Here is a 55,654-nt window from a genome sequence, read left to right on the forward strand (position 1 = left end):
ATCTGCATTACTATCAGGACGGTGGGTTCGGACCGATCCGTGTCAAAGAGCCTATTGTTCTCGGTCATGAAGTCGCCGGAACCGTGTGCGACATTGGCCCCAACGTCACCAGTCTCAAACCCGGTGATCGGGTTGCCCTTAGCCCAAGCCATCCATGCGGCGACTGCAAATTCTGCTCAACCGGCTTGTTCCAGCACCGCCTGAACATGCGGTTTTTTGGGTCCGCTTTGCGGTTTCCCCATGAACAAGGCGCATTTCGCGATCAGATGGTGGTGGGCGCCGCGCAGTGCGTTCCGGTCAAGGACAGCGTCACAATGGCAGAGGCGGCCTGTGCCGAGCCGCTTGCCGTCTGCCTGCACGCCAGAAACCGCGCACCCGACCTTCGGGGCCGTCGTGTTCTGGTCACCGGAGCCGGACCGATCGGCGTTCTATGTGCCGCCCTTGCAGTTGAAGCCCGAGCAAGTGAGGTCGTTGTCACAGACTTGCAGGATACTCCTTTGAAAGTTGCCCAGCAGATGGGAGCAACGCGGGTCATCAACATCGCAGTCAACCCGTCCGGACTTGAGGTTTATTCAACCGACAAGGGCCGTTTCGACGTCGCTTTTGAATGCTCCGCCGCGGCACCCGCGATCCAAAGCGCGATCAACGTCGTCCATCCCCAAGGCACGGTCATTCAGGTTGGTGTGACAGGTGATGTGGCGGTTCCCATCAACATTCTGGTCGGTAAAGAGATCAGCTTTCTCGGCTCTCATCGCTTTCACAGTGAATTTGCTGCCGCCGTGGACCTTATCGGCAATCGCGCCATTGATCTCAGCCCGATGATCACCGGGACGTTTCCGCTGGAGGACGCCGTGGAGGCATTCGAGATTGCGGGGGATCGTAGCCGTGCGGTTAAAACCCAGCTCTCCTTTGCAACCGAGTAAATTGTGAAAAATGGTTTCTGCAATGACAGTGAAGCTGCCCTGTATGCCGCACCGAGGTGCTTTGTCACGTTAACCCAGATGAACCAATTAGGACGCCGCGATCTGAGATTAGGCTGCCACAATCTTACACCATTCAGCGAATGCTTTGGCGCGGGTTTGACGAAGAGTTCGGTGAAAGATTAGATGGCGCTGTAAATTGAATTGGTTGTAGTTGGCGTCGTGGACGGACAGAAATCGCTGTATTTATTCGGGTATTTTTAAACCGTTCTTGTCGGCGCGTCGGCCCCTTCCCCTTGGATTTGCAAACAAACCAGTGCCGGGCATAAGTCGCCGCCCTGCCCGTCTCAAGCAGAGTTCCTGCTACAAGATCCGATCAATCCAACTCTGCAATCAGTTCGTCCGTAGTAATCTGCCGGCAATAGCCTTTAATCGCATTAAGCGACGCCGCTTGCCGGGCCTCCGAGAACGTCGCACAGGCGTCCCAAATGGCGCTTTCGACGTATTGATCGGTCAGAACTCCCGAAAGGAGCAACTGCTGAATGCCGAGGTTTCGCAGGATATAGTCGCTTTTGTTGTCGTTGAACGCGGCCGGGTTCTCGCCCAGCTGGAAAACGGCGATCTTCGCACATCTGGTTTGGATCGTTCCCATCGTCACTCTTGGCATCTCGATCCGCTTCTTCGGCTACGATCCCGCACAGAAAGAAGCCGCTCGCGATCTGGGCGCGAACAGCTGGCAAGTCGTGAGAGAGAGCTCGCTGCCCGCCCTATGGCCCGGCATCTTTTCAGGGGGACTGTTCGCGTTCCTTCTGTCCTGGTCAAATCTGCCCCTGTCGATCTACACTTCGGGACCGGACACCCCGCTTCCAGTGTGGCTGTTCACCAGGACCGCCACGAACTACTCTCCTCTGGTGCCATCGGTCGCCGTGATCGGAACACTGGTCTCCGCGGCGCTGGTTGTGTCGCTTGCTTTAACCATGTTCGTGGTGCGCCGGGTTCAGGGTCGGTTCTGATTAAGAACGCCAGCTGATATCGCCGGATTGCAGGAACGCTGTCCATCCGCCGCACCAAAGTCGGCAACGTCAGACTAAACGGATCCGCTCGTTCTGCTGCCACCCTGAGCGTTTGCGCTCGGACGTAATTTCTTTGTTTGCTTGATAAGCATCAAACAGCATGACGCGAAAGAGGCTGATATTCCTCGTCCAAACGCTAGTAGATGAGTATCGTCTGACAGTGCCCCCATGGCCGATGTTCTAAATCAACCCTACAAAGATGTTATAGGAACGCATGCAAGCCTCGCGGTCGCTGCGAAACAGGAGTTGCGCCAATGGTAGAGCCAGAAACATTTAGGTTCCTTGCAGATCTCGCAGTGAACAACCGCAAATCCTGGATGGACGAGCACCGTGATGAGCGCGACGCCGCTCTGCGTAATTTCACCGGCATCGCTATGACACTGCACGATTATGCTGATCGCTTTGACCCTTTCCTGGCCGAGGCGGGGATCAAACCAAAGCAAAGCTATACCAAGTTTTTTCAAGAGCCGCGGGACCGCATCGGACGTGCTCTATACCGCTCGGGCGTGGATATTTTTGCCAATGCCGGTCATCCCGCAGAAGACTTCGGATACTACCTCCATATCGAGCCAGGAAGTTGCCACGCAGGCGCCGCGCTTTTCCAACCCTCTAAGGCGGCACTCGCGCGGTTACGGAAGCGTCTGGTTGATGATCCGGAGGGCCTGAAAGACCTGTTGGCTGATCCTGAGTTCAAGAAGGCTTTCCCAGACGGTGTGGTCACACGAAAAGCGTTGGGTGCAGTGCCGGACGGCTTTGTAAGTAGCGATCCAGCGGCACCCTATTTGAAAATGGTCGGCCTGGGATGCCGCAAAGACTTGCCGGACGCGCTCCTGCTCGACGACAAGGTGATCGATCTCCTAATCGAGATCTTTCGCGCCGCCAGCTCAATGGTGCGCCACTTCGACTGATTGCGCACAAGAAAGTGCCGGCTTTATGCATTATCGAAGCATCCGATGACCAACGTTATTGAGCGTCGGGCGGGCCTAGTCATTTTAAGTGAGAATATTCAGTGGCTAACATTATCCGCAAGCTGCGACTTGAAATGGTGACAGGCCACGGCTCTCAGGTCTGACACAGGCTGTATGAGGGGCTGCGTCACGCTACAAATCTCGCTAGAAAGGGGACAACGCGGGTGAAAATAGCACCCTGTAGGTGGCGCTAGCGGCGAAGGGACTTCACCTTCGATGGTGTCGAAATAGACCAGCTCCTCCGCATCTAGCACCAGCTTGGGCACACTGCCGAACAGGGCCGCAGTATATGGATGGGCAGGCGTGCCGAATACCTGTGCCACCGGCCCCAATTCAACGATCCGTCCCAGATACATGACCGCCACGCGATCGCTGACATGCTGCACCACGCTCAAATCATGGCTAATGAAAACGGATGTCAGTTTCAGATCACGGGTGAGCTCCAGAAACAGGTTGATGATCTGCGCCTGAATCGACACGTCCAGCGAGGCCACAGGCTCATCGCAGATCAGCACATCAGGCTGCATCGCAAGTGCGCGGGCAATCGCGATCCGCTGACGCTGACCACCTGAGAACTGGTGCGGATAGCGGTCGACCCACACGGGGTCCAGCCCCACACGTTCGAACCATTTGCTGACATATCTGCCGGCTTCCGACTTGTTCGTCAGGCCATGGGCGATAGGGCCTTCGGCGACGGTATCGCCTACCTTCATGCGCGGATCGAGGCTGGCAAAAGGGTCTTGAAAAACAGTTTGCACGCGGGTCGTGATCTTGGAGCCGTTCTCCATCACTGGCGCGCCGTCGATGGCCACCGTCCCGGAGGTCGGCGGCAGAATGCCCGCAATCACGCGCCCAAGTGTAGACTTGCCGCAACCAGACTCGCCGACCAACCCCAAGGTTTCTCCCTTGTGGACCGACAGGGTAACATCCGATACCGCGCGGACCGAGCGGGTCTCAACCTTGGCACCCAACTTGGCGGCTATCTTTTCGCCTGTGCTCAGATTGGGACCGAACAGGCGGCTGACATTGTCGACGGTCAAGAACGCGCTCATGCAGGAACCTCGGTGTCTTGTCCCACTGGATGAAAGCAACGCCAGCCGCGGCCATCTTGCAGGGTCATCTCCGGGTCTGTTCCACATCTTTTGGTCGAACGATCACAGCGCGGCGCGAAGGGGCAGCCGCGCGGCAGAGACAACAGAGACGGCGTGGTGCCGGGGATTTGGGTCAGCGGCACACCGGGTTTCGCCGTCGCGGGGAGCGAGCCGATCAGACCGGCAGTATATGGATGGCGCGGATCACGCAGCAGCTTGGCGGTCGGACCCTGTTCGACGATCCGTCCCGCGTACATCACCGCTAGCTTACTGGCGAGACTGGAGACCACGGCCAGATCGTGACTGATCCATATCAGCGCGGTGCCGGTTTCGCGGGCAAGGTCGCGCATCTGGAACAGAATCTGCGCCTGAATGGAAACATCCAGCGCCGTCGTCGGCTCATCAGCCACGATGACAGCTGGATGGTGCAAGAGGGCAATAGCAATTGCCACGCGCTGCCGCATGCCGCCGGAAAACTCATGTGGATAGGCCCGCAGCCGCGCAGAGGCTGACGGGATTCCCACTTGGGTCAGCAAGTCCGCCGCACGCGCTTCGGCTGCACGGGCGCTCAGGCGCTCGTGTGCGTCAATCGCAAGTCTCATCTGCTGGCCGATGGTCAGCATTGGGTTCAGCGTCGCAATCGGGTCCTGAAAGATCATCGAAATCTCTCGGCCCCGGCGGGCGCGCAGGGCCTTTTCCGACAAGGTCGTCAGCTCAGTCCCGTTGAGTTTAATGGAGCCCGCAACGATGCGTCCCGGTGCATCAACCAGCCCCAGAAGGGAAAAGCCAGTGACCGTCTTGCCCGATCCGCTTTCGCCCACCAGTCCCATGATCTCGCCCTTGGCCAAATCAAAGGATACGCCATCCACCGCCTTCACCACGCCTGCACGCGTAAAAAAATGGGTGCTCAGGTTTTCAACGCTCAGGACAGGATCGGTCATTTGCGCAGCCTTGGATTGAATTGATCGCGCACCTGATCACCTACGATATTAATCGCCACGATCAGTATAATTAGGGCGACGCCGGGGTAGACCGAGATCCAGTAGCGCCCGCTCATCATGTACGGGAATCCGTTCGCGATTAACATGCCGAGCGAGGGTTCGGTGACCGGCAGGCCAAGCCCCAAGAAGCTCAGTGTGGCTTCAAGAGAAATCGAATTAGCGATCTGCACTGTCGCCACCACGATCAACGGTGGGGTGCAATTAGGCAGCAGATGTCTCAGCACTACCAACCGTCCGCTGAGCGGAGTGGCAAGGGCGGCCTCTATATAGTCCTTGCCACGCTCAGCCTTGGCAGCACCGTAGGCGGTGCGCGCGAAGTAGGCATATTGCGCGGCGACCAGCGCCCCAATTAGCTGCGTCTTGCCCTGCCCCAGAAGTGCGACGATCACCAGCGCCAGCAAGATCGCCGGGAAGGAAAGCTGCAAGTCGACCAACCGCATGATCAGTGCTTCAATCCGACCGCCGACATAGGCCGCCGTGATCCCCAGCGCTGTACCAATAGTGAGCGAAACCAAGCCAGCGGCCAGCCCAATCTGAATGGAGATCCGAAGCCCATAAAAGATCGCCGACAGTAGGTCTCGTCCCTGTGGATCGGTGCCCAAGATATGCGTATACCCGCCCGACCCCACAAATCCCGGCGGTCTGCGGCTGTCCATCAACGATAGGTTCGCCAGATCATAGGGGTTCTGAGGCGAAACGACTGACGCGAACAGCGCGAGCAAGATCAGCGCGACCACGACGACCAAAGCCACAACGGCGATCTTGTTTTCGCGATACTCCGCCCAGAAACGGCGCAGTGGGGTGCTTTCAGCGCTCATGCCGATGCCCCATGCCGCACGCGTGGATCGATCAGCGCAAAGATTAGATCAATCACGAAATTGATAGTCACAAATAGAAAGGCAACCAGGATCAGATAGGCAACCATGACAGGCCGATCCAGCACACCGATACTATCGATGATCAGCTTGCCAACACCGGGCCATGAAAAGATCGTCTCAGTCACAACAGCAAAGGCAAGCGTCGATCCCAGCTCAAGCCCGAAGACCGTGATGATCGGAATGGAGATGAGTTTCAGCAAGTGGCGGCGCAGGATGGTGCCTTCTGACAGGCCTGCGGCGCGGGCGAATTTGATTGTATCGGTCAGCATGATCTCCCGCGTCCCAGCGCGCGCCAAACGGATCATCATTGCCAGTTTGAATAGCGCCAAGTTGACGGCTGGCAACACGATATGGGACAGGCCGTTCAATGTTGGAAAGGACCAGCGGACTCCCCAGATCTCCACTGTCTCGCCCCGTCCACCTGCAGGCAACCAGCCAAGATTAACCGCAAAAAACAGAATCAGGATCAGTCCCACCCAGAAAGATGGCACCGAAAACCCAAGCACAGATACCGCCATGATCGTCTTGGAAATCCAGCTGTCGGGCCGGTAACCTGCATAGATGCCTAGGCTAACTCCCAAAAATGTGGCCGAAATGACCGAGATCAGAACCAGCTCAAGTGTCGCGGGCAGACGTCCGCCAATCAGCTCTAGCACAGGAATATTATAGACAAATGATCGCCCCAGATCGCCCTGAAGCAAGTTCGAAATGAAGATGAAATATTGTTCGTAGAGGGGTCGGTCGAGGCCAAGCCTGCGGATTACTTCTTCGCGGATGTCCTGCGTGGCCTCAGGGGGGAGCACAATGTCGATGGGATTGCCGATGGCATAAACCCCACAGAATACGATGATCGACATGACAGCCATGACCAGCACGGCCTGAATGAAGCGCTGGATAATGAAGCCGAGCATCAGCTCTCCCTTAGGACAAAGCAAAGGCCGGGCGGCGTGTCTGCCGCCCGGCCTTTTGTCGTGCTATTCTATCAGGATGCTGGCTTGATGAAGAACGCAAGGGTGTCTTCGTCAAAGCGCGGCAAGAGCTGCAGCATGCCAGCCTTTGCACCCCAGACCGTCTGAAGCTGAACGATAGAGATATAGGCTTTGTCTGCCATCACCTTTTCCATCGCTTCTTCGTAAGTCGCGCGGCGCTCGTCCGCATCCATCATCTGGGCACCGGTCTCAAGCAGATTGTCCACATCTGTGTTGTTGTATTCGATCCGATTATAGGCTCCCAGCTTGACCTCGGGATTGTTGGAATGTGCCAAACCGCCCAAGGTGTATGATGCCTCACCCGTTAGAGTGCCCCATCCATTCATGAACATTGAATATTCAAGCCGGGCCTGTGCGGGAAAGTAGACGGTTTTGGAAATCGCATTCACGTTGGTCTTGATGCCAGCTTGCGTCAGCATCTGGCCAAGTCCCTGGCAAATCGCGCCGTCACCTGGAAGCCGGTCAGCGGTGCAGTAAAGATCCACCTCGAACCCGTCAGGATAACCCGCATCAGCCAGTAATTCCTTAGCTTTTGTAGGGTTGTATTCCGGCATCGGGATGTCTTCGCTTGAGCCAAAAAAGCCAGAAGGCATCATTTGGTTCGCAGGCTTTCCAAGGCCTTCAAGCACGATATCCACCATGGTTTCACGGTCGATTGCGTAGTCGATGGCCTGACGCACCTTCAGGTCGCGAAATGGATTTGAAGCGAGATCGGAGCCGTCAATGGCGCGCACCATCGGCGTCTTTTCGCGTTGATCCAGCTGCAGGTTCATGATGTAGACGCTGTCGCCCTTAACCGCATCAATATTGGCATCGTTCTCGAGCGCCAGATAATCCACAGAAGACACATAGTTGATCACGTCGACCTGCCCTGCCTTAAGCGCCGCTAAACGTGAGCTGTCATTCGGAATTTCCTTGCGGATCACCGTTTCCCAAGCGCCCATGCCGCGCCAGTAGTCGTCGTTGCGCTCAAGAACCAGATCGCCTTTTGGCTCCCAGCTGACATATTTGTATGGGCCGGTACCAATTGTGGCTGCACCGGAGTTAAAGCCCGAAGCCGCAGTTTCAGGGGTGGAGTAATCTGCCGCAGCGTCAGACGAGACAATAAACAAGCGGATAAAATCATTTGGCAACGTGGCTGCTTGACCGTCCGTGTGAATCTGAATCGTCAAGGGGTCTATGATGTCGACACCCGCCACGCGGCGCACGTAGATCGCCGTGGTGGTCGGGCCCGTGACAACAGGAATCCGCTCGATTGAGAACTTCACATCCTCTGCGTCGAAATCAGAGCCATCGTGAAACTTTACGCCTTCGCGCAGTTTGAATTCCCAAGTGTCTTCGTCAACCGGGGTCCAACTTGTGGCAAGGCCCGGTTCGATCTGTAGATCGGTCCCGGACCACACCAGTGTATCAAAAATATGCTTTGCCGCCTCAGCGTGTGGGCCAAGAGCAGAAAAATGCGGATCCATTGATTCAGGTCCGCCGCGCACTCCCATCGTCAGCGTTTGCGCCGATACAGCACCCGCTGCTGTTAGGCTCAGCGTAATCGCCAGAGGTGCAAGGAACTTCTGGTACTTCATGGTTTTCCCTTCCCGTGTTTGGAGGAGGCAGCAAACCCCATCCGATCCTATTAGTGGCAGTCATGTCCCATTTGGAACTTGCTTTCGCAGAATGTGGGGAGATACTGTAGCAGTCAAGTTCATTTTGGAACTCAGATGGGTGAGCCAAAGGATCATTAACCAATGTCAGGTCCACAGACCGCTTCCGATGAAGAATTCAGCGAACAAGAAATCTTGGAATGCCCAGACATGCTGGATGCTAAATTGTGGAATAACCCCTGTCCGTTCACCTTTCGGATTAACTATCTGGCGCTGCTCTACAATACGCCGCTCTATAGCTGGGTGCAGGATTCTTATGGGCTGAAGCGGCCGGAATATGTGGTATTGTATTCGCTTGCGCTCGCCGACGGCGGCAGCGCACGGGACATCTCGCGCACCTCCGGCTTTCCAAAGAACACACTGAGCCGCGCTGTTAAACGGCTGGAACTTATGGGCTTGATCGACGCGCGCAGCAAAGCCCCCGGTGGCGGGCGCAAACAGGCGCTGCACCTGTCGGAAAAGGGGTGGAAACTGTTTCACGCAACCCGCCCCGCATTTGAGGCCCAGGAAAAGCGCATGCTGGCGGCGCTGTCAGCAGGAGAGCGGCAGATGCTGTTTGAACTGATGTCAAAAGTGGTTCTTGGCGCAGAAAATTGGGCTGGCGCACTGCCGCCCGAAGCCATGTCTGAAACGATACGTTTGAAGGAAGGAAAAACGCAATGAAGGTTGCCAATATGAACTGGCGTGACGTCGATGCGGCCGCCACCCGCGATCCGCGCTGTATCCTGCCTATCGGTTCAACCGAGCAGCACGCGCAGCTCTCGCTTTGTGTGGATATGATCCTAGCAGAGAAAGTCGCAACCGACGCCGCCGAGCCTCTGAATATTCCAATCTTTCCAGTGATGCCTTATGGGCTGGCTCCCTATTTCAACGCTTATCCCGGCACCATCTGTCTGCGTGTTGAAACGTTGATGGCGGTGATCCGCGATGTGGTGGCATCGCTGCGGCGGGCGGGGTTCCGGCAGATCCTGATCGTGAACGGGCATGGCGGCAACAACCCGGTAGCTGCGCTTGCGCAGGAATTAATGGCCGAATACAGCGATACGTCGATCAAGTTCCACAACTGGTGGAACGCCCCTGAAACGTGGGCCAAGATACAATCCATAGACACCACTGGCTCCCACGCCAACTGGATGGAAAACTTTCCCTGGACACGGCTGGCCCATGCTCCCGCTCCAGACGGCGAAAAGCCGGGGATAGATATGGCCCTAATGAAGGCATCATCGCCCGCACAAGTGCTAGACCTTCTGGGTGACGGCTCCTTCGGGGGGCCATGGCAGCGCTCTGATGCGGAAATGCTGGCAATCTGGGAAACCGGCGTCGCCGAAACTCGCGCGGCACTGGAAGGCCCTTGGCCTGTTATCGGCAATGGCTGAGCCTGTATTGATCTGGGGCGCGGGTGCCATTGGCGGCATATTGGGAGCCTATTGGGCGCGGGCCGGCGTACCGGTCCTTATGGTCGATATCGTGCCTGATCATGTGGCTGCATGCGCCAACAAAGGTCTCTCAATCGAAGGCCCGGTTGAAGAGTTCACCCAAGTTGTGTCCTGTGTCACCCCCGAACAGCTGACCGGCGAATACAGCCGGATCGTACTGGCGGTAAAGGCACACGCGACCGAAGCAGCAATGATGCAGCTAATGCCGCACCTGGCGTCCGGTGGCTTTGTCCTGTCCGCGCAAAACGGGCTGAATGAACGCGTCATCGCACAGCATATCGGGCCGGATCGCACTATCGGTGCGTTTGTTAACTATGGTGCCGACTGGATCGGACCCGGTCGTATCCTATTTGGCAACCGCGGCGCAGTTGTGGTTGGCGAAATAGACGGCAGCCTGCAGCAGCGCACCAAGGATATGTTTGCCCTGTTGCAGATATTCGAACCGGACGCAGTCCTGACGCGCGACATCTGGGCTTATCTTTGGGGCAAACTGGGCTATGGCGCGATGCTCTTTGCCACGGCGCTGACCCCCGACAGCATGACAGCAAATTTCGAAGATCCCGCACGCGGTCCAGTGCTGATGGGTTTGGCGCGAGAAGTGATGCGCACCGCCATCGCCGAAGGTGTCAATCCAAAACCATTTAACGGGTTCGAGCCAATCGCCTTCATGCCCGGATCCGACGATACAGCCGCGCGGAAAAGCCTTGCCGACCTGGCCGAATTCAACTCCAAGACCGCCAAGACGCACACGGGCATCTACCGCGATTTGGCTGTGCGTAAACGCAAAACCGAAGTGGACCCCCAAGTCGGGACGATCGCCGAGATTGCTGCAGGACATGGCATAGACACGCCGCTGCTGCGCCGCCTGGTGGAGCTGATCCACGACATAGAAAACGGCCGCCGCGAGATGTCGGCAGAAACGTTTCACGAATTGACCGAGGTGCTTACATGACGGTCCACACAGCCCTTGTGACCGGCATCGTTGGCGGGATTGGTGCGGCGATTGCTACCCGTCTGGCCGCAGATGGGGCCAAGGTTGTTGTCAGCGATCTTCCCGGGGATGCGTTAGAGGAAGCGGCAGGGCGACTGGGCTTGCCTGCCGCAGCGGCAGATCTCGGAGACTCGCGCTCGGTCAGATCAATGGTACAGAAAATCACCTCTGATTATGGTACGCCGGATATTTTGGTCAATGCTGCAGGCGGTGTACGCAATCAGGTCGGCTCTCCACTGGAAGACGTGAACCCGGATGATTGGCACAGTATCTTTGCCATTAATGTGGATGCCACGCTCTACCTGTCGCAATCCATGGTGCCCGCGATGAAGACCGCAGGCTGGGGCCGGATCGTGACGATCAGTTCGGGCGCGGGGCTGCGACCCAGTCTCACCGGCATTCATGCCTATACAGCAGCCAAACACGCACTCGTCGGGCTGACGAAGCAACTTAGCCTTGAGCTGGGCCAGCACGGGATCACTGTCAATTCCATCGCCCCCGGCTTCATCCTGTCCAATCCCGCTACGCGCCGCCAGTGGGACGCCTACGGCCCCGAAGGACAGTCCCAACTAATCCGTCGCATTCATACTCGCAGGTTGGGCACTCCCGAAGACATCGCCGCCGCCGCCGCCTTTATAACATCGGAGGAGGCCGGGTGGATCACAGGTCAGATCCTCAGCGTAGATGGCGGTGTAACCTGAGGAGAAAGCGTTTGACTGACCCCGTTCTTACCCACGCACTTAGCCGACAGAGCCAGTTGATCGACGCGCTCAAAACGCTCGTGGCCTGTCCTTCAATCGGTGCGGATCCGGCCATGGCCCAGGGCATGGAAGACGCTCGCGCCCTTATTGAGGCGCGACTTGATGCGATGGGGTTCCAGAACCGCCAGCGATTGACGTCGGCGGACGGCAGCGGCCAACCGGCCATCTTCGCTGAACGAATAGACGCGCCCGGCAAGCCAACAATGCTTGTCTACGCGCACTATGACGTACAGCCTTCGGACCCGCTGAACAAATGGGATACACCCCCATTTGAGCCAGTCGAACGGGACGGCAGGCTCTACGGGCGCGGGGTTTCGGACGACAAAGGCCCGATGTTGATCGCGCTTGATACACTTGCCGCCTTCGTCGCGGTCGAAGGACGGCTGCCGATCAATGTCAAACTGCTGATTGAAGGGGAAGAAGAAACCGGCTCGCCCTCTCTGCCGGGCATATTGGAAATACACCGTGACCTGTTGGCGGCCGATGCGGTGCTGTCGGCGGATGGAGCCCGGTGGCGGCCTGACCTTGTGACGCTAAACATCGGATCCCGGGGAAACGCTGGCTTTGAGGTGCGGGTGCAGACTGCGGGGCAGGATTTGCACTCAGGTCGCTACGGTGGCATAGTGGCCAACCCGTTGCACGTCCTCTCAAATCTTGTCGCAGGTCTGCACGATGCGGAGGGTCGCGTCGAAGCTCCGGGGTTCTATGATGGCGTCGCAGAACCCACAGAGGCCGAACGCAATGAAATCGAAAACATCCCCTATGACGAGCGGGACGCTTTTGCCGCCATTGCAGCACAGCCCTTCGGCGAGGCTAACTATTCTACTCTGGAGCGGCTCTGGATGCGGCCCACCGTGGACGTTAACGGCATGTGGGGTGGCTATATTGGAGCAGGGTCCAAGACCGTGATCCCAAACGAGGCTTTTGCCAAACTCACCATGCGCCTTGTTCCGGGCCAAGATCCGCAAAAGGCCAAGGACGCTGTCATTGAACACCTCAAAACGCTGCTGCCCCCATATGCCGCTTTGGAGGTCTACGGTGACCGGGGCCAAGGAGGTGCATATGCCGTGCCGGCGGATCACCCGCTGCTCGGTGCTGCTGTGTCCGCTCTTGAGTATACAACCGGTCAGTCACCGCTGAAGGTGCGCATCGGTGCGTCGCTTCCACTAACAGAGATCGTCTCCCGGGTGCTTGGGCTGGATACGGTAATGTTTTCTTTCGCCCTGTCGGATGAGAATTTTCATGCACCCAATGAATTCTTCCGCCTGTCATCAATCACTGATGGCCTTGCCGCGTGGGTCCAGATACTGCGTCAAATCGCTGAAATTTCCCCTGACGCCTTTGCGCCGTATAAGAAAAATTGACAGCCCAGCCGACCATCAACAATCGTTATGGTGCGGCCCTTTTAATTGCAGCGGCGGCAGTGTTCACGGCTGATGTAACTACTCTGCGATTCCTTTCGCCGGACGTACCTTTTGCGCAGATCATTTTTTTTCGTTCTCTTTGCCAGCTAGTGATCGTTGCGCTCTGGATTGCCTTCAGCCGTCCCGCGCTGATCTACTCTGCGCGCTGGCCAAAGTTATTGCTGCGTGGTCTCACCAGTCTTGTCTGCTGGTGGCTCTATTATGCAAGCTTTCAGACGTTGAACCTTGCGCTCGCCTCGACCCTAACCTTCACCACGTCCCTCTTCGTCGTAGCGATGGCACCGTTTGTTTTGCGCGAGAGAATTGGCATCCAAAGGGGTCTGACCACCGTCCTCGGCTTCGTTGGAATTGTTCTTGCCAGCGAGGTGAGCGGGCTGACGGTCGAAACGGGAGTGCTGTTCGGTCTTGGCTCTGCCTTTGCGGCAGCGATCTTAATCTTTCAAAATCGAGTGCTTGCCCGGACCGAACACACCGCAACTATTATGTTCTGGATCGGACTGGTGGCCAGCGTGGGAACGCTGCCCGCAGCCGTGGAAGGTTGGAGGGAACTCGTTCTTGCCGATGGCTTATTGCTTTTGACGGCAGGGACGCTTGCTACTTTGGGGATGCTGTTTACGGTTGAAGCCTACAGATTTGGCGAGGTGTCTGCGCTTGCCACTTTTCCGTACGTGCGGATTCTCTTTGCACTTGCGATCGGATATTTCATCTTTGCCGAAGCTATATCGCTACGGGAGCTTTTCGGTGCCGCAGTCATCATAACCTGCGGTCTGCTGGCGAATAAATCTCATCGCTCAGTGGGTCCGTGACCACCAAAACCGGACCGTCTCTTGGCTGATCGCGATGCTGCGCTCAAGGAGCAAACCGGCCACCTCCAGCAGCGAAAGCAGATATCTAACATACAGCATCACCGCCAGACGAATGATCTCGGGGATGCTGTGGAAGTCCTTCAATGGGTAGCGTTTTGTCACCCAACGAAGCTTGGTCAGCGCCCTGCCCGCCTCAAGTTGATTTCCTGTGACAGCGCCATTCAATGCCGTAAATCGTATGTCTGGCCCGTATCACGGTACAGGACGCCCAGAAGGCTTGATTGGGGCATAAAATGGCGGCAACATGCGAGAGAATGCATTCTCCTTGGGGAATGTCGGATACAAGTTTATCCGGTCGTTGTGTTTCCCATGCTCGACACCTTGAAACCGGACTAAAGGATAATGCGATGAGCGAAGTGCTGACGCAGGATCAGATAGATTTTTACAACAAAAAAGGCTATTTGATCGTTGAAAATCAAATACCGGACGATGTTATTGCTAATATTCGCACCAAAATCGCCCGGTTTGAGGAAGAAGTGCGCGGCCTGACGGTCAGCAATGACCGCCTAGACCTTGAAGACAGCCACACGCCCGAAGCACCGCGAATTAGGCGGATCAAGCTGCCTCATACGATCAGCGATGTTGCGCGTGATCTGATGTATTCAGATCATGTACTTGCCTCGATGCGCGATCTGATTGGTCCTGATCTGCGCCTGCACACCAGCAAACTGAACATGAAATGTGCCGGCTATGGTGCGGCGGTGGAATGGCATCAGGATTTTGCGTTTTACCCGCACACCAATGACGATGTGATGGCCGTCGCCGTAATCCTTGACGACATGGTGCTGGAAAATGGCCCTTTGATGGTGTTCCCCGGCACTCATAAGGGGCCGATATTTGATCATCATTCAGATGGCGTGTTTGTCGGAGCAATGGATCTGGCCGCGAACGGTTTGGACATCAAAGATGCCGTGCCACTGATGGGGCCTGCTGGATCAATCTCTATCCATCATGCGCGAATTGTGCATGGTTCTGCGTTGAATACATCCACACAGGATCGCCGTTTGCTGTTCTTTGAGGGCATGGCGGCAGATGCGTTTCCGGTGATGGGGTCAATGACCTCTTTCGGCTCGCTGGACGAGTATAACGAAAAGATGCTGTGCGGGACGCCGTCGATCACCCCTCGGCTCAAAGATATCCCGGTGCGCATCCCGTTGCCACAGCCAGAAAGTCGTGGCTCGATTTATGAGATCCAAAAAGGCCTGCAAAACCGTGGCTTTGGAATTTATGAAAAAGAAGATGCATAGGCGCGCGAGCTCATCGTGGTGATATGCTTTAAAAGAAAAAGATACTCACATCCCGCTCTATTGAACCGGTGACGTCCCCTGCCCCCGGCACGAAGCGGCTTGAAGTCGATGACTTGATGAGAAGTGTCAGATTAGTCGGTTCTTTTCGTTCTGCCGTCGCCCGGAGCGTTTAGGCTCGGACATAATTTCTTTGTTTGCTTGATAAGCAACAAACAGCGTGACGCGAAAGCGGCCGAAAATCCTGTCCCAAACTCTAAACGATGAGTTTAATCTGACAATGCCCCCGGCGATATAAGCTTTTGGCTGGCAGGCCCAAACGTCATGGTGTTTAGCTAGGTCGGTGGGCTACTCGTGAAAGGCCAGCTCTATGGACTTCCCTAGAACGCGGGCACTCGGCCTGGTCGCCGCGCTTGCCACGGTTACGATATGGGCGGCGTTCATGCTGGTCACACGGTTTGCCGTGCAGGGAAGTTTCACTGTCGAAGAGCTTCTAGTCCTGCGCCTCGTTCCGGGCGCATTGGTGATGGCTCCGCTTATGTGGCGACTGGGTGTCGTGCCCTACGGGCAGTCCCTGCCACGCGCAGCAATATTGATGGTTGGTGCCAGCGCAATCTTTCCCTTCGTGATCTCTAAAGGACTGACCTATGCGCCCGCCTCGGACGGCGGGGCACTGGCGCCGGGAATGCTGCCGTTCTGGACTGCGCTGGCGGCCTATGCCATGGCCGGAGAAGTCACCGGACCGCGCCGCCGACTTGGTTTAGCGATGATCCTGTCCGGTGCGATTATCGTCAGCCTATGGCAGATGCTTGCGGGACCGGACGACGGCGCATGGAAAGGCCATTTGATGTTTTTGACGGGGTCGGGTGCATTTGCTGTCTACTCCGTTATTTTTCGTCAAAGCGGACTCAGTCCCTTGCATGGGCTGGTCATCGGCCTGTTCTGGGGAGCCCTACTTGTCACCCCACTGCTACTCGCGACGGGCAATGTGAGCTTTGCCACAGCAAGTCAGGTCGATATCGCAGTGATGATTGTGCTTCAGAGTTTCATAATCGGTATTCTGGCGATGTTCTTGTTCGGCTACGCGGTGCAGATTCTCGGTGCTGGCGAGACCGCCGCCTTTGGAGCGCTGACTCCTATCCTTGCCTTACTGGGAGGCGTGGCGTTTCTGGGCGAAACCGTTACGCCTCTCAAGGTAGCTGGCGTCGCCCTAGTCGCTACCGGGGTCTTCCTGGCTTCAGGTGTTTTGAGCAAATCTCCCTCGATGCCCGCATCATGACACCAACAAGCACCCTGTGTAGAAAAGGGCCGCGTACATAAGCTGTGCTGCAATATTAAAGCGGCGGCTAAGTCCCTATGGTTGACAATGGTCGGCTCCGTAGCGCCACATGGTTTCGCGGTTAAAATGGTAGGTGGAAACTCTCGCACCAAACGTTCAACCAAAGATCGGTCTTTTGGCGCTTATCCTCTGACCGTACTCCCCTGCCCGGCTCAAGCTGATTTTGTCTTGAAACTGCCTACGGTTCCGTCCGAATCCCCATACGAGACTGCGATGCCCGCCTCAAAAAAACGCCTGAAGCCCAGTCTGTGCTCGACCCAAGATAAGCGCATGTACATCATGTGTGCCTTCGTAGGTGTTTACGGTCTCAAGGTTCATCATGTGGCGCATCACCGGGAACGCATCCGAAATACCATTGCCGCCATGCATGTCTCGGGCCATGCGCGCAATATCAAGCGCTTTGCCGCAATTGTTGCGTTTGATTAGTGAGATCATCTCGGGCGAGGCACGGCCCAAATCCATCAGCCGCCCCACGCGCAATGCGGCCTGAAGGCCCAGCGTAATTTCGGTTTGCATGTCCGCCAGTTTCTTCTGGAATAGTTGCGTTTGCGCCAGCGGACGGTTGAACTGTTTGCGATCCAGTCCGTACTGGCGTGCGCCATGCCAGCACTGCTCGGCCGCCCCTATGACGCCCCAGCCTATACCGAACCGCGCCCGGTTCAGGCAGCCGAAAGGACCCTTCAGTCCCTGGACACCTGGCAAAAGCGCATCTTCCGCGATTTCGACATTCTCCATCACAATCTCGCCCGTTACACTGGCACGCAGCGAAAGCTTCCCGCCTATTTTAGGAGCGCTCAAGCCGGACATGCCCTTTTCCAGCACAAAGCCCCGGATCTTGCCGTCATGCGCATCAGACTTGGCCCAGACCACGAACACATCCGCAATGGGAGCATTCGAGATCCACATTTTCGAACCGCTGATCCGGTAGCCTCCGTCAATCTTCTGCGCGCGGGTTTTCATGCCCGCTGGGTCAGAGCCTGCATCCGGTTCTGTCAATCCAAAGCAGCCAATCAGACTACCAGCGGCGAGGCCAGGAAGGTATTTCTGCTTCTGCTCTTCCGAGCCATAGGCATGAATTGGATACATTACGAGGCTGGACTGCACACTCATCATGCTGCGGTAGCCGGAATCGACACGCTCGATCTCGCGCGCAATCAGACCATAAGTCACATAGCCCGCGCCAAGTCCCCCGTATTCCTCCGGGATCGTAGTGCCCAGCAATCCTGCCTCACCCATTTCAGCAAAAATTTCGGGCGCAACTGCCTCGTCGCGGTAGTCTTGGGTCACGCGTGAGGCGAGTTTGTCCTCAGCGAAAGCTTGTGCTGCATCACGCAGCATCCGTTCGTCTTCGTCTAACTGGTCCTCCAGCAAAAACGGATCGTCCCACAAGAATGGGCCCAGATCGGGGCCCATGCCAGCTTTCACTACTCCCTCCAGAGCGTCGTCAATCATGTATATTCTCCTGTCGTTTGAGCTGCTGCATGGCGGCCAGCTAGATAGCCATAGGCAATCGCGGTCAAAAGTCCGTTGCCTGACAGATAGCCTTCTACGGAAGGGCCAGATACCCCACACGCCGCTCCACCTGAAGCGTAGAGGTTGGGGAAACTGGTACCGTCCACGCGCATAACCCGGGCGTCATCTGCAATCACCAACCCGCCTTGGGTATGGAACAGCGCACCTGTCACCTTCACCGCATAGAACGGGCCAGCCAGGGGGACAGTGTTCGAGAAATCGCGCCCCAGCGGATCAGTGCCCTCGCCTTCGGCAAGCGCCTGCACCGCGGCAATCGTCTCCGCAATCGCGTCACTGGGAAGACCCGTCGCCTCTGCCAACTCCGCCACAGTCTCACCTGAACGGATCGCGCCCGCGTCAACCGCATCAAGATAGTCGGGAAAGCCTGCGACCGCGAAATCGTGGCGGGCTTTATCAAAGATATTCCACGCAATCCCGCCCGGCTGACCAATAACTTTGACCGCTTGTTCGGAATATCCGCCCATTTCGTTCGAGAAGCGCCGACCTTCTGTGTTCACCTGAATAGCGCCCTGCATCATCAGCGCCCATGAAATAAGGATGCCATGGGGATGTGCCAATGAGCCGTGGCCCTGATATCCCGAGAGGTGCTTCAACTCGGCCCCCAATGCCTGGCCCCAAACAACCGCGTGTCCAGTGTTGCCCGCATGGCCATAGTATTCTCCCTGCGCAATCTGGGGGATGTACTCAGCCACCATATCGGCGTTCCCGCCGTATCCGTTGCAGGCTAAGATCAACGTCTTGCAGGCGATCACTTCGACCGAGCCATCGGGACGGGAAACCCCGACCGCGAGTGCTTTGCCTGCTTCATCGACATAGAGAGTTTCCGCCAACGCCTCAGTTACCAGCGCGATTTCAGCCTCCGCCACAGCGGCCAGCAGGCGCGCCTCAAGCGCCGCGCCGGTTTTCTCAGGCACTGCGTGCATTCGATGTCGCGTATGGCCGGGGTAAAGGAAGTCATCGAGGACATGCCATTCGACCTGCGCAGCATCGGCGAGCCATTCCATCGCAGGGCCAATCGTCCGAGCGGCTAACCGGGTAAGCCGCTCATCGGATTTGCCGTAGGATTTTGCCATCAGGTCGGCGCAGAAAAGATCAGGCGTATCATCGGTCACGCCAATAGCATGCTGAAACAGAGTGCCGGGCGCGGGGACAAATCCCGAAGACATTGAGGTGGACCCCGACGGCGAGGCATCGCGTTCCAACACCACAACCTCGGCCCCTTGCTCAGCAGCGGCAAGGGCCGCGGTCAGGCCGGAGGCCCCTGCCCCGATGATGACCACATCGGCAGTGAAGCCAAATGTCGGCGTTTCGTGGCTGATCTGCGGCATCAGGATGCCTCGATCACGGCTTGCGCATCGGCGCAGGTAAGGACCTTACCCACCGTCGAAAGATCAGCAATCGCGCAGTCGTGCGTGGCTTGCGTGAAGGCTGCGCAGCCATCCGATAGCACTAAGGTTTTGAAGTCGCGCACATGGGCAGCACGAACGGTGGAGGCAACGCCCCCGTTCGTGACGATCCCGCAAACAAGGAGCGTGTCAATGCCTGCCTTGCGCAAGCTGAACTCCATTCGCGTCTGGTAGAAAGCTGAGTATGCAACCTTTTCGACAGTTATATCAGCGGGTTGCAACTCGTCGACCAATGCATGGCCCCAGCCGCCCGGTGCAAAGTCGCCTTTCCCAAGGAAAGGGCGGATTGATTTCAGGTGCGGCGCAATAAACGGCTCACCTTCCTTGCCCGGCACCAACGTAAACTGGGTCGAAACGATCCAGCCACCCTTCTCGCGCAAGGTATTAGCCACGGGCAGCACCCGCGCGGGCAAAGCGGCAATTGCCTCAGAGGTTTGACCGCCGCGAGCATAGGCGCCATCGGGATGAAGGAAATCGTTTTGCAGATCGACGATCAGAAGACCTGTGCGGGCGGGGATTAATTCTAAGTCCATGCTTATGCCTCCGGGCGAATGACGAGGTTTCCGAACCCATCGACCGTCGCCACAAGGCCCGGATCGACAAAAATGGTCGTATCAGGTTGCTCAAGGACCGCGGGCCCCGCTATGCGTTCGCCTACCGCCAACGAAAGTCGGTCAAAGAGACCCGCCTCGTGGAACGCTCCCTCGGCCCATACCGTGCGTGATCCAGTGCGACATTCATCGGCCGACTTACCGTCTTTGGGTGCAAAGACCCCCATGTCGAAAGCCGGGCGACGTCCGATCACAGTGACGCGATAATTCATCACTCGCAGCGGAATTCCGTCGAGTAGCCGCCCGTAGGCCGCGCTATAGGCCGTATTGAAGGCTTCCTGAATAGCATGGGTGGTCAGGCCGACCGTCGGATCGACGGCAACCGCGACGGTGTGTGTCTGGCCGATGTAGAGCATGTCGAATTCGAACACTCGATCGATGCGAGCGAAAGCGGCGCCAGCGGAGGTCACGACGGCTTCCGTTGTGCGCGCCACGCTTTGCAGCTCCGATCCCAAAGCGGCGGCGTCGATGTCAGACAGAAGGCGGTTCACCGTTTGCACCCGGTCATGGCGCATATCGGCGACCACGCAGCCTAGCGCCGAAGTGACACCGGGGAAGCGCGGAACTAGCGCCGAACCGAGCCCAACTTCCTTGATCAGCGCCCCCGTATGAAGCGATCCGCCACCCCCAAATGGCATAGCGGCAAATTTTGACGGATCATGTCCCTTCTCGATTGATACGAGCCGGATCGCCCCTGCCATCTTTGCATTAGCCAGACGCAGAATCGCCTCGGCTGCCTCCTCAACGGTCAGGCCGAGCGGATCAGAGACATTTGTTCGAATGGCTTCGCGCGCCGTATCGATATCGAGGCGGTCAAGTTTGCCGCCAATTGGGCGGTCAGGATTTATGCGCCCAAGGATCAGGTTGGCGTCTGTCACCGTGGGGCGCTTGTTACCAAGACCATAGCATACGGGGCCAGGGTCCGAGCCCGCCGATTCCGGACCAACCGTTAGCAAGCCACTAGCGTCCAAGCTGGCGATGGAGCCACCGCCCGCGCCGATGGTGGTGATCTCGATCATCGGGGTACGCACGACCATGCCAAAATCAATTGAAGTTTGCGGGGCAAGGGCCGCGGCCCCTTCCGCCACCAGAGACACATCGAAGGAGGTGCCGCCCATGTCGCAGGTTACAATGTTTGAAAAGCCTGCCGCCTCAGCGATTGCCTGTGCCGCAATAACGCCTGCCGCAGGCCCCGAGAGCGCGGTGCGCACAGGGAAGTCCTTGGCCGTGCCTACACCCATCACGCCGCCATTGGACTGCACGATCAACAATTCGCCGTGGAAACCCTTTTTATCGAGCCCCTGCTCCAATCGGTCTAAATAGGAGGAAACGACAGGCTGCAGATAGGCGTTCAGCGTGGCGGTTGAGAGGCGTTCAAACTCCCGAATTTCGGGCAGTATTTCGGTGGCAGCAGTCACGTAGGCCGTGGGCCAAACGCTCCGGACGGCCTCAACAGCAATCCGCTCGTTCTCGTCATTGGCATAGCCATTGATGAAAAATACGCAGACAGCTTCGCACCCGGCCTCAGCCAGAGCGCGGGCTTGCGCCTTGACCGCTTCGGGATCAACATCTTGCAGGACGGTACCATCGGCTAGCACGCGCTCTTCCACCTCGACCCGGTCGGGTCGATCTACGATAGGATCGAAGGACCCTCGCAAACCCCAAGTAGTCGGTCGATCGCGGCGGCGCATTTCCAGCACGTCGCGGAAGCCTTCGGTGGTAATAATCCCTGTGCGCGCTCCTTTGCGTTCCAGCAGCGCATTGGTGCCCACCGTCGTGCCATGGACGACGGTACGAATATCACCGAAATCAGCAACCTTGCGCCTGATCCCTTCGATGAACCCCTTGGACTGGTCGCCACGGGTGGAAGGAACCTTGGTTGTTTCAACTTGCCCGGTGGCTTCATTGTAGACGAAGACATCAGTGAACGTCCCACCCACATCGACTCCAATTACGATATTGCCGCTCATGCCGCGCGCTCCCTACGGAGGGCGGTTGTTGCCCCATCATCTACCGACCCATCAGGCAAGATCACAACGCCGTAGGCTTCCCTAGCCTTCTCGGCGCTGACATAGCCTTCGATTACATCTGCTCGCACAATTTCCGGGTCACGCAACAGTGCATCTCCGTAGCCTCCGCCACCAGGGGTCTCAAGCCGGACGTGTTGACCATTCTCGATGTGAATTCCGACCATTTTCGAGACCATGGGCGGGGTGTGCTCGCCATCGGCCTGCTCATAGAAGAACTTGTTCGTGGAAGCGTCGCCACCGCCGACTACGCCGCGTGGCGGAACCTTGCCCCGCTCACCAAAGAGGAAGACGTCCGCCTCCTTTTCCAGCAAAGAGATCTCGTAGATCGCCCCAAGCCCCCCGCGATAGAGACCTGCCCCGCCTGAATCGGGACGCAGTGCCCATTTGGTGAAGCGTACAGGGTAGGCGGATTCAAGTATTTCCAGAGGCGGGATCGTCGCGGTGGAGATCGGCGCATTGCCATGGTTAAGGCCATCGCCAGCCCCATGCGCGCCATGACCACCACCAAAGAACGAGAACATCACCCACCGCGCGCCATTGGCGCGGTGCCCGGCCAGAGACAGCGCGTTAATAGTCCCATAGGCGCACGCCATAGCGGATTTAGGCGCGACTTGCGCCATCGCCTGAAATACCACGTCGATAAGGCGCAGAATGGTCTCTGTGTAGCCGCCAACGGGTTTTGGGGCTTTGACCGATAGCAGAGAGTCCTCATCGATACGGAACTCAACCGGCTCCAACACGCCTGCGTTGGCAGGCACGTCACCAAATATATGCTTAAGGGCCACGTAACAGGCGGCAATCGTCGTGGCGCGTGAAATATTCACCGGCCCTTGGCAGGAAGGCGAGGAACGGGTGAAATCGAGGATCATCTTGTCGCCTTCAATCGTCATATCCAGCGCAATTTTCAGCGGCACATCGTCGATGCCATCATTGTCCAGCCAGTCTTCGGCCGAAATTGTCCCAGACGGCAGGTCTGAAATCTGCGCGCGCATCATGGTGGCTGCGCGGGCCTTAAGCGCCACCAGCGCCTTGCGCGCAGTCGGTACGCTATATTCATCAAGCAGTGCGTTGAGGCGTTTTTCGCCAAGATCCATCGCGTTAATCTGACCGTTTAGGTCCCCATAAAGCGATATCGGCTGGCGCGAGTTGGCAGATAGTATATCGACAATGTCTTGGCGAAACTCGCCCTTGTCGTAGAGCTTCACCGGCGGGATTAGCATGCCTTCCTGAAAACACTCCGTCGCGGCCGGATTATAGTTACCTGGCACATTTCCGCCCACGTCATGCCAGTGGCCTACCGATGCGAGATAGCAGAACACCTCACCTTCGCGGAAAACCGGCTTCACAAGGCGGAAGTCCGACAGGTGGGTACCACCGTCGTAGGGATCGTTGAATATCCAAACGTCACCTTCGTTCACGCCGCCTTGAGTGGCGGCCTTTCGAATCACAGCTTTGACCGCGAAGGCCATCACCCCCACGAAAATCGGCAGGCCAGACTTGCCTTGCACCAGCGTATCGCCTGTATCCGCGTCATAGAGGCCGTGGCTCGCGTCATGCGCCTCGGCAATGATCGGATTGAAGGCCGAGCGGAATAGCGTCGCGTCCATCTCATCGGCGATCTGCTCGAAGCGACCCTTCAGGATTGCGAGGGTGACTGGGTCAATCTCCATAGGAATCTCCCTGCACAAGCATTTTGTCGGTTCCGATGACCTCGTTGAGGCCAGCAAAATCGAACATTCTGTCTTTGAACTCTTCGTTGGAGCCCGTGGAAAGTAGGCCGCGGTAATAGTCGCCGACGGTCTTGGCCATGGCGCGCACGACGCCGCCTGGAAAGATGACCAGCGAGAAGCCGAGGCTTTGCAGGTCATCCGTGCCGTGGATTGGAGTCTTGCCGCCTTCGACCATGTTGGCCATCAGCGGGATGCGTCCGCTAAATGAGCTCGCGATCGTTTCAAGCTGCGCTCGGTCTTGCGGTGCCTCGATGAATAAGACATCGGCGCCGGCTTCGACATAAAGCTCGGCTCGGTCAAGGGCTGCGTTTAAGCCTTCCACCGCGATCGCATCGGTGCGTGCAATAACAAGTGTTTCCTCGCTGGAACGTGCATCGGCAGCGGCGCGGACCTTCCCAGCCATTTCCGTCGCGGAGATCAGAGTCTTGCCGTCTAAATGCCCACAGCGCTTGGGCATGGTCTGGTCTTCCAGCTGCAGTGCATTGGCGCCTGCCCGCTCGAACACTCGCATGGTGCGTTGCACGTTCAGCGCGTTGCCGAACCCGTTGTCGGCATCCACGATCAAAGGCAGCGTGACCCGGTCGCGGATCAATGCGATTGTGTCAGCGACTTCGGCCATGGAGACCAGCCCGATATCCGGACGACCAAAGCGCGTATAGGCTATGCCAGCGCCAGAAAGGTAAACTGCCTTTGCCTTGGATTGCTCGGCGATCAACGCTGTGAGCGCATCGCACACGCCGGGCGCCAGCAAGATGTCGGGCCCGCTGATAAGGGCTTTCAAGGTCATTCAGCAGTTCCTTTATGTTCCGCGGCGATACGTTTTTTCAGATGGGGCACAAGGCCACCGTTGTTGATGATTGCGCGCAGATTTTCGGGCATTGGCTCCAGTGCGACGTCCGTGCCTTTGGTAGTAAGCCGCAGAACGCCTCCTTCAGGATCAAGGGTTGCGGTATCACCGTCGGCCACATCATCAATTGATGGCGCGATCAGAACGGGCAGGCCCAGATTGACGGCATTGCGATAGAAAATGCCCGCGAATGACAGCGCCACGACGCCCGCAACTTGGAGATGGCGCAAGGCCTCGGCGGCTTGTTCACGCGAAGAGCCTGCCCCGAAGTTGCGCCCTGCCACGACGATATCGCCGGGTCGGACAGTTTGGGCGAACTCCGGGCGGATCGCCTCGAGGCAATGGGTGGCAATCGCCTCAATCCCGCCGCGCATGTATTGGCCGGGAGCCAACTGGTCGGTGTCGATATCATCGCCGAACAAGAAAATACGACCGCTCATGACAGCATCTCCCGTGGGTCAACGATATGACCGGCAACAGCCGTGGCGGCCACTGTTAATGGCGAGCCGAGCCAGACTTGGGAAGACGCCTCGCCCATCCGGCCTTTAAAGTTGCGCGCAGTTGAGGAGATGCAGGTGACATCTGCGTCCAGCCGGTGTGTTCCATAGCCTGCACAAATCCCGCATGCATTCGGCAGAACCTTGGCACCAGCCGCCTCGAATACCGCCATTATACCTTCTTGGGTAGCGCGGTCTTGGTCGCGTTTTGATGAAGGGGCGACAAGCAACTCGACCCCGGCGGCCAGCTTGCGCCCTTTAAGGATCCGGGCTGCGGCTTGCAGGTCCTCGTATTTCGCCCCCGTGCAGGCCCCGATATAGGCCACGCTTACGGCTGTTTTTCCCGCTTCATCGGCGGGCATCGCGTTAGCGGGGGAATGGGGAGCCGCAACTTGTGGAGCCAGAGCGGTGGCATCGAATGTATGATGCTCAAGGACTTCGGCCCCCTCATCAGTGTGGAGATCGCTGAGGTCTGGAACCGCGCCGCCCACACTGCGCAAGAAGGCTGCAGTTACTTCGTCAGGAGCCACTAGCCCGGTTTGGCCGCCCAGTTCTGCTGCCATATTGGACAGCGTCATCCGTTCTTGCATCGATAGCGCTTTGATCGCCTCACCGGTATATTCGATGGCCTGATATTTGCCCCCGTCCATACCCAGCCGCCCGCACAGTGCCAGCATAATGTCTTTCGCCATAAGCCCGTCTCCAAGCTGTCCGGTCCATGCGATGCGGATCGTCTCAGGCACTTTCACCCAGATCTCGCCGGTTGCGAGCACACCTGCCATTTCAGTCGCGCCAATCCCGAACATGAACGCGCCCATGGCCCCGCCGGTGGGCGAATGGCTGTCACCGCCAACGGCGAACATGCCGGGCTGGAGCTGGCCGCTTTCGGGCAGCACAACGTGGCAAATCCCTTGCCCGTCGTGGAAGCGCACGCCGGTTTCACGCGCCCAAGTGCGCGTGAGAGCTAAGATCGAGGCCCCTTCTTCGGTGTCGCCGGGCACGAAGTGGTCCGAAACGAGAAAAACTTTGTCTTTATCCCAAAGCCCAACGCCAAGTTCTTTGAGGATTGGGGCAACGCGACGCGGCCCACCCGAGTCGTGGATCATCGCCAGATCAACCTTCGCGGTCACGACCTCACCGGCTGTGACGTGATCACGTCCTGCCGCGCGCGCGATTATCTTTTGGGCGAGAGTTTGTTTCATGGGGCAATGCCCTCCTCAGCCGACCAAAGCGGGCCACCAGGTCCTGCTTTGCGGATCATAGACATCTCGATGTGGTAAAGCTCCGGCCGGTAAAGGGCGCGGATATACTGTACAACACGGTCATCGGCGCTGCGGGTGATGCGACGCACCTCCAGCAATGGCTCGCCTGCGTGAATTTCCAAGGCTTGCGCAGTATCGGGGGCTGCGAGCGTGGCCGAGACAGTTTGGCGGGCCGAGGCAATCTTGTGGCCTGACCGCTCCAACAAGGTCAAAAGCGCGGATTTACGGAGATCCTCAGGCGCAAACCCGCGACCAATCACGCCGGGCAGGAAACACACCAAATAAGACATAGGCACGTCGTCCAAGGTTCGAACACGGACCGAGCGCTGGACTTCTGCACCTTCAGCGAGTTCCAAAACGCTGGCAATATCGGGGCCGGTACTAAGATAATCGCAAGACAGCAGGCGCACTTTGGTGGCGCGTTCCATCTGGCTGACGCTTTCCAACCAACCGTCAATAGAGGTGCGCACGGCGGCGGGACCTGCTCGTTCCAGAACCCGCGTTCCGCGCCCGCGTTCGCGCTTAACCAGACCTGCTTCTGCCAATTCATCAAGCGCGCGTTTTGCCGTGATACGCGAGACGCCGTAGTCGCGCGACAGATCAAACTCACCGGGAACAACTGCGCCGGGGCTGAACTCGCCACTGCTGATCCGGTTTTGAAGCTGGACAACCAATTGCTGATAGAGCGGCACGGGTGAAGCGTCATCTAGCAAAGCCAGATGAGCCTCTCCAACGACGGAGGAGCGGGCCACGCGGCTCATAGCCCAGAAACGATTTCTGCTTCATACATGCGCCTAATGATATAACTATATATCATTAGGGCAAGGTTAGATTATGAATTTTCGTGGTCTTCGGCGGCATCCAGCATAGCGTGGATGACGTCTCGGCGCGGTGCGAGTGTATTGGGATAGGCGGCGCGGCTGTGTGTTAGCCCAAGGCCGAGAACGGTTTCGGCCAGCTTGTAGGTGAGCGGTCCGGGGTTCACGACCGGGACTGGCAAACGCTCGGCCAGATAAGCGTGCGATTGGTGCATTGTGGTTGAACCCAGCAAAATCACATCAGCGCCGTCATCTTCGATGCAGCGCCGAGCAACGGCCTCGAGTGCCGGGAACACATCACTTTCCTTTCCTGCCATCAGGGCTTGGTTGTCAGGGGTCGCATCGATCCAGCGCACGGACGCGCAATGCTTCTCTACTCCAAGTTCGGTCATGGTCTTGCGGTAGAGATGCTGCCAATGGGGCCACATCGCGACGATCGAGAACTTGTGGCCCAGCATCATCGCCATGAGCACCGATGCACGCCCCGGCGCGATCACCGGGATCGACAGCTCGGAGCGCAATCCAGCCATCCCGCTATCAGACATCGTATCGATACACACCGCATCAAAGCCGCGCGCTTCGGCTTCCAGTCCTGCCTCAAGGGCTCCGAACTCGGCGAGTGCCATATCGGAGGCGCTGACATAGTTGCGAGGGGCAACGCGGACGGACTCAAAGACAAACTCTATGCCCGGACCAAGCTCAACGGATTGAAGTTGCGCCCGGCGTTGATCGCGGTTCTCTTCGCTCATGGGGAAAGGGACAATCACCAGAACCCTTTTCATGACTGTCTCCTAATTGCTTGCAGGTCCGCTCAATGCGCGCCTAGTCTGACAAGCAATCAGGAAATCAAAGGCAGGGCAAGCGATGGACAGTCTTGGATATGTAGCGGCCTTCGCAGCGCAGACCGAGACCTCACAGATTTCACCTGAGGTGAGCGCGCGCACCGCTCTGATCCTTGCCGATTGCATTGGGGCGATTGTGGGAGGTGCGGCAGAGCCAGATGTGGCCGCCCTCGCCGCGCGCCAGCACGGCAGCGGTCCGGCCTTGCTGATCGGCACGTCTCAGACACGGCCAGCCGGTGCTGCGGCACTTTTGAATGGCACCGCTGGTACGACGCTGGAAATGGACGAGGGCAACCAGTTTTGCAAAGGCCATCCCGGAATGCACACGGCACCCGCGGCATTGGCCGCAGCATCGGCGCGCGCCGATGTCAGTGGCGCTGATTTGCTGGCAGCAATTGCCATCGGCTATGACGTGGGTGCGCGGGTTGGGATCGCGACGCAATTGCGCCCCTCGATGCATCCCCACGGCACATGGGGCGCGATCTGTGCGGCCACCGCCGTAGCGCGCCTGCAAAATGCGCCAGCAGATCAGATGCGCCATGCCATCAGCCTTTCGGCAAGTCTCGGGCTATCCACATCCCGGCGCACAATGCTAGAAGGTGGGACGGTGCGAAACGTCTTTGCTGGCGTGTCGGGTCAGATGGGCGTGCTCGCCGGTGATATGATCGCATCAGGCTATACGGGTGATCACGACGGAGTAGCGCAGGTCTTTGGACATGTGGTATCCGACAGGTTTGATGCGGCGGCGTTCTCAGACGGTTTGGGGGAGCGTTGGGAGGTCAGCCGCAACTACTTCAAAATGCACTCGTGCTGTCGCTACAATCACGCGGCACTAGATGCGCTGGCAACGTTGCGCGCGGCATCTGCAGGGCTGGATCACTCGGCTGTTGAGAGTGTCTTGGTCGAAACTTATTCGCTCGCAGTCGAACTGGATGACCCGGCCCCGAAGAACGTCCTGGCGGGAAAATTTTCCGTGCCGTTTGCGATGGCTTCTGCACTGGTCAACGGCTCAACCGGGGTGGATAGCTTCACCATGAAGAATGTCGAGGACCCTAGGATCTTAGATCTGGCTCAACGCGTCAAGGTGGTCGAAGACGTGGCGATGACCGCACGTCTGCCCCATAAGCGCCCTGCTCGTATTACACTGACGATGAAGTCTGGACAGGTATTGCAAGCGGCTACCGAGACCAACCGAGGCGACTGGTCTGACCCATTCCCAGCCGTCGAGATACGCGAGAAATACCTGTCGCTCGCAACGAGACTTTGGCGCGAGGATGCTGCTATCCGCATATGGGACATGGTCATAGAAATTGGCGCAGCCCCTTCCCTTGAGCCCCTATTTACTGAAATGGCGCGCGCGTCCCGCTAACCTACTTTATAAAGGTAATTTGTCATGAGAGAGATCGTCATTGGTGCGGCCCAAATGGGTCCCATTCAACGCGCGGACACCCGCGAAGAGGTCGTGGCTCGGATGATCGCGCTGCTCGATCAGGCGCATATGGCAGGCTGCACTCTGGTGGTTTTTCCGGAGCTTTGCCTCACCACCTTCTTTCCGCGCTGGTACTTCGAAGACCAAGCCGAGGTAGACACTTGGTTCGAGCCAGAAATGCCCAATGCCGAGACCCAACCCTTGTTTGAGCGCGCGTGCGAACACGGCATCGCAATCTCAATTGGTTACGGAGAATTGACCCCGGATGGGCACCATTTCAACACCCAAATCCTAACGGATACACAGGCCAATATTATTGGCAAATATCGCAAGATTCACTTGCCCGGGCATGATGAGTTTGACTCCCAGCGCAGCTTTCAGCATCTCGAAAAGCGCTATTTCGAACCCGGGGATCTGGGTTTTCCGGTGTTTCGCAACATGGACGCATGGATGGGCATGTTGATCTGCAACGACCGCCGCTGGCCTGAGGCGTACCGCGAGATGGGATTGCAGGGCGTCGAGCTGGTCGTACTGGGGTACAACACGCCCTCAGGAAACTCCCAAAATGCGGGTGAAACAGCCGAGATGCGCGGGTTTCATTCTGACCTATCGGTACAAGCAGGCGCTTACCAAAACTCCGCCTGGGTCGTGGCTGTGGCCAAGGCTGGCAACGAGGATGGTCATCCTCTGAATGGCGGCAGCGTTATCGTGTCTCCAGACGGTGTCATCATGCAAAAGGCGCAAACCGACGGCGACGAGCTGCTGGTGCAAGCCTGCGATATGGATGCCACGAAATTTGGCAAAGCTTCGGTGTTTGATTTCAAACGTCATCGCCGGATTGAGCATTACAAACGGATCGCAAGCCAAACAGGCGTGGTCTACCCCGATGGGACGAAAGGATAATTCATGGCGCATGATCTTGCGATCCGGGGTGGGCTACTGGCCACTGCAACCGAGACCTATCGCGCCGATATCGGCATCCGTGACGGGCGCATCGTCACCATATCCGAGGCGATCACAGACGCCGAGGATGTGATCAACGCCACCGACCGCATTGTAATGCCCGGCGGGATAGAGGCCCACTGCCATATCGCCCAAGAAAGCGGAATGGGTGTCATGACCTCGGATGACTACGAGAGCGGATCAATCTCGGCGGCCTTTGGCGGAAACTCCAGTTTTATACCCTTTGCCGCGCAGAAAAAGGGCCAAAGCCTTACCAACACGATGCAAACCTATGACGCACGCGCGGTGCCAAAATCTGTTCTGGATTGGTCATACCACCTGATTCTGACCGACCCGACGAAGGCGGTTTTGGCCGAGTTACCGGAGGTTTTTGCCAAGGGTGTTACCTCGTTCAAGGTATTCATGACCTACGCGACTCGCGTATCAGACGCGCAATTTCTTGATATTTTATCGGTTGCAGGCAAACACGGCGCGCTGACTATGGTGCATGCCGAGAACCACGACATGTTAGACTGGATGGCGCGCAGATTGGTTGATGGCGGCAATGTTGCGCCACGGTATCACGCCCCCTCGCGTCCCGGATTGGCAGAAGAAGAAGCGATCAACCGCGCGATCTCGCTGGCCCGATTGGCCGAAGCGCCACTGTTTATTGTCCATGTTTCGACGCCTGCAGGCGCAGAGCTTGTGGCAAATGCGCGGGCCAAGGGCGGTCAAGTTTGGGCCGAGACTTGCCCGCAATATTTGTTTTTGACCCGCGAGGACATCGACAAACCGGGGATGAACGGTGCAAAGTTTATTTGCTCGCCACCTTTGCGCGACGCGCCAACCCAAGCTGCGTTATGGCAGCATGTGCAGGCTGGATCATTGTCGCTTGTGTCGTCAGATCACGCGCCTTACCGCTATGATGATTCTGGGAAATTTAGTGCAGGGCGTGATGTGAACTTCCGCGAAATTGCCAATGGTATGCCCGGAATTGAGATGCGTTTGCCATTGTTGTTCTCTGAAGGCGTCGGCAAAGGTCGGATCAGCCTCAATCAGTTTGTCGCGCTGGCATCAACCAATGCTGCAATGATCTACGGGATGATGCCGCGCAAGGGCACCCTGTCTGTTGGCGCGGATGCCGATATCGCGATTTGGGATCCAAATGAAACGCGCGTTGCCGGTGAGATGCATGACGCGATGGATTATAATCCGTTCGCGGGGATCGAGGTGACGGGCTGGCCTGTAACGGTTCTGGGACGCGGTCGGCGCATCGTGGAAAACGGCAAATTGATTGCAGAGCCTGGCTCAGGCCAGTTTATCAAACGCGCGCCCCTTGATCTGACCGGGCACCCCGGACAGCCCGTGCCGGAGCTTGATCCTGCCCAGAATTTCGGAGCGAACTTGTCATGAGTGGTCCAGTCCTTGTGATCAATCCAAATTCCAATCCGGCCGTAACGGCAGGTCTTGATGCCGCCATGGCGCCGTTTCGAATTGCAGGTGGCCCACCAATCGAGTGCCTGACGTTGGCTAAAGGCCCGTTCGGGATTGAAAGCCAAGCCGATAGCGATGCTGCGGTCTCGCCCCTACTGGAGGTTATACGGGCACGCGCGGATGCTACAGCGGTCGTAATTGCTTGTTACTCCGATCCCGGCCTTGATGCGGCGCGCGAGGCAACATCGGCCCCGGTGTTCGGCATGCAAGAAAGTGGATTTCTGACCGCAATGGCGCGAGGCGATCGAATTGGAGTGATCGCCATCTCCGAAGGCTCCATTTTGCGGCATCGAAAATACCTGCGCCGGATGGGTGTATTGGATCGAATGGTAGCCGAGCGGCCCCTCAACATGTCTGTAGCCGAAACCGCGTCTGGCTCAGGGACGTTTGCGCGGCTTCAGTCTGTATCAGAGGTTTTGGTGCGCGAGGACCATGCGGATGTCATCGTGTTGGGCTGTGCGGGGCTGTCGGCTCATCGCAGAAGTTTGGAGGCCGCTTTGGGACATCCGGTTGTCGATCCGACCCAAGCCGCCGTTGCGATGGCACTTGGTACCGTTATGGTTCAGTCGAGCTTGTAGTGCGCCTCAAGCGCGTCGTAGCGGTCCTTGCCCACAAGGCGTTGGCGTTCGGAGAAGTCCGCGAGTTTATCGATCACACCACCGACGTCGCCCTCGGCCTTAAGCGCGCCCAGAACCTCGCTCATCGCGCGCATCGCTGCTTGCAGAGGCGTGTTTGCATAGAGCACTATCGAGAAGCCAAGCTCGGCCAGTTCGGCCTGCGGCGTCAGAGGGGTTTTGCCTCCAACCACCATATTGGCAACCTGTGGCACACTGAGCCGTCCCGTGATCACCCGCATTTCTTCGATTGATGTCGGGGCCTCGACGAAGGTCCTGTCGGCGCCAGCTTCGATGAACGCTTCAGCGCGGTCGAGTGCGGCCTCAAGCCCCTGCACGGCGCGTGCATCTGTGCGTGCGATAATTAGCGTATTGGGGTCTTCGCGCGCATCGACTGCTGCTTTAACCTTAGAGACGGCCTCAACCAGCGGGATGACAGCTTTTCCCGCGAAGTGCCCGCATTTCTTGGGGAAAACCTGATCCTCGATTTGCATCGCAGCGGCCCCGGCGCGTTCGATCATGCGCACGGTGCGCTGGGTGTTGATAGCATTGCCAAATCCAGTGTCGATATCAACGATCAATGGAAGATCTGTTATCTCGGAGATGGCCGAAACGGTGCTGGCAAGCTCGGTCAGAGTGATCAATCCGATATCGGGCACCCCAAGGTAGGTGTTCGCGATCCCTGCCCCGGTGACATAAACTGCATCGAACCCTTGGTCCGCGATCACGCGCGCGGTCAAGGCGTTGCCTGCACCCGGCAAGATCATGGCATCACGACGCTCCATTCGGGCGCGAAAACCTTTGCGGCGATCGGCTAATGTGTCTGTCATTGGCGCAACTCCTCATCCGTCACCCAGTCTTCGACTGCGGACCTGCTACTGCGCAAATGAGCGCGCATCGCGGCTTCGGCCGCATCTGGATCGTGCGCCCGCAAGGCGGCTACGATACATTTGTGTTCTTCGAGTGCTTCGGCCGGACGGCCCGGACGCATCGAAAGGCGGTGGCGGTATAGGCGAAGCAGCGAGTAAAGCTCACCCGCTAGCATGCCCGACAGCCGCGCATTGCCGCAGGCGGCAAGTATCACCTGATGGAAATCGCCGTCGCCGGGCTCCTGAAAATAACCGCGCCCTGCCCGCATTGCGTCCGCCTTTTCATGCGTCGCCAACATGTCTTCAAGCCGCACAAGATCTGTCTCGCCCATATTCTGGCTGGCGAGACGGCAAGCCATGCCTTCAAGGCTTTCGCGGACTTGGAGTAGGTCCAGCAGATCATCTTTTGACAGCGACACCACCCGCGCGCCCTGATTGGAGATCCGCGTGACCAGCTTACGCCCTTCGAGCTGACCAATGGCCTCGCGCAGCGGCCCGCGCGAAATCCCGAACCGGCGCGCCAGACCGCTTTCGCTGAGCCGCTCACCGGGGCCCAGTTCACCTTCCATAATCGCCTTCTCGAGCCGTTCGAGCGCGAGGCCGGAAAGATTCTGCGCAACAAGGCGCTCTGATCCGTTTGTACCGCTCAAGACTCTTCCTCCGCTGGCCGCTGTGACCTGAAATGCGTCGCTATCTGGCCCACGCTTGTGGACCATACCCCGTCAATCTGCGCGACTCGCCGCAATCCATCGTCGAGGTAGCGAATACGATGGGGCATTCCGAAAAGCCATGGATGTAGCCCAATGACCGCTACCCGCCCTTTCTCGCCTGCCAAAACTTGAACCGCTTCTTCCAACATTCCCGACCAGCGCGGCGTGGGAACGCGCCGGTGCCACAGGCATTCCACATCATCAAGCTCTGACATTTGCGGCACGGAGATCATCGCAGGCGTTGTCGACATCCAGTAGGGCTGATCGTCGTTGGGCCAATGGGCGATCCACTCGATCCCCGCGCGCGCCAAAAGGGCAGCAGAGCGCGTGCTTTCGCTAAAATCCTGTGCAATCCAGCCTTTAGGGCGTGTGCCGGTGGCGCTCTGAAGCGTATCAAGACAGGTCTCGATCAAAGCGGTCTCTTCAGTCTCGGGCATGCGCGAGGTGACCATCGCATCAGCGAAATCGCCATGAGCTACGATCTCCCAGCCTCGAAACAGCGCTTCTTCGATCAAGACCGGATACCGCTGGGCGGCGGATGCATTGACTGCAAGAGTGGCCGTCAGTTCGTATTTGTCGAGGGTTTCGAAGAGCCGGAAAATTCCGATCCGGTTGCCGTATTCACGCCAGGTATGCGTGCGGTAGTCGGGCTGGAATTTACCGTAGGGGTCGCGAAAGCGAGGATCGGCGTACCCGTCTGCTGTTGCCTCAACAGGCCAATGTTCAAGATAGACCACAGGCGCGAATGCCACGCCGGCAGCGTTCGGCCAATCGAGGGGTGCGCGTCCCGACACGCTCCGATAGGGATAAAGCGCGTGGTCCATGCCTGCTGAAGTGGTCATAGGGCCTCACTCCACTGATCCGACAGATACCAATCGGCAATCTCGGCACCGGTTGCCATCCAGACCTTGTCATGACTGACCACATGGCGCAGCGCTCGTTCCAGCGCGCGAATGCGGTGCGGCTGACCCATAATGTAGGGATGCAACGCGATGCAGACCACGCGGCCATGATCCGCGCCCTCGCGCCAAAGCGTATCGAAGTGATCAATCACCATCTGGGCGAAATCATCGGCCTCAAAATGGTGCCGCCAGACCATCGCGTCGTTGATATCCATTTGGTACGGCAAGGTGATGAGCTGGCCTGAGCGTACATTCATCTGTGTTGGCTGATCGTCGTGATACCAGTCGCAATAATAGCTGATCCCAGCTTCGGCTACGAGATCCGGTGTGTTCTTGGTCCAAGTGGCAGCAGGAGAGAACCAACCGCGCAACATGCGTCCCGTCAGTGTCCGGTAAATCTCGACGCATTGGCCAATCGCTTCGCGTTCGGCCTGCTCAGGCATCTCCCAATGATAGCGAGTGTTATAAAGGCCATGGGCCATGACATCCCAACCGCGCGCTTCTGAGGCTTCAAATATCTCGGGGTAGTGCAGCCAGTTGGCTAAATTGAGCGACAGCGTCAGGGGAATGCCCAGATCATCGGTCACCTCTGCTATGCGCCAAAGCCCAACCCGATTGCCAAAATCGCGCAAGCCGTAACCCAACACATCAGGGTGCGGGGTGCGTGGCCATGCGTCGCGGCCTCCGGTGGCTGGGGGCAGGTATTCGTAGTGCTCTACGTTGGGCACAACCCAGACTGCCACGCGGGCGCCATTCGGCCAAGTTAGTCGTGGCCTGTCGGTAATGGGTTGATAAGGCACACGCTCTGAGGTCATGGTGCGGCCGTGTTCGAAGGAGATGAAACATGGCGCACCAAGCGGATCTTGCCCTCAGAGGCGGCGTTGCTTTCCTGCCCGGATTGGGTCTTCAGCAGGCCGATATCTTGATCACGGATGGCGCGATTGCTGCCATTGCAGCGCCCGGCGCGGGTGAGGCGCGCGAGATAGTCGATGTCACTGGTCTGACGGTTCTGCCCGGTGCTGTAGACGCACATATTCATTTGGGTCATGGCATGGACATCGCCCGCCCGCGTGTGCCCGAGGATGCTAAGAGCGAAACTGGTGCGGCGGCCATTGGCGGTGTGACGAGCTTCATCTCGTTTGTCATGAGCCCCGAGCCCTATAGCCCTGTTTTCGATGAGCTTTGCCGGATCACTGAAGCGGGTGCTCGGGTTGATTTCAGCTTTCATTTCGTGATCGCAACCGAGGATCAGTTGGCTGAATTGCCCGACCTGATCAAGCGCGGCGCACCGAGTGCAAAGCTGTTCATGAACATTCGGGGCAATGAGGGTGTGCGGCTTGGATTGCCGGGCACGGATGATGGGTTTTTGTTCCGCTTGCTGGAAGTGCTGGCGGCCAACAATGGACTCCTGTGCCCGCATCCGGAGAATATCGAAGTGGCTTGGGTTTTGCGCGACCGCGTAACGGCCGCAGACCCCGACGGCATTGGCGGATTGGCGACGTGGAACGACACGCGCCCGCCCTTTGTTGAGGCAGATGCCCTTTCGCGCGCCACCTACTTTGGCCGGATCACTGGAGCACCCGTGCATGCTGTGCACACCTCGTCTGGAGAGGCGCTCGATGCGGCATTGCGCCAGCGCGCGGCCGGCTCGGACGTGTGCATCGAGACCTGCATCCACTACCTGACCCACGACGTCACAAGCGCCATAGGCCCGATCGGCAAGGTCAACCCGCCGCTGCGGACCCCCGAGGATCGCGAAGCACTTTGGGCTGCGATTGGGCGCGGAGACATCGACACGATTGCGACCGATCACATCCATCGCCCGATCAGCTGCAAAGAGGGCGGCATTTGGAAGGCGCAACCGGGCTTTCCCGGTCTCGACGCGTTCCTGCCGGCCATTTTGACCTACGGGCACGACAAGCGCGGCCTGCCTTTGGACAAACTCATTCCATTGGTCAGCGAGAACCCTGCCCGCCGTATGGGTTTGAACACCAAAGGCGCGCTGCGCCCGGGTGCGGACGCAGATATCGCGGTGGTCGATTTGAACGCTGACTGGGTAGTCGGCAAGGATAACCTTGGGACCGACGCGGGCTATTCTATCTATGAGGGCGAACGCATGAGTGCGCGGGTCGTCCATACGATGACGCGCGGACGATTTGCCTTGCGCGACGGCGCGCTCCAAGCCGATGCGGTGGGAACTGGGCGGTTTGTGGTCCGCGAGATCACGTAAGGCGTGCTCAGACACGGCGGCCCCGCACGGCATAGAGCCGCCCTTGGTGGCAAGCGTCGCCCGTCAACAGGGTGGCGTCGCCAGTAGCCTCGGCACCGATGCCGCATTCCTCAACGATCTCGAACCGCGCGGCGATCCAAGCGGCAACGTCGCGTGCGGCCAGCGGTGTGAACGGGCCTTGGTTGGGGATTTGGGCCTTTGACTCTGTCTCCAGCCAAAGCGCGCCATAGGCGGAACTTATGTTGCGCGTGCTTGCGATGATCGTGCCGCCGGGTGCCAGCACACGTGCCGCTTCGTCCAAGAACGCGGCCGGGTCCGGCATGTGTTCGAGCACTTGAGGCAATACCACCAAATCAATCGAGCCATCTGCGTAAGCAAGCTTGCCGTTTGGCATCAAATCGAATGTGACGTGGGCGAGGTTGTTCCCCTCACGGCGCAGTCGTTCTTCGATGAAGCTGAGATTGTTTGGCGAAAGCTCGGCCACTGAGAGGCGCACATCAGGTCCAAGCCGGTCCAAAAGCACGGTTGTCGTTGTCCCGCCCCATGGCATGATCTCGACGACGCGCGCGCCGGGTTTCACCTCCCCCAGCAATCCATGCTCGGCCTCAAGCGCATCGCCTTGCCTGCGCGATACATAAACCCCCGCTAATGGAGATTTTGCCCAAACCGAGTAACCGCGAAAATCGCCAATCTGATCCCAGCTCCATTCCGTAGGGTTCCACTGGGCGAATGGATTGGAATCGTTTCTAATTTCCCAAAACGGATAGGTATCTGCCTGTTTGACCGGGTAGAGGCTTGCGGCTGGGCGTTCGAATCGCTCCCACGAGAAAATCTCGGAAACGGGTCTGCGCGGTGCCTTCATTTTGGGCGCTGTGCTTTTTGCTCGACCAATAGCGAGCGCTCCGATCACATCGAAGGTCTGGGGCAAACCGATCATTTCGCGCAAAGCTGCCTGATCGCCGATGCCTGCATTCCAGATGCATTGGAACCCGCGCAAATGCGCCGACAGCATCATGTGATAGCATGCCCCCGCAACCGACTGCACGATGGAGAAGTTGCCATGGGTCCAGCCCTTCTGGAAGCACAGATAAATCAGGGCGGAGCATTCGGCAAAGTGGTGGTTCCCACCGGAAATATCACGCGCGCGCTCTTTGCGGACCGGATCGGCCACAATAATAAAGTGCCAGTTTTGCTGATTGCACGAAGAAGGCGCTTCAACGCCGTCGCGAACGATATCTTCGAGGGTTTCTGGCGCGATCATGGAGCTGTCAAAGTCGCGGCACGACGCGCGCATTGCCAACTTATCGAGTAGGTCTCGCACCTCGGCGGCAGGGGCTTGCGGCTTGGCCGCACGGGCATCTTGGCGCAAATTGGTCAAAATCAAATCCCCCCAAACTAAATGTCATCGTTGACAAGTCTTCGTCAGGTTCGCAAAACTGTCAACAGTTGACCGATTGGGTATGGGAGAGTTCTAATCACTGGAAAACAATATTTTCCGGACGATGTCCTTAACCATCAGAGGAAAGGATTTTTTCTATTGCAGAAATATTTGCCACCTCTGTACCGATCAGGTTTTCAATGAAAACAAACCGACCGCCCGGAACGGGCGGCAGATAACTAGGGAGACGTTCATGTTTAACCGTTTTACCAGCATCGTCGGCGCAGCGATCCTTGCCGCGGGCGCTGCGAGTGCGCAGGATGTGACCTTACGCTGGGGTCACTATCTGGGAGACTCGGCTTTCCTTCAGGCCGAGAAGGACTTTGCAGAGGCAGTCACAGCCCGGACAGAAGGTCGCGTGACCATCGAGATCACTTACGCGGGCGGCCTTGGAGCCGGCAACGAGGTGATGACACTTGCAGGCCGTGGCGCCATTGACATGGCCTCTGTCGTGCCGGGCTACTACGCCGATCAACTGCTCTTCTGGCGCGCCTATCAGATCCCCTTCGTCTTTGAGAGCCCACGTCAGGCGATGGAAATTTCAGCCGCCGCGTTTCAGGACCTGCCCTACTTTCAAGAAGAATTGTCGAAGTTCGGCGTCAAATTTTTATTCCACCAACCTCTGGGCGGTTACTACCTGACCGGTTCGGACGAGAACTGTGACAGCGTGGCGAACCTATCGGGCAAAAAGATCCGCTCGTTTGGTGCCGATATCCCTAAAGCGCACGAAGCAGTTGGTGCCGTGCCAGTTTCGGTTGGTGTGGGCGAAGTCTACGAGGCTCTTCAAAGCGGTTCTCTTGATTATTCGTTTCTAAACCGCGGCAACATCCTGTCCAATCGCCTCTTCGAACCAGGCCCGTACAGCTGCGGTCCGGTCATGGCCATCACTGGCCACCTGATCGTTGTAAACGAAGACGTATGGGACTCTCTCTCAGCTGAAGATCAGGCGATCATGCAGGAAGAGGCCACTAAGGCTGGCCAAGCCTATATTGGCAACATCGAAGCTGCCGAAGAAGCAGCAGGCGCGGCAATCGTCGAAGCCGGGGGCACGATCAAGCCTTTCCCAACTGAAGAACTGGCAAAGTGGAAAGACGCAGCTCCTGATCTTCTCCAGAACTGGGTCGATGACATGGCCTCTCGCGGAATGGGCGATGAGGCCACTGAAGTAGCTGCTTACTGGCGCGCAATCATCGACGCCGACTAAGCACAAAACTTCGGTGGCGGGCGAAAGCGCCCGCCACCATCCATCGACGATAGGCATCTCTGTGAAAATCATCTCCCGTATTGTCGAACGACTAGCTCTCATCATCTTGATGATTGGTGGTGTTGGGATGTTAATGTCGATGTTCCTCGGTGTGGCCGATATCGTCGGAACTCAAGTGCTTCTGATACCAGTACCCGGCCCGCGTGAATTGACCGAAAGCACTATGGTACTCATCGTGTTTGGAGCGCTAGCTTACGCGCAAATTCGCCGCGCCCATATTCGGGTAGAGCTCGTATATTTCCAAATGCCGCCGCGGGTGCGCGCGGTAATGGACGTAATAACCGATTTGGCAGCCATCGCTTTTTTTGGATTGATCCTGTCGCAGGCCATTCCCGAAGCCCAGTATTCCGTGCAAATTGGGGAAGCAACAGTCGGTCTAATTAGGTTCCCGCTCTGGCCTGCCCGGTTCATCCTGGCAGCTGGATGCGCCCTTATGATCATCCAACTGATTCTGCATCTGATCGAAGATCTGATCCGCATCAGAACCGGCGAGGGGCTCGACAATGATCCGCTCGAAATCCACCAGAAAGTGGAGTGACAGCAAATGTTTGATCCGGCAACCGCAGGTGTCATTGTCGCAGTTATCCTTTTCTTTCTCCTATCGACCGGTACCCACATCGGTGTCGCGCTCGGTCTGAGTGGTTTCATCGGTATCTTTATAACAATCAATGAGCGCGCCGCCTTAGCACAGGTAGCGACAATCCCGTTTTCGACGACAAATTCCTTCACACTGGCCGTGATCCCCCTCTTTATCCTGATGGGATCGCTTGCAACTCAGGCTGGATTGACCACCGACTTATACCGAGCGGCATATAACTGGCTTGGCAAGATCTCAGGCGGCCTTGCGATGGCCACGACATTGGCCTCGGCAGCCTTCGGCGCCGCTTGTGGATCGACCATCGTAAACGCCGCGGTTTTCACGAAAATGGCCATGCCCGAGATGACTAAATTCGGCTACGACAAGCGTCTCTCCGCGGGCTGCATCGCAGCCTCCGGCACTCTGGCTTCGCTCATCCCGCCGTCGATCTTGATGATCATCTATGCCGTAATCACCGAGCAATCTGTGGCCCGCCTATTGGTAGCAGGCCTGATACCGGGGTTGATGTCGGCGGCCATCTATATGGGCGGTATCTATTTTATTGCCAAAGCGCGCCCAGACCTTGCTCCCATACCAGACGTGACGATCACACGCCGGGAGAAATGGGAGTCTCTAAAAGGAGTCTGGGGCATCTCGTTCTTGTTCGTTCTGGTCATCGGCGGAATCTACTTGGGCTTCTTTGTGCCGACATACGCCGGTGCCGTCGGCGCATTCGGAGCCTTCCTGATCGTGGCTGCAAAGCGCAAACTAAATTTGCAAGTTCTTGTTGATACTTTCAAGGACGCAGGCATCACCACATCCACGATCTTCATCATCGTCATCGGCGGAATAATTTTTGCGCGCTTCCTAACCTACACGGGCCTTGTGGTCGACATTTCAGACTGGATGCTCGCTCTCGAACTGTCGCCCATCGCATACCTCCTGTGCTTCGCAGCTCTCTATCTGGTTCTGGGGATGCTAATTGACCCCATTGCCATCATGGTGATGACCTTGCCAGTAATGTTCCCGATTATGACCGGCGTCGGCTATGATCCGATCTGGTTGGGGGTTATTGCAATTAAATTGGCGGAGATCAGTCTGATCACGCCACCTGTGGGGTTGAATGTTTATGTCGTTCGCTCAGCCTCACCGGTGCCATTGAGGTTGGAAGAGGTATTTGCAGGAGTGACGCCGTTCCTGATCCTGGACCTGTTCACCTTGGGCCTGCTGATCGCCTTCCCTTCGATTGTGCTCTTCCTGCCAAATTTGATGGGCTAAGCGCAAAGCAGGTTTGACAAACGACCTGTGTCGGCGGCACTCCCGATCTCGAGGATCTCCAACGCCAATTCGGCAACCTCTTCCGGACTGTATCTGAGGCCGGCATTTGCAGCAAACTTGTCACGGACATCTGCAGTTTCCACTGGGCGATCTGGCGCACCGCGCACCTGAGTTACCTCGGCACTGATCCGCCCTTGCCCCGTTTCAAGCTCAATCCGAGCTGCAAAACGTTCGGGAAAGCCGTGGTCCCGCATCGGCGTCCAGGTCATTTTACGAGCGACCTCGATCACCTCGGCGCGCGGCGTGGTATCGAAACTGGCCACATCGACACGGCCATCGACCAGCATTAGCGCCATGCAATAGGCCAGGCCCCATTTGCCGTCATAGCCCGAAACTGGGGTTTGTCGGCGCGCCCATGGCTCGCAAACAAGAGGCGCTGCCGGCGGAGGCACGAAGGCATTCAGTGACGTGAAGTTTTGCGCGGTCACGCCCTTGCACATCAGACTTTCGATGGCTTCCAGAAACGGGTGAATGTAGTGACAGCAGGGGTAAAGCTTGAAGGCCGCCTGAGGTATGAGCCACTCCTGCCCGAGTGTGGCGAGTTGAGGCCCAAGCATCTTCCCACCCCCTGCAAAAGTATTCATAACCCCAAATGCGCTATCCAATACCGACGCAGGGCCGGTCATTCCAGCGCGCGCCAGTCGCACGGCGTCAATACCGGTTCGCGCCGCCCAGCCGGGATTCAGCGCCTTCGACATCGCGCCATCAGCCAGAAAAGCGAGCGTTCCTGACGCCTGCCCACCTGCTATCCCAATTGCAGAGACCGCACGCGCGGCATCCAGCCCCAATACCTGCGCAGCAGCAGCGGCAGCCCCAATCGCACCGCCGACGGAAGTCACCTGAAACCCATGCGCTTGAAACGCGCCCGGGGCCGCAAGGCCGATCCGGATTGCCACTTCCCACGCCACTATATAGGCGCGGATCAAATCACACCCGCTGGCCCCGGCGAGTTGCGCGACCGCCAGCGCCACTGGGGCCGCGACAGCGCTGCCATGCACAACCGAGCCAATATGGGTATCGTCGTATTCAAGCGCATGGATCAGTGCGCCGTTGATCATCGCCGCCGCGCCGGCCTCGGCGGTGCCTCCGGAAAGCAGGCTTGCTGACCCCGCAGGGGCCGCCCCCGCCCAGTCGGCGTTATCCGCCACGGTGGAGGACGCTATTCCGACGCCTAGCGCATCAAGAAGGTGCATATGCGCAGCATCCAGAACCTCCTCCGGCACACCCTCGACAAAGGTCTGTGCGGCAAATGCGGCGATCCGCTCTGCGCCAGTCATGCGCTAGCCTTGATCTCGTCCATCGCAACAATCCCCGCCCTGCGTCCTAGAACAAGGGCTGATATTAACCCGTTGCCCGAGGCATAGCCTAGTGCGCCGTCCTGCCCACTGATCCCCGCTGCAGCGCCCCCTCCTGCAAAGAGGTTCGCAACTACGCCTCCACTCGCTTTGCGAACTCGCGCTTTGACGTCTACCAGCAACCCGCCTTGAGTGTGAAACAGCCCCGGTTTGACCTTCACTGCGGCGAAGGGGGCTTGCAACGGAGCCATTGCAAAGGCCTTGCGCCCGAATGCGTCGCACGACTGTGCACGCGCGGCTGCGTTATAGTCCAAAATGGTTTGTTCCAGCCCCGCGAGGTCGAGACCTACTTTTTCGGCCAATGCCCCTGGCGTGTCAGCCCATTTCACTGCCCCCATTGCGGACATCTCTGCGTATTCTTCCTCGGCCAGTGCCACCTCATGGATGCGTGCGTCGTATATTGCCCAAGCGAACGAACCCTGTTTCATCACATGTGCAGCAAAGCCTGAATATCCCAGATCCTCATTACCGAAGCGACGCCCCGTCTCGCTGACCAACACGCCACCCTTTTCTAGCGTCGTCCAAGACAGGAGTTGACCTTGCGGGTAGGCCACAGCCGCATAGCCCTGATAAGCTCCCATATTGCCCAAGCACGCGCCCAGTTCCTTTCCCCAACGCACGGCATCGCCAGTGCTGCCGGGCGCACCGAAGTACTCGGCGGCGGCGATCTCGGAGCAATGCTCGGCTACGAGCGCCGGATCGGCAGCAAATCCATTTGTTGCCAGAAGCACCTTTTGTGCACGGATCGACTCCCCACCAACGACTGCCCCGACTACCTTTCCGTCTTCGACAAGCAACGACTCCGCCAAGTTACCAACGGCAATTGGGATGTCCCGATCCGCTACGCATCGCAGTAGATCATCTACCAAATCCTGTCCCCTGCGGGAGCGTGGAGCGTGCAATCGCTCCACTGAATGACCTATATGGCGATAGGCGGTGATCAATTCCATCCGTGCGCCTAGATCGTCAATCAGCCATTCGCAAAGCGGGCCACACTCCGCGGCAATCATCTGGGTCAAATCGTCGGCATCATGGTGGCCCGCCACCCGGATCAAGTCCGTGACCATACGCTCAGGACTATCTTCGATGCCTGCCGCGCGCTGATATCTGGAGCCTGCTCCGGGGATTGACCCAGTTGAAAGTGCCGAGTTCCCGCCCGGGCGATCGCGCCCTTCAAGAATGGCAACGGAGCCGCCGGCGTCATGGGCTGATATAGCGCCCGCTAGCCCACAGGCACCGGCCCCAATGACCAGAAGATCCAGCGTATCGCTCATGCGTCGGTCATTCCGCCCACGGTTTCATCCCAAGGCCGCGACAAGGCCATTGTGTCGAGATCGAGAAGCGCATCGACAACAGCGAGCATCGCTGGATATGGCGCACCCACGATGCCATGAATCTTGGCTCGGATTTCATCCGGTGTGAACGGCAGGTCAGGTCCTCCTCGCGCGCTCATCACCTCTTCAGTCAGGGTAGAGCCATCATCTAGCGTCCATGTCACGCGCGTTGGGCGGTCATTTGGCCAATCAGGAAGAGGCAGGAAGGGCGAGGTGCTGACCCTATGGCGCAGTGACACGACCTCAGGGATATGCAAGGAGTTGGATGAAAACGCCTCTGCTCCACCGCTGGCATGCACTGCTGACGTCGCGGCGATGTGTTGTATCGAGAATTTCCCGGCTATCGTGGTTTCGGGGTCTGGATTATCCATAATCCGGGCCTTCTCATGGGTTTCTAAGTGGATCGCAGCGACACGCTCTACCGGAGCTTTTTCCAGCAATTTCTTAGTCGCCTCGATGGTCGCATGACCATACTGGCAGCAGGCAAATACCTTGTGATAGCCGTCAGATATGGCCCAGGCTTCGCCTAGCCCGCCATTCAACTGCTTGGGATCTGCTGACGCTCCGAAGGCATCGGCGTATACATCATGCAGCGCAGAAGGCAGCCCCCGAATACCGATCGCTGCCCAATCCACCGCGCGCAGCCCGGTCTGGGCCGAGATGCCCGGCCAGACGTTGCGGACAAGCGAGCCTTGGATCGGATGGGTGTAGGGGCCCGGTAGCACCATGGTTGCCGCACTGGAGATTGCCCCGATGGCCACGCTCTCAGGCACCCGCCGCAGCGCCGAAACCGCGGCAGCCGCGCCAACGGCAGCGAGGCTACCATGCGGGTGCAAAACAAGGTTCGCGAACGTAAAGGTGCGTGCGACACGTGCCACAGTTTCATAACCCAAGACCAAGGCACGCAGCAGGTCAGACGTGGAGTATCCTTCAGCCTCAGCTTCGGCCAATAGTGCCGGCAAGCAGTAGACACCGGCATGACAAATCACGCGGCGATAGCCTTCGTCGAGTTCCGCCCAATCGCCCGCACAGCCATTGGCCATGGCGGCGGAATAGCGATCGAATCGCTGTCCTCGCGCGTTGAAAACGGTCGCCTCGGCCGGACCGGCAGACTTGGCAACGCCATCATGCAGCGCGACAACCTCCGGCTCATCCCGCGCCGCCACCATTGCCGCCATATCATCACACAAAACCAGGGCCGCGCGCTTTTGCACGGGCTCGGGGAGGTCAGCCCATTCGATCGCGCTTGTGAAGGCGACAAGATTCGTTAGGGCCGTTCCGATATCAGCAGCGCTCATGATGCGGTTTCCATAGCATTAAGGGTTTCAATCACCTCAGACGAGGGCAGCACATCGGCGTATTTGCCATTCATGTCCCACAAGTTCACCGCATGGGAGGTGGGCGCGCGGTCATAGACACAGTCATCCGGCACGATGACCTTGAAATTCAGTGCAAAGGCATCCGTGACCGACGAACGGACGCAACCCGAAGTCGTGCAACCCGTCACCACCAGAGTATCGACACCCAGATCGATCAGGTGGCTGGTTAGGGGCGTACCAAAGAACGCGCTAGGGTGTTTCTTGGGCAATAGTACGTCGCCTTTTAAAGGGGCTATCTGCTCAACGAATTCATAACCCTTAGCGTCGATCCCCATGATTGAAGGAATTTTTTGCGCCAGGCGTCCCCCATCAGTAGCGGCGTTTTTGGGGGCCACATGAGGATAGAGTACGGGAAACCCCTTGGCACGAAACACTGACAGCAACGGTTCGATTTTATCCACGGCAGCCCAACCAACATCTCCACATGAGGTCGGGTACTCCTTGATCGCATCCCAATAGGGTTTCCGCTCCGTCCCGACGGTGCGATACTGCACGTCAATAATCAGCAGTGCAGGATGCTTGCCGAAACCGCCCGCTCCGCCGAACCCCGCAGAGGCATATCGGCGCTCTTCTTCTTCGGTGATAACACCGGTCCATGACGGCATTTCGCGTTCCCCACCCTGCTGAAATCTGTCAACAGTTGACGGAATGGGCGTGACGTTGTCAACCTAACTCCCGCTGACCAGACGAGGATTGCAATGGAAATTTGCCACCATAAAAGGTACGACTTCAGACCCCTACCCGAACGTCCAGTCTATGACTGGCCTGGCGGCAAACGGCTTGCGGTGAGCCTGTGTAACAACATCGAGTGGTTCTCGTTCATGACGGGGCTTGGAAGTGATCACACTCTGCCGGGGGCGGCGCAGACAACGCGCAACTATGCATGGCGCGACTACGGCAACCGGGTCGGCATATGGTATTTGTTCGATCTGCTCGACGAGCTTGATCTGCCCGCCTCGCACAACGTCAACGCCGCCGCGCTCGACCGCTGCCCCGAGATTGTCGCCCGAATTCGCGCGCGGGGGGACGAGGTGATTGGACACGGACTGACCAACTCCGAGCGGCAGGACTGTATGGACGAGGCGACCGAGCGCGCGATGATTGAGCACACCTCTGACGCTATCGCCCGCCACTTTGGCGCGCGCCCCAAGGGCTGGCTCGGCCCCTACATCGTGCAATCAGAAGTCACGCTCGACCTACTTAAGGAGGCCGGCTATTCCTATATGCTCGACTGGCCCGCTGACGACCAACCTTTCTGGATGAGCACGCGCTCGGGACCGTTGCTTTCGGTCCCTTACTCCATCGAGTTGAACGACAGCCCGGCGCAGGTGTTCCGCCACCATACAGGCCGTGAGTTCGAGGAGATGATCGTCGACCATTTCGACGAGATGCTCTTCCAATCGGCCAAATACCCACTAGTCTTCAACATCGTGCTACACCCATTTGTCATTGGTCAGCCTTTCCGATTGCGCGCGCTTCGCCGTGCGCTCGACCACATACTTAAACACCGCGATGATCTATGGCTGACCACCCCGGGCGGTGTGGCAGATTACGTCGCCAAGCTTCCTGAAGGGACAGTCCCATGACGCGCGATGCTCAATTCGCCTTAGTGAAACGCTACTTCGACGCAGTAGATGGAGAGGACCTGCCCGGCTTACTGGACACTCTGGCTCCCGATTGCGTTTTCACGGTCGAGACCCACAATGTTAAGCTTGCGGGCCATGCCGAGATTTCCTCCATGTTCACCCGGCTTTGGGCAGACCATGCTGCCGTTCTACACCACCAGTTCACACACGTAGCGGACCCGGAGACAGGCCGTATCTCAAGCCGCTTCACAGTTCAGAATACCGAGCATGACGGAAGCCTGACCCATAAATCCAACTGCAACTTCTTCGAGATCGCCGGCGAGCGTTTTGCAACGGTGCGTGTCTATATGACTGGACAGAACACCTTGAAGGACGGCGTATGACCGACGACGGACTGACCGAACTTGCGATGCGGTACTTCAAAGCGCTCGACGCTCGTGATCCCGATGCATTGGCAGAAACACTGGCCGAGGATTGCGTGGTAACGATTGAGACCCACGGCATTCGCTATGATGGGCGCGAAGCGGTCCGCAAGCTCTTCGCGATACGTTGGGAGGGCCCTTTGCGGGCGGTCCACCACGATTTCACCCATTCGCCCTCAGCTGCAAAGGGCCGGATCGCCAGCCAGTTTACCGTCACTTACTCTGGGCCCAACGCGCCGGAACCCAAATCCAACGTCAATGTCTTCACCATGCACAGCGGCACAATCCAAAAGATCGCCGTCTATATGGCAGGTGCCAACACGATCAAGACGTAAGGATGGCGATCACTTCGCCGGTGGAGCGGACCTTGCCGAAGAAGCGGCCAAAGTTGCGCATTGTTCCCTCGTGCAATTCCTTGTGGGTCGTGGCACAAGCATCTTCCACCAACGTAACCGCATAGCCCCGATCCGCAGCCTCCCGCGCTGTGGTTTCGACGCACATGTTCGTCGAAACCCCCGTCATGAAGAGATGCTCGCGGTCCATAGTGCGCAGCAGGTGGTCAAGACCCGTTGAGGCAAAAGCACCTATGGAAGTCTTGCGTACAATGGGATCGCCAGGCTCGGGCGCAAGTTCTTCAATGATCTGATGCTGGCGCTGGCCCTCGTAATTACCCACCGATTGAAAGAAGGCGCGCATATGCACCGGGGCATCGGAACAATCCGCCAATGCCGCGCCGATTGTAACGTAGACAACTTTCCCGCCGGCCGCGCGCATCGCCTTGATCAGGCGTTGGTTGTTGGGGATCACGAGGCTCTCGATCCGGTGAAAACGCCAGTCGGCTACACTGTTGCCCTCCGCCTTCATTTTCTCAGCTAAGGCCCCGGTGCGGTGGCCGGTGGCATATTGCATATCGACGATCACAAGGGCCGAACGCGCGGGATCCGTGACCCGTTCGGCATTGAACTGGGTGACGTAGTCGGAGCTTGTCTCGTTCATGGGTTTTCCTCTTAGATCTCGTGAAACGTAACGGGAAAAAGCGCGTCGTGTGCCTCCCACGTGTCAAGTTGCAGAATGTGGTAGAGCGAAAAAGCGTAAGCGGGCCCGGCGTCAAGTTCGGGCGGAGTGACAGGAAAAGCGAGGTTTCCACCGGTGCAAAGGCGGCCCGGAAACCCAAAATGCAACAGCTGTTGACGCGCAGCGGCGGCCACGGCTCGAGCTGTCTCGGCGTCGGGGGCAACGCATTCACCAAGGATAAAGATCTCTCGTGGCGGCGTGTCCGGCGGTGTCGGCCAATCCATTATGCCGTCGATACCGTATCGGCGGAAAGTCAGACCCCAAGGCGCGTCAGACGTGGAGGTGATCAGTTCGGCCACGCCGTCCTGCACCCCTTGCAAAATCTTGTCGGAGACCGCGATGAAGCCTGGATCGGCGACGGCCGCCATTATCGCAACGCGGTGACCAACAAACCGAGCGGCTTCAACTTTCACGCTTGGCTTTGCCGAAGAGTGCCAGACTGCTCCCTTTACGAGGACGCGGCGTTCGTCGAGCGCCTCATAGGTCGCATCACTCAGCTCCACGTGACCCTCGGGTTCGAAAACACGGTTAGGTTCGGACTGCTCATAAAGCGCATGGGCGGCGACGGACAGGGGCGTTGCCGCGCGGACAGGGTTCATGCTTTCCAACGTGAAGCCATCCCCCTCCAGCGTCGCCAACATCGCATCCCGTCCGCCCGGCTCGCAACAAAGCGATGTGCATTCGAGGATTTTGGCCATGTGGACAGAGGGGCCTTTGGGATAACCCAGCAGCACCGGCACCACTGCAAAGGGCGCCGTATCACAGGCGCGACCCGCAAGGATCACGTCAGCTCCGGCCTCCAGCGCCTTGGCGAAGGCACGCTGCCCCATCTGGCCAACAATAGCGAGTGAGCCTTCGATATCAGCCTGCATCGGTCCGATTGGCGTCAGACGGCCAGCAGAATCCGCAGCTTGCACTATGTCCTTCGGCACATCAGCACCGATGGTTGCCAAACGAAATCGCAGGCCCCAGTCAGCAGCCACACTACGCAATAAAGCCTCGACCGCCGCCAAATGCGGCGCGCCCCCCGCGGTTCCGGCACTTCCGATCAGGAGCGGCACATCAAGGCCCCGCGCCGCCTTCAGCACCATTTCCAAATCGCGCCGCGCCATGGACGGCGACGCCGCCATCTTGCCCGAGCCCAGATAGACAGGCCCCGGATCTATCGATCCCATATCGGCTGCAATAACATGTGGTTTACGCTCAACACCGGCATCGAAGGCTTTTTCTGGAATGCCCAGTCCCAGCTGCCCTGACGCAGCGAGCACCCTCAACGGGGCCTCAGGCCCAGACCAATTGGCTGCCAGGCGAGCAAAGGAACTCAAACCGACAACCCTAAAAGCGGCACGTGTTGCTGTGCGCCGTAGACGTCCCGATCCCCCGGCGCGCCTGCAGGCACCTCTCGGGGAAGCACTATCTTCACTGCTTTGGCTGCGGACACCGAAATCACACTGACATCTGCAACTGCGCGTCCATAGCGTGCGGCCACGGCTTCGACGGTAAGCCCGGCACGTCCGCGCACAAAGGTGTCCTCATCAGCAAAGAGCACGTCAATTGTTAGCAAGGTCGGGCCAGCGTTCTTCGAGCGCACAACGCGGGCCAATTCTGACAGCGTCATACCGGCGCACCCCAAGCCTGACGGCAATGATCCGCTATCTCACTGGCGGTGGCGCTCCAAAAATTATCGACAGCGCACAGACGGTCCAGGGCATCACGCAGATAGCGGACCCGGTGCGGCTGACCGATTACCCATGGATGCAGCGAGAGCATGAAACTCCGCCCGCCCTCGCCGGCCAGCGCCTCCGCAGCCTCGCCCACCAGCTCAGGATAGCGCGGGTTCGGCACCTTGCGCAGCCACAGAGCAGTCACATCATCCCATTCCATCTGGTTTGGGATCGATACCAACGGCGGCGAGGTCTGAAAGAGATAGGGTTGGTCGTCATTGGGCCAATCAAGCACATGATCATACCCTGCCTCAGCCAAAAGCTGTGGCGTTTGGGGGCTTTCGCCGCTGTCTGGCCCGAGCCACCCCCGCGGGACATGACCGAGGATTCGCTCGAAGGTTTCCGATGTACGCTTGATGATGCCGCGCTCTTCGACCTCGCCTAACTCAGAGGTCAACATACGCGACTGATATTCGCCGTGCGCGACAAACTCTGCCCCTAAGTTTAGCAAGGACTCAACCGCCCGCGGATACCGTTCAAGTGCGCTTGCATTGGCCGCGACCGTCAGCTTTAGGTCTCGCCCCTCCAATGCTTTCAGCACACGAAAGAGTCCTATCCGGTTGCCGTATTCACGCTGAGTGAAGGGACGGTATTCGGGGAAGTAAAAGCCATACTCGCCGCTAAAGCGCGTGTCTTTCCACGCGCCGTCTGGCGGCTCAAGCTCCCAATGCTCCAGATGGATCAGCACGCAGACCGCCATACGCGCGCCGTCCGGCCACGCCAGCGCGGGCCGCTCGGGCATCGCCGAGAACGGATAGAGGTCGTGATCCATTCCTTCGCGCGGCTCTGTCACGTCGCAAGCCCCCGATGCCAGTCGATATGATCCTGACAGTTGGCGAGATAGTGGTCCGCAATCTCTTCGCCCGTTGCCGCCCAGACGCCATCATGACCCAGCACATACTCCAACGCTTCGGCCAGATGCCTGATCCGGTGTGGCTGGCCGATCATGTAGGGATGCAGGGCGATACACATGACCTGCCCGCCCTCGGCATAAAGTTCATCAAACCCGTCGCGGATCATCTGCGCAAAATCCGCCGCCTCGAACTGCTGGCGGTGCAGAATCGAGTCATTGAGATCCATTGTATAGGGAAGTGTGATCAGGGAGCCGGTCTTGGTGCGCAACGGCACCGGTTGGTCGTCATGATGCCAGTCGGTATAGTAGGTGATGCCGGCTTCCGCGATCAGGTCGGGCGTGTTCAGAGTGTATGAGGCCGCGGGGCTGAACCAGCCTCGGATCTGCCGCCCGGTCAATTCTCCATAAAGATCAATGCATTCCCGGATCGCGGCGCGCTCGTCTGCCTCGGAATAGTTCCAATGGTAGCGGGTGTTGTACATACCGTGGCACAAAACCGACCATTTGCGCGCCTCCATCGCCTCGAAAATCTGCGGGTAATGAACCCAGTTGGCTATCGACAGCGAAACCGTACCGCGAATATTCAACCGGTCAAAGAGCTCGAACATCCGCCACAGGCCCACGCGATTGCCATAGTCGCGCGATCCATAGCCTATAACATCCGGATGCGGCGTGCGTGGCCAGGGGTTGCGAACGGCCGACGGGCGCGGAACGTATTCGTAGTGCTCAACATTGGGCACAACCCACAGGGCCAGCTTCGCGCCGTTTGGCCAAGAAATTTTAGGCCGGTCCGGCCAAGCCGAATAGGGCGCGCGATCGGCATGGGCAAATGGCTGATCTGGCCGCACGGCGTTTCCTCACTGCAAACTGTTTACAGTTGACACTAAACGAGACAGGCTGAGCAGCAACCCCCGGCGCCAGGCAAATGGAAGTCAGATGCGAAAAACCACCCGTCTGAAGACCCTGATCGAAGCGCCCAAATTGCTGGTCATGCCCGGCGCGTATGATGCGCTGTCGGCCATGCTGATCGAGGATGCCGGTTTCGATGCGGTGCAGTGCTCTGGCTTTGGGATTGCAGCCAGTCATCTGGGCCTGCCCGATATCGGAATTCTCGGCTTTCGCGAGATGCTAGACCGAACGCGAGTGATCGCCGGGGCGGTCAATATCCCGAGCATGGCGGACGGAGACACGGGCTTTGGCGATGCAGCTACCACGTGGCACATTGTGCGCGAGTTCGAGGCAGCGGGTGCGGCAGGCATCAATCTGGAAGATCAGGTAATGCCCAAGCGCTGCGGCCATTTCACCGGCAAGGCCGTGATCCCGATGGGCGAGATGGTCGGAAAACTTCGCGCCGCCGCAGACGCGCGCTTAGACAAGGACTTCGTCATCAACGCGCGGACAGACGCGCTGCAACCTTTGGGCGTGGATGAAGCTATCCGACGCGGCAACGCCTATGCCGAAGCCGGCGCGACATTGATCTTCGTGGATGGGATAGAGACCCGCGATGAGGTCAAGCAAGTGATCGCCGAGATCGCGGCGCCCGTTTCGATCAACATGGTAGAGGGGGGGCGCACACCGATGTTTACCTTCACAGAGCTGGAGGAACTGGGCGCCGCCCGCGTCTCCTGCCCTGTCACCACTATCCTTGCGGCCATGAAGGGCGTGCAGCAGGCCTTGGCCACGCTAAAAGATACTGGCGCGCCGGGTTCGCAGCCCGATGCCTTGGCCGGGTTTGGCGAGATCAAAGACCGCCTTCGCGCGCCAAATTTCGAAACACTTGGCAAGAAATTCGCAGGTTAGGAAGGCCGATGTTCGGAAAGATCGTTCCAAACTTCCTGACGCACGATGCGGCCTGCAATCAATTCGAAACGGTCAATGAAACGGACACCCTCGAACGGGGTGCCGTCCACCCAAGCACCGTGAAGCGCGCCACGGCAGCAGACAATCGCTTTATTTTCATCAAAGGCCTCGTCAAACCCCTCAAACGTTTTGCCCACCTGAGAATAGCGCGTCTTGCTCCACTCGAACAATTCCTCGAGCGAGAACATAGTTCGTCCGCTGGGAAAAGTCATTGTGAAGTCTTCGTGCAAATGGCCCTTGGCACGGCCCACGTCGCGCTCCTCCATCGCCGCCAGATAATCCCGGACAACCGCAGCGGCCCCTGGGATCGGTGCGCCAGGAGTGCGCGAACGACCGCCACGCATGTAATTGGTCGGCGAAACTTCCTCGACGACGACGGTAATACCATCAGGCGGGGCCGCAATCGTCGCGCGCACTGCGTCGGTCATGCGCCTCGAAAGGGATGTAATAGTCTCAGCATCATAGCCTTCGATGAGTGTGACTTTGATGACCGGCATGTCTTGCTTCCTCGCTCTGTTCACGCGCACCATATTGCACGGCGCAACCCGTAATCAACAAAGACCCGGAGGGCCCTATGACATTCACCATCAAAATGATCGACCATGTCGTGCTGTATGTCTCGAACATGGAACAGTCCCGGCACTTTTATGAGAAAGTTCTGGGATGCAAACTCGTGCGGCACAATACGAATCTGAACTTGATGCATATGTCCGCAGGCGCCTCAATGATCGATCTGCTGCCAGCGCCCGACCCGGACGCCGGGGGCGCAAATGTCGATCACGTGGCCTTGCAGATCGAACCTTTTGAAGCAGAAACTCTGCTGGCGCATCTGCGCAGCCATGGGGTTGAGCCCACGGAGCCCCGTGACCGGTTCGGCGCAGGCGGCACTGGTCCGTCGCTGACCTTTGAAGATCCGGACGGGAATACGATAGAGCTCAAAGGGCCCGCGCTCATAGAATGATCACGCTCTATGAAAACTTGCGCACAATCGTGTATGCGCCCTTCTATTTGGCGGATCTACGCGGGTTTTGGGCGGATCAGGGATTGGAAGTGAAAATCCAACTGTCCCGCGATCCTGTCGAGACCGCCGAGGGCCTTCTGGCAGGACGCGCCGATATCTCATGGGGCGGTCCAATGCGAGTGATGTTGCATCACGAGCGTGACCCCGATTGCCCGCTCGTTGCGTTTGGCCAGATCGTGGCGCGCGATCCGTTCTTGCTAATCGGGCGCGCACCCAACCCCCGCTTCCGGTTCCAGGACCTGTCAGCCGCACGCTTAGCCGTGGCAACCGAGGTGCCTACTCCGTGGATGACCTTTCAGGACGATCTGACCCGCTCCGGGATAGAGCTTTCGACCCTCGACATTGCGCCCAAAGCCCCAATGCAGACCGCCGCGGCCCGACTTGCGGCAGACGAGATAGACGTCGCACAAGTATTGGAACCATATGCCTCTGCGGCCGTGGCGGAAGGCAGCGCCTATATCTGGCACCGGTTCGCTAGCCGAGGTGATATCGGCTACACCAGTTTCTACACAACACGCGCCTATCTGGAGGCGCATCCTAAGACCTGCGCGGCACTTCTGGCCGGGATGGCCCCCGCGCTTGATGCTGTTGCCAGCGAGCCTGCGTCCGTGATCGCGGCCGACCTCGCTGACCACTTCCCGGACGTACCCCAACCGGTGTTAATTGACGCTATCGCAGGCTACCAAGACTCGGACCTTTGGGCCAAAGATATCGATCTGCCCGCCACGGCTTTTGTGCGCCTGAAGGCAGCTCTGCTTTCGGGCGGGTTGATCTCGCGCGATATTCCTTATGACCATGTGATTGCCCGATTGGAGAGACCATGACCGCCGCCATTCCTGCCATCGACATCGCCCCCTTCTTGTCCGGTAATACCGCAGACAAAGCTCACGTCGCGCGCGAGGTGGCAAAGGCCGCTCAGTCCATCGGCTTCGTGGTTCTTTCGGGCCACGGCATCCCGCAAATCTTGTTCGACACGGTATTTGAAAAAGGCCTCACATTCTTCGATCTGCCGGACGCCGAAAAG

Annotated in this window: 57 protein-coding genes and 1 pseudogene (1 of these 58 cut by a window edge); 26 read left to right on the plus strand and 32 right to left on the minus strand. The window is 58.1% G+C overall.

What is annotated here, in order from left to right; translation table 11 throughout:
• Positions 1 to 923: L-idonate 5-dehydrogenase (locus Q1B15_RS17895; protein WP_299756295.1), on the plus strand; the 923-nt coding region annotated here is incomplete at its 5' end.
• 373 nt (positions 924 to 1,296) lie between these two features.
• Here Q1B15_RS17895 and Q1B15_RS17900 read toward each other — a convergent pair.
• The gene (locus Q1B15_RS17900) at positions 1,297 to 1,455 is read right to left on the minus strand and encodes a hypothetical protein (protein ID WP_299756298.1); all 159 of its coding nucleotides are present in this window, start codon (positions 1,453 to 1,455) and stop codon (positions 1,297 to 1,299) included.
• Between the two features lie 37 nt (positions 1,456 to 1,492).
• Between Q1B15_RS17900 and Q1B15_RS17905 the strand changes: the two genes are divergently transcribed.
• Both Q1B15_RS17905 and Q1B15_RS17910 read left to right on the plus strand, forming a co-directional pair.
• Positions 1,493 to 1,933, plus strand: coding sequence for an ABC transporter permease subunit (locus tag Q1B15_RS17905; protein WP_299756300.1), 441 nt, complete (start codon positions 1,493 to 1,495; stop codon positions 1,931 to 1,933).
• A gap of 314 nt (positions 1,934 to 2,247) precedes the next feature.
• Complete coding sequence (locus Q1B15_RS17910) at positions 2,248 to 2,901, plus strand: DUF2461 family protein (RefSeq protein ID WP_299756303.1); 654 nt, start codon at positions 2,248 to 2,250, stop codon at positions 2,899 to 2,901.
• Between the two features lie 98 nt (positions 2,902 to 2,999).
• Here the strand turns inward: Q1B15_RS17910 and Q1B15_RS17915 are convergent, their stop codons facing one another.
• From Q1B15_RS17915 to Q1B15_RS17935, 5 genes are all read right to left on the minus strand, one after another.
• Positions 3,000 to 4,013: an oligopeptide/dipeptide ABC transporter ATP-binding protein gene (locus Q1B15_RS17915; protein WP_299756306.1), complete on the minus strand. Its 1,014-nt coding sequence runs from the start codon at positions 4,011 to 4,013 to the stop codon at positions 3,000 to 3,002.
• A complete protein-coding gene (locus Q1B15_RS17920) occupies positions 4,010 to 4,993 on the minus strand; it encodes an ABC transporter ATP-binding protein (protein WP_299756309.1) in 984 nt (327 codons plus the stop codon). Before Q1B15_RS17920 ends, Q1B15_RS17915 begins: the two co-directional genes overlap by 4 nt.
• The gene (locus tag Q1B15_RS17925) at positions 4,990 to 5,871 is read right to left on the minus strand and encodes an ABC transporter permease (RefSeq protein ID WP_299756312.1); all 882 of its coding nucleotides are present in this window, start codon (positions 5,869 to 5,871) and stop codon (positions 4,990 to 4,992) included. The genes Q1B15_RS17920 and Q1B15_RS17925 overlap by 4 nt, the downstream gene beginning before the upstream one ends.
• Positions 5,868 to 6,842: an ABC transporter permease gene (locus tag Q1B15_RS17930; protein ID WP_299756314.1), complete on the minus strand. Its 975-nt coding sequence runs from the start codon at positions 6,840 to 6,842 to the stop codon at positions 5,868 to 5,870. The genes Q1B15_RS17925 and Q1B15_RS17930 overlap by 4 nt, the downstream gene beginning before the upstream one ends.
• A gap of 71 nt (positions 6,843 to 6,913) precedes the next feature.
• Positions 6,914 to 8,500 (minus strand): ABC transporter substrate-binding protein, encoded by a 1,587-nt coding sequence (locus tag Q1B15_RS17935; RefSeq protein ID WP_299756317.1) that lies wholly within the window; start codon positions 8,498 to 8,500, stop codon positions 6,914 to 6,916.
• Between the two features lie 228 nt (positions 8,501 to 8,728).
• Here Q1B15_RS17935 and Q1B15_RS17940 point away from each other — a divergent pair, with 228 nt between their 5' ends.
• The 6 genes from Q1B15_RS17940 to Q1B15_RS17965 are packed head-to-tail and all read left to right on the plus strand — an operon-like array spanning position 8,729 to position 13,996.
• Positions 8,729 to 9,241, plus strand: a complete 513-nt coding sequence (locus Q1B15_RS17940) for a MarR family winged helix-turn-helix transcriptional regulator (protein WP_299756319.1) — start codon at positions 8,729 to 8,731, stop codon at positions 9,239 to 9,241.
• The gene (locus Q1B15_RS17945) at positions 9,238 to 9,954 is read left to right on the plus strand and encodes a creatininase family protein (RefSeq protein WP_299756322.1); all 717 of its coding nucleotides are present in this window, start codon (positions 9,238 to 9,240) and stop codon (positions 9,952 to 9,954) included. Before Q1B15_RS17940 ends, Q1B15_RS17945 begins: the two co-directional genes overlap by 4 nt.
• Entirely contained in the window at positions 9,947 to 10,966 is a 1,020-nt protein-coding gene (locus Q1B15_RS17950; protein WP_299756324.1) for a 2-dehydropantoate 2-reductase N-terminal domain-containing protein, read from the plus strand. The genes Q1B15_RS17945 and Q1B15_RS17950 overlap by 8 nt, the downstream gene beginning before the upstream one ends.
• On the plus strand, positions 10,963 to 11,706 hold the full coding sequence (locus tag Q1B15_RS17955) for an SDR family NAD(P)-dependent oxidoreductase (protein ID WP_299756326.1): 744 nt from the start codon (positions 10,963 to 10,965) through the stop codon (positions 11,704 to 11,706). Before Q1B15_RS17950 ends, Q1B15_RS17955 begins: the two co-directional genes overlap by 4 nt.
• 11 nt (positions 11,707 to 11,717) lie before the next feature.
• The gene (locus Q1B15_RS17960) at positions 11,718 to 13,130 is read left to right on the plus strand and encodes a M20/M25/M40 family metallo-hydrolase (protein ID WP_299756328.1); all 1,413 of its coding nucleotides are present in this window, start codon (positions 11,718 to 11,720) and stop codon (positions 13,128 to 13,130) included.
• Positions 13,127 to 13,996 (plus strand): DMT family transporter, encoded by an 870-nt coding sequence (locus Q1B15_RS17965; protein ID WP_299756330.1) that lies wholly within the window; start codon positions 13,127 to 13,129, stop codon positions 13,994 to 13,996. The genes Q1B15_RS17960 and Q1B15_RS17965 overlap by 4 nt, the downstream gene beginning before the upstream one ends.
• Here Q1B15_RS17965 and Q1B15_RS17970 read toward each other — a convergent pair.
• Positions 13,991 to 14,158 (minus strand): annotated as a pseudogene (locus tag Q1B15_RS17970) (IS6 family transposase); the annotation flags it as partial. The gene Q1B15_RS17965 and the pseudogene Q1B15_RS17970 sit on opposite strands and share 6 nt — an antisense overlap.
• Positions 14,159 to 14,403: 245 nt before the next feature.
• Between Q1B15_RS17970 and Q1B15_RS17975 the strand changes: the two are divergent.
• Both Q1B15_RS17975 and Q1B15_RS17980 read left to right on the plus strand, forming a co-directional pair.
• Entirely contained in the window at positions 14,404 to 15,303 is a 900-nt protein-coding gene (locus Q1B15_RS17975) for a phytanoyl-CoA dioxygenase family protein (RefSeq protein WP_299756333.1), read from the plus strand.
• A 367-nt stretch (positions 15,304 to 15,670) separates the two neighbouring features.
• Positions 15,671 to 16,579: a DMT family transporter gene (locus tag Q1B15_RS17980; protein WP_299756335.1), complete on the plus strand. Its 909-nt coding sequence runs from the start codon at positions 15,671 to 15,673 to the stop codon at positions 16,577 to 16,579.
• Between the two features lie 282 nt (positions 16,580 to 16,861).
• Here Q1B15_RS17980 and Q1B15_RS17985 read toward each other — a convergent pair whose 3' ends face one another.
• From Q1B15_RS17985 to Q1B15_RS18030, 10 genes are all read right to left on the minus strand, one after another.
• A complete protein-coding gene (locus Q1B15_RS17985; protein WP_299756337.1) occupies positions 16,862 to 18,091 on the minus strand; it encodes an acyl-CoA dehydrogenase in 1,230 nt (409 codons plus the stop codon).
• The gene (locus Q1B15_RS17990; RefSeq protein ID WP_299756342.1) at positions 18,088 to 19,500 is read right to left on the minus strand and encodes an FAD-dependent oxidoreductase; all 1,413 of its coding nucleotides are present in this window, start codon (positions 19,498 to 19,500) and stop codon (positions 18,088 to 18,090) included. The genes Q1B15_RS17985 and Q1B15_RS17990 overlap by 4 nt, the downstream gene beginning before the upstream one ends.
• Positions 19,500 to 20,111: a cysteine hydrolase gene (locus tag Q1B15_RS17995; RefSeq protein ID WP_299756344.1), complete on the minus strand. Its 612-nt coding sequence runs from the start codon at positions 20,109 to 20,111 to the stop codon at positions 19,500 to 19,502. The genes Q1B15_RS17990 and Q1B15_RS17995 overlap by 1 nt, the downstream gene beginning before the upstream one ends.
• A gap of 2 nt (positions 20,112 to 20,113) precedes the next feature.
• Complete coding sequence (locus Q1B15_RS18000) at positions 20,114 to 22,159, minus strand: hydantoinase/oxoprolinase family protein (protein ID WP_299756346.1); 2,046 nt, start codon at positions 22,157 to 22,159, stop codon at positions 20,114 to 20,116.
• Entirely contained in the window at positions 22,156 to 23,889 is a 1,734-nt protein-coding gene (locus Q1B15_RS18005; RefSeq protein ID WP_299756349.1) for a hydantoinase B/oxoprolinase family protein, read from the minus strand. Before Q1B15_RS18005 ends, Q1B15_RS18000 begins: the two co-directional genes overlap by 4 nt.
• Positions 23,879 to 24,736 (minus strand): isocitrate lyase/phosphoenolpyruvate mutase family protein, encoded by an 858-nt coding sequence (locus tag Q1B15_RS18010; RefSeq protein ID WP_299756352.1) that lies wholly within the window; start codon positions 24,734 to 24,736, stop codon positions 23,879 to 23,881. Before Q1B15_RS18010 ends, Q1B15_RS18005 begins: the two co-directional genes overlap by 11 nt.
• Positions 24,733 to 25,236, minus strand: a complete 504-nt coding sequence (locus Q1B15_RS18015; RefSeq protein WP_299756355.1) for a 3-isopropylmalate dehydratase — start codon at positions 25,234 to 25,236, stop codon at positions 24,733 to 24,735. Before Q1B15_RS18015 ends, Q1B15_RS18010 begins: the two co-directional genes overlap by 4 nt.
• On the minus strand, positions 25,233 to 26,495 hold the full coding sequence (locus Q1B15_RS18020; RefSeq protein WP_299756357.1) for a 3-isopropylmalate dehydratase large subunit: 1,263 nt from the start codon (positions 26,493 to 26,495) through the stop codon (positions 25,233 to 25,235). Before Q1B15_RS18020 ends, Q1B15_RS18015 begins: the two co-directional genes overlap by 4 nt.
• Positions 26,492 to 27,307 carry a GntR family transcriptional regulator gene (locus tag Q1B15_RS18025; RefSeq protein ID WP_299756359.1) on the minus strand — a complete coding sequence of 272 codons (816 nt, stop codon included), beginning with the start codon at positions 27,305 to 27,307 and terminating at the stop codon, positions 26,492 to 26,494. The genes Q1B15_RS18020 and Q1B15_RS18025 overlap by 4 nt, the downstream gene beginning before the upstream one ends.
• 80 nt (positions 27,308 to 27,387) lie before the next feature.
• Positions 27,388 to 28,155: an aspartate/glutamate racemase family protein gene (locus Q1B15_RS18030; protein WP_299756361.1), complete on the minus strand. Its 768-nt coding sequence runs from the start codon at positions 28,153 to 28,155 to the stop codon at positions 27,388 to 27,390.
• Between the two features lie 82 nt (positions 28,156 to 28,237).
• On the opposite strand from Q1B15_RS18030, the gene Q1B15_RS18035 reads away from it, so the two are divergent.
• From Q1B15_RS18035 to Q1B15_RS18050, 4 genes are read left to right on the plus strand one after another with little or no spacing between them, the layout of a single operon-like run.
• Positions 28,238 to 29,584, plus strand: coding sequence for an MmgE/PrpD family protein (locus Q1B15_RS18035; protein ID WP_299756363.1), 1,347 nt, complete (start codon positions 28,238 to 28,240; stop codon positions 29,582 to 29,584).
• A 24-nt stretch (positions 29,585 to 29,608) separates the two neighbouring features.
• Positions 29,609 to 30,547 carry an N-carbamoyl-D-amino-acid hydrolase gene (locus tag Q1B15_RS18040; RefSeq protein WP_299756365.1) on the plus strand — a complete coding sequence of 313 codons (939 nt, stop codon included), beginning with the start codon at positions 29,609 to 29,611 and terminating at the stop codon, positions 30,545 to 30,547.
• A gap of 3 nt (positions 30,548 to 30,550) precedes the next feature.
• Positions 30,551 to 31,999, plus strand: coding sequence for a dihydropyrimidinase (hydA, locus tag Q1B15_RS18045; protein WP_299756367.1), 1,449 nt, complete (start codon positions 30,551 to 30,553; stop codon positions 31,997 to 31,999).
• Positions 31,996 to 32,658 (plus strand): aspartate/glutamate racemase family protein, encoded by a 663-nt coding sequence (locus tag Q1B15_RS18050; protein ID WP_299756369.1) that lies wholly within the window; start codon positions 31,996 to 31,998, stop codon positions 32,656 to 32,658. Before hydA ends, Q1B15_RS18050 begins: the two co-directional genes overlap by 4 nt.
• Here Q1B15_RS18050 and Q1B15_RS18055 read toward each other — a convergent pair.
• Genes Q1B15_RS18055 through Q1B15_RS18070 form a run of 4 tightly spaced genes read right to left on the minus strand, consistent with a single transcriptional unit; the run spans position 32,643 to position 35,918 of the window.
• Positions 32,643 to 33,524, minus strand: coding sequence for an isocitrate lyase/phosphoenolpyruvate mutase family protein (locus Q1B15_RS18055; protein WP_299756370.1), 882 nt, complete (start codon positions 33,522 to 33,524; stop codon positions 32,643 to 32,645). The two genes, Q1B15_RS18050 and Q1B15_RS18055, sit on opposite strands and share 16 nt — an antisense overlap.
• Complete coding sequence (locus Q1B15_RS18060; protein ID WP_299756372.1) at positions 33,521 to 34,213, minus strand: GntR family transcriptional regulator; 693 nt, start codon at positions 34,211 to 34,213, stop codon at positions 33,521 to 33,523. The genes Q1B15_RS18055 and Q1B15_RS18060 overlap by 4 nt, the downstream gene beginning before the upstream one ends.
• Positions 34,210 to 35,115: a polysaccharide deacetylase family protein gene (locus tag Q1B15_RS18065; RefSeq protein WP_299756374.1), complete on the minus strand. Its 906-nt coding sequence runs from the start codon at positions 35,113 to 35,115 to the stop codon at positions 34,210 to 34,212. The genes Q1B15_RS18060 and Q1B15_RS18065 overlap by 4 nt, the downstream gene beginning before the upstream one ends.
• On the minus strand, positions 35,112 to 35,918 hold the full coding sequence (locus tag Q1B15_RS18070; protein WP_299756376.1) for a polysaccharide deacetylase family protein: 807 nt from the start codon (positions 35,916 to 35,918) through the stop codon (positions 35,112 to 35,114). The genes Q1B15_RS18065 and Q1B15_RS18070 overlap by 4 nt, the downstream gene beginning before the upstream one ends.
• Before the next feature lie 101 nt (positions 35,919 to 36,019).
• Here Q1B15_RS18070 and Q1B15_RS18075 point away from each other — a divergent pair, with 101 nt between their 5' ends.
• Entirely contained in the window at positions 36,020 to 37,405 is a 1,386-nt protein-coding gene (locus Q1B15_RS18075) for a dihydroorotase family protein (RefSeq protein ID WP_299756378.1), read from the plus strand.
• 7 nt (positions 37,406 to 37,412) lie between these two features.
• On the opposite strand, the gene Q1B15_RS18080 is transcribed toward Q1B15_RS18075, so the two are convergent.
• A complete protein-coding gene (locus tag Q1B15_RS18080) occupies positions 37,413 to 38,783 on the minus strand; it encodes a nitroreductase family protein (protein ID WP_299756380.1) in 1,371 nt (456 codons plus the stop codon).
• Positions 38,784 to 39,036: 253 nt separating this feature from the next.
• Between Q1B15_RS18080 and dctP the strand changes: the two genes are divergently transcribed.
• From dctP to Q1B15_RS18095, 3 genes are all read left to right on the plus strand, one after another.
• On the plus strand, positions 39,037 to 40,047 hold the full coding sequence (gene dctP, locus Q1B15_RS18085; protein ID WP_299756382.1) for a TRAP transporter substrate-binding protein DctP: 1,011 nt from the start codon (positions 39,037 to 39,039) through the stop codon (positions 40,045 to 40,047).
• A 61-nt stretch (positions 40,048 to 40,108) separates the two neighbouring features.
• Entirely contained in the window at positions 40,109 to 40,645 is a 537-nt protein-coding gene (locus tag Q1B15_RS18090) for a TRAP transporter small permease (protein ID WP_299756384.1), read from the plus strand.
• 6 nt (positions 40,646 to 40,651) lie between these two features.
• Positions 40,652 to 41,962, plus strand: coding sequence for a TRAP transporter large permease (locus tag Q1B15_RS18095; RefSeq protein WP_299756385.1), 1,311 nt, complete (start codon positions 40,652 to 40,654; stop codon positions 41,960 to 41,962).
• Here the strand turns inward: Q1B15_RS18095 and Q1B15_RS18100 are convergent.
• The 4 genes from Q1B15_RS18100 to Q1B15_RS18115 are packed head-to-tail and all read right to left on the minus strand — an operon-like array spanning position 41,959 to position 46,695.
• The gene (locus Q1B15_RS18100; protein WP_299756387.1) at positions 41,959 to 43,299 is read right to left on the minus strand and encodes an MmgE/PrpD family protein; all 1,341 of its coding nucleotides are present in this window, start codon (positions 43,297 to 43,299) and stop codon (positions 41,959 to 41,961) included. The two genes, Q1B15_RS18095 and Q1B15_RS18100, sit on opposite strands and share 4 nt — an antisense overlap.
• The gene (locus Q1B15_RS18105; protein ID WP_299756389.1) at positions 43,296 to 44,651 is read right to left on the minus strand and encodes an FAD-binding protein; all 1,356 of its coding nucleotides are present in this window, start codon (positions 44,649 to 44,651) and stop codon (positions 43,296 to 43,298) included. Before Q1B15_RS18105 ends, Q1B15_RS18100 begins: the two co-directional genes overlap by 4 nt.
• On the minus strand, positions 44,648 to 46,009 hold the full coding sequence (locus Q1B15_RS18110; RefSeq protein WP_299756391.1) for an MmgE/PrpD family protein: 1,362 nt from the start codon (positions 46,007 to 46,009) through the stop codon (positions 44,648 to 44,650). The genes Q1B15_RS18105 and Q1B15_RS18110 overlap by 4 nt, the downstream gene beginning before the upstream one ends.
• Positions 46,006 to 46,695: an isochorismatase family protein gene (locus Q1B15_RS18115; protein ID WP_299756393.1), complete on the minus strand. Its 690-nt coding sequence runs from the start codon at positions 46,693 to 46,695 to the stop codon at positions 46,006 to 46,008. The genes Q1B15_RS18110 and Q1B15_RS18115 overlap by 4 nt, the downstream gene beginning before the upstream one ends.
• A 93-nt stretch (positions 46,696 to 46,788) precedes the next feature.
• Here Q1B15_RS18115 and Q1B15_RS18120 point away from each other — a divergent pair, with 93 nt between their 5' ends.
• The 3 genes from Q1B15_RS18120 to Q1B15_RS18130 are packed head-to-tail and all read left to right on the plus strand — an operon-like array spanning position 46,789 to position 48,433.
• Positions 46,789 to 47,676, plus strand: a complete 888-nt coding sequence (locus Q1B15_RS18120) for a polysaccharide deacetylase family protein (RefSeq protein ID WP_299756396.1) — start codon at positions 46,789 to 46,791, stop codon at positions 47,674 to 47,676.
• A complete protein-coding gene (locus Q1B15_RS18125) occupies positions 47,673 to 48,059 on the plus strand; it encodes a nuclear transport factor 2 family protein (protein ID WP_299756398.1) in 387 nt (128 codons plus the stop codon). Before Q1B15_RS18120 ends, Q1B15_RS18125 begins: the two co-directional genes overlap by 4 nt.
• Positions 48,056 to 48,433 carry a nuclear transport factor 2 family protein gene (locus Q1B15_RS18130; protein ID WP_299756400.1) on the plus strand — a complete coding sequence of 126 codons (378 nt, stop codon included), beginning with the start codon at positions 48,056 to 48,058 and terminating at the stop codon, positions 48,431 to 48,433. The genes Q1B15_RS18125 and Q1B15_RS18130 overlap by 4 nt, the downstream gene beginning before the upstream one ends.
• On the opposite strand, the gene Q1B15_RS18135 is transcribed toward Q1B15_RS18130, so the two are convergent.
• The 5 genes from Q1B15_RS18135 to Q1B15_RS18155 are packed head-to-tail and all read right to left on the minus strand — an operon-like array spanning position 48,423 to position 52,597.
• Positions 48,423 to 49,094 (minus strand): isochorismatase family cysteine hydrolase, encoded by a 672-nt coding sequence (locus tag Q1B15_RS18135; protein ID WP_299756402.1) that lies wholly within the window; start codon positions 49,092 to 49,094, stop codon positions 48,423 to 48,425. The genes Q1B15_RS18130 and Q1B15_RS18135 overlap by 11 nt on opposite strands.
• A gap of 11 nt (positions 49,095 to 49,105) precedes the next feature.
• A complete protein-coding gene (locus Q1B15_RS18140; RefSeq protein WP_299756405.1) occupies positions 49,106 to 50,440 on the minus strand; it encodes an acyclic terpene utilization AtuA family protein in 1,335 nt (444 codons plus the stop codon).
• A gap of 53 nt (positions 50,441 to 50,493) precedes the next feature.
• The gene (locus Q1B15_RS18145) at positions 50,494 to 50,790 is read right to left on the minus strand and encodes a DUF4387 domain-containing protein (RefSeq protein ID WP_299756408.1); all 297 of its coding nucleotides are present in this window, start codon (positions 50,788 to 50,790) and stop codon (positions 50,494 to 50,496) included.
• Positions 50,787 to 51,689 (minus strand): polysaccharide deacetylase family protein, encoded by a 903-nt coding sequence (locus tag Q1B15_RS18150; RefSeq protein ID WP_299756410.1) that lies wholly within the window; start codon positions 51,687 to 51,689, stop codon positions 50,787 to 50,789. Before Q1B15_RS18150 ends, Q1B15_RS18145 begins: the two co-directional genes overlap by 4 nt.
• Entirely contained in the window at positions 51,686 to 52,597 is a 912-nt protein-coding gene (locus tag Q1B15_RS18155) for a polysaccharide deacetylase family protein (protein ID WP_299756412.1), read from the minus strand. Before Q1B15_RS18155 ends, Q1B15_RS18150 begins: the two co-directional genes overlap by 4 nt.
• 88 nt (positions 52,598 to 52,685) lie before the next feature.
• Here Q1B15_RS18155 and Q1B15_RS18160 point away from each other — a divergent pair, with 88 nt between their 5' ends.
• On the plus strand, positions 52,686 to 53,549 hold the full coding sequence (locus Q1B15_RS18160; protein WP_299756415.1) for an isocitrate lyase/PEP mutase family protein: 864 nt from the start codon (positions 52,686 to 52,688) through the stop codon (positions 53,547 to 53,549).
• Here the strand turns inward: Q1B15_RS18160 and Q1B15_RS18165 are convergent.
• Positions 53,546 to 54,106 (minus strand): tautomerase family protein, encoded by a 561-nt coding sequence (locus Q1B15_RS18165; protein WP_299756417.1) that lies wholly within the window; start codon positions 54,104 to 54,106, stop codon positions 53,546 to 53,548. The two genes, Q1B15_RS18160 and Q1B15_RS18165, sit on opposite strands and share 4 nt — an antisense overlap.
• A 77-nt stretch (positions 54,107 to 54,183) precedes the next feature.
• Here Q1B15_RS18165 and Q1B15_RS18170 point away from each other — a divergent pair, with 77 nt between their 5' ends.
• The 3 genes in view from Q1B15_RS18170 to Q1B15_RS18180 are tightly spaced (each overlapping or abutting the next) and all read left to right on the plus strand, a layout consistent with a single transcriptional unit that may run on beyond the window.
• Complete coding sequence (locus Q1B15_RS18170) at positions 54,184 to 54,570, plus strand: VOC family protein (protein ID WP_299756420.1); 387 nt, start codon at positions 54,184 to 54,186, stop codon at positions 54,568 to 54,570.
• On the plus strand, positions 54,567 to 55,454 hold the full coding sequence (locus tag Q1B15_RS18175; RefSeq protein ID WP_299756422.1) for an ABC transporter substrate-binding protein: 888 nt from the start codon (positions 54,567 to 54,569) through the stop codon (positions 55,452 to 55,454). The genes Q1B15_RS18170 and Q1B15_RS18175 overlap by 4 nt, the downstream gene beginning before the upstream one ends.
• Positions 55,451 to 55,654 carry the 5' end (the start) of a 2-oxoglutarate and iron-dependent oxygenase domain-containing protein gene (locus Q1B15_RS18180; RefSeq protein WP_299756424.1) on the plus strand. 774 nt of this gene lie beyond the right edge of the window, so the window shows 204 of its 978 coding nt (coding positions 1-204); its start codon is at positions 55,451 to 55,453; its stop codon lies beyond the right edge, outside the window. Before Q1B15_RS18175 ends, Q1B15_RS18180 begins: the two co-directional genes overlap by 4 nt.

Origin of the sequence: uncultured Boseongicola sp., from assembly GCF_937988555.1 — a bacterium.
Taxonomy (GTDB): domain Bacteria; phylum Pseudomonadota; class Alphaproteobacteria; order Rhodobacterales; family Rhodobacteraceae; genus Boseongicola.

What these genes read in the sequence shown, in the direction of transcription:
- Q1B15_RS17910 (WP_299756303.1), top strand. Translation starts at nt 2,248, where the DNA reads ATGGTAGAGCCAGAAACATTTAGGTTCCTTGCAGATCTCGCAGTGAAC.
- Q1B15_RS18015 (WP_299756355.1), bottom strand. Translation starts at nt 25,236, where the DNA reads ATGAGCGGTCGTATTTTCTTGTTCGGCGATGATATCGACACCGACCAG.
- Q1B15_RS18125 (WP_299756398.1), top strand. Translation starts at nt 47,673, where the DNA reads ATGACGCGCGATGCTCAATTCGCCTTAGTGAAACGCTACTTCGACGCA.
- Q1B15_RS18010 (WP_299756352.1), bottom strand. Translation starts at nt 24,736, where the DNA reads ATGACCTTGAAAGCCCTTATCAGCGGGCCCGACATCTTGCTGGCGCCC.
- Q1B15_RS18120 (WP_299756396.1), top strand. Translation starts at nt 46,789, where the DNA reads ATGGAAATTTGCCACCATAAAAGGTACGACTTCAGACCCCTACCCGAA.
- Q1B15_RS18165 (WP_299756417.1), bottom strand. Translation starts at nt 54,106, where the DNA reads ATGCCGGTCATCAAAGTCACACTCATCGAAGGCTATGATGCTGAGACT.
- Q1B15_RS17920 (WP_299756309.1), bottom strand. Translation starts at nt 4,993, where the DNA reads ATGACCGATCCTGTCCTGAGCGTTGAAAACCTGAGCACCCATTTTTTT.
- Q1B15_RS17985 (WP_299756337.1), bottom strand. Translation starts at nt 18,091, where the DNA reads ATGATTGACGACGCTCTGGAGGGAGTAGTGAAAGCTGGCATGGGCCCC.
- Q1B15_RS17945 (WP_299756322.1), top strand. Translation starts at nt 9,238, where the DNA reads ATGAAGGTTGCCAATATGAACTGGCGTGACGTCGATGCGGCCGCCACC.
- Q1B15_RS18175 (WP_299756422.1), top strand. Translation starts at nt 54,567, where the DNA reads ATGATCACGCTCTATGAAAACTTGCGCACAATCGTGTATGCGCCCTTC.
- Q1B15_RS17980 (WP_299756335.1), top strand. Translation starts at nt 15,671, where the DNA reads ATGGACTTCCCTAGAACGCGGGCACTCGGCCTGGTCGCCGCGCTTGCC.
- Q1B15_RS18100 (WP_299756387.1), bottom strand. Translation starts at nt 43,299, where the DNA reads ATGACTGGCGCAGAGCGGATCGCCGCATTTGCCGCACAGACCTTTGTC.
- Q1B15_RS18115 (WP_299756393.1), bottom strand. Translation starts at nt 46,695, where the DNA reads ATGCCGTCATGGACCGGTGTTATCACCGAAGAAGAAGAGCGCCGATAT.
- Q1B15_RS18130 (WP_299756400.1), top strand. Translation starts at nt 48,056, where the DNA reads ATGACCGACGACGGACTGACCGAACTTGCGATGCGGTACTTCAAAGCG.
- Q1B15_RS18050 (WP_299756369.1), top strand. Translation starts at nt 31,996, where the DNA reads ATGAGTGGTCCAGTCCTTGTGATCAATCCAAATTCCAATCCGGCCGTA.
- Q1B15_RS18145 (WP_299756408.1), bottom strand. Translation starts at nt 50,790, where the DNA reads ATGACGCTGTCAGAATTGGCCCGCGTTGTGCGCTCGAAGAACGCTGGC.
- Q1B15_RS18075 (WP_299756378.1), top strand. Translation starts at nt 36,020, where the DNA reads ATGGCGCACCAAGCGGATCTTGCCCTCAGAGGCGGCGTTGCTTTCCTG.
- Q1B15_RS17925 (WP_299756312.1), bottom strand. Translation starts at nt 5,871, where the DNA reads ATGAGCGCTGAAAGCACCCCACTGCGCCGTTTCTGGGCGGAGTATCGC.
- hydA (WP_299756367.1), top strand. Translation starts at nt 30,551, where the DNA reads ATGGCGCATGATCTTGCGATCCGGGGTGGGCTACTGGCCACTGCAACC.
- Q1B15_RS18020 (WP_299756357.1), bottom strand. Translation starts at nt 26,495, where the DNA reads ATGAAACAAACTCTCGCCCAAAAGATAATCGCGCGCGCGGCAGGACGT.
- Q1B15_RS17915 (WP_299756306.1), bottom strand. Translation starts at nt 4,013, where the DNA reads ATGAGCGCGTTCTTGACCGTCGACAATGTCAGCCGCCTGTTCGGTCCC.
- Q1B15_RS18105 (WP_299756389.1), bottom strand. Translation starts at nt 44,651, where the DNA reads ATGAGCGATACGCTGGATCTTCTGGTCATTGGGGCCGGTGCCTGTGGG.
- Q1B15_RS17955 (WP_299756326.1), top strand. Translation starts at nt 10,963, where the DNA reads ATGACGGTCCACACAGCCCTTGTGACCGGCATCGTTGGCGGGATTGGT.
- Q1B15_RS18040 (WP_299756365.1), top strand. Translation starts at nt 29,609, where the DNA reads ATGAGAGAGATCGTCATTGGTGCGGCCCAAATGGGTCCCATTCAACGC.
- Q1B15_RS18005 (WP_299756349.1), bottom strand. Translation starts at nt 23,889, where the DNA reads ATGGAGATTGACCCAGTCACCCTCGCAATCCTGAAGGGTCGCTTCGAG.
- Q1B15_RS17990 (WP_299756342.1), bottom strand. Translation starts at nt 19,500, where the DNA reads ATGCCGCAGATCAGCCACGAAACGCCGACATTTGGCTTCACTGCCGAT.
- Q1B15_RS17940 (WP_299756319.1), top strand. Translation starts at nt 8,729, where the DNA reads ATGCTGGATGCTAAATTGTGGAATAACCCCTGTCCGTTCACCTTTCGG.
- Q1B15_RS18095 (WP_299756385.1), top strand. Translation starts at nt 40,652, where the DNA reads ATGTTTGATCCGGCAACCGCAGGTGTCATTGTCGCAGTTATCCTTTTC.
- Q1B15_RS17975 (WP_299756333.1), top strand. Translation starts at nt 14,404, where the DNA reads ATGAGCGAAGTGCTGACGCAGGATCAGATAGATTTTTACAACAAAAAA.
- Q1B15_RS18110 (WP_299756391.1), bottom strand. Translation starts at nt 46,009, where the DNA reads ATGAGCGCTGCTGATATCGGAACGGCCCTAACGAATCTTGTCGCCTTC.
- Q1B15_RS18055 (WP_299756370.1), bottom strand. Translation starts at nt 33,524, where the DNA reads ATGACAGACACATTAGCCGATCGCCGCAAAGGTTTTCGCGCCCGAATG.
- Q1B15_RS17935 (WP_299756317.1), bottom strand. Translation starts at nt 8,500, where the DNA reads ATGAAGTACCAGAAGTTCCTTGCACCTCTGGCGATTACGCTGAGCCTA.
- Q1B15_RS17995 (WP_299756344.1), bottom strand. Translation starts at nt 20,111, where the DNA reads ATGGACTTAGAATTAATCCCCGCCCGCACAGGTCTTCTGATCGTCGAT.
- Q1B15_RS18030 (WP_299756361.1), bottom strand. Translation starts at nt 28,155, where the DNA reads ATGAAAAGGGTTCTGGTGATTGTCCCTTTCCCCATGAGCGAAGAGAAC.
- Q1B15_RS18170 (WP_299756420.1), top strand. Translation starts at nt 54,184, where the DNA reads ATGACATTCACCATCAAAATGATCGACCATGTCGTGCTGTATGTCTCG.
- Q1B15_RS18065 (WP_299756374.1), bottom strand. Translation starts at nt 35,115, where the DNA reads ATGACCACTTCAGCAGGCATGGACCACGCGCTTTATCCCTATCGGAGC.
- Q1B15_RS18160 (WP_299756415.1), top strand. Translation starts at nt 52,686, where the DNA reads ATGCGAAAAACCACCCGTCTGAAGACCCTGATCGAAGCGCCCAAATTG.
- dctP (WP_299756382.1), top strand. Translation starts at nt 39,037, where the DNA reads ATGTTTAACCGTTTTACCAGCATCGTCGGCGCAGCGATCCTTGCCGCG.
- Q1B15_RS18135 (WP_299756402.1), bottom strand. Translation starts at nt 49,094, where the DNA reads ATGAACGAGACAAGCTCCGACTACGTCACCCAGTTCAATGCCGAACGG.
- Q1B15_RS18035 (WP_299756363.1), top strand. Translation starts at nt 28,238, where the DNA reads ATGGACAGTCTTGGATATGTAGCGGCCTTCGCAGCGCAGACCGAGACC.
- Q1B15_RS17950 (WP_299756324.1), top strand. Translation starts at nt 9,947, where the DNA reads ATGGCTGAGCCTGTATTGATCTGGGGCGCGGGTGCCATTGGCGGCATA.
- Q1B15_RS18000 (WP_299756346.1), bottom strand. Translation starts at nt 22,159, where the DNA reads ATGAGCGGCAATATCGTAATTGGAGTCGATGTGGGTGGGACGTTCACT.
- Q1B15_RS17930 (WP_299756314.1), bottom strand. Translation starts at nt 6,842, where the DNA reads ATGCTCGGCTTCATTATCCAGCGCTTCATTCAGGCCGTGCTGGTCATG.